Source organism: Corynebacterium jeikeium, from assembly GCF_000738175.1.
Lineage (GTDB): Bacteria > Actinomycetota > Actinomycetes > Mycobacteriales > Mycobacteriaceae > Corynebacterium > Corynebacterium jeikeium_C.
This window is the reverse complement of sequence record NZ_JFCH01000039.1, coordinates 1-57,671: the sequence shown is the minus strand read 5'-3', so window position 1 is coordinate 57,671 and position 57,671 is coordinate 1. Positions and strand designations below refer to the sequence as shown.

Annotated in this window: 48 protein-coding genes (1 of these 48 running past the window's edge); 8 read left to right on the top strand and 40 right to left on the bottom strand. The window is 63.4% G+C overall.

Features of this window, described 5'->3' with window-relative positions; translation table 11 throughout:
* From ileS to JQ46_RS06700, 22 genes are all read right to left on the bottom strand, one after another.
* Positions 1-2,506, bottom strand: partial view of an isoleucine--tRNA ligase gene (ileS, locus tag JQ46_RS06805; protein WP_034986540.1) — the 5' portion only. 764 nt of this gene lie to the left of the window's left edge; only the first 2,506 of its 3,270 coding nucleotides appear in the window; its start codon is at positions 2,504-2,506; its stop codon lies beyond the left edge, outside the window.
* 346 nt (positions 2,507-2,852) lie between these two features.
* A complete protein-coding gene (locus JQ46_RS11345; protein ID WP_034986538.1) occupies positions 2,853-3,011 on the bottom strand; it encodes a hypothetical protein in 159 nt (52 codons plus the stop codon).
* Positions 3,012-3,068: 57 nt separating this feature from the next.
* A complete protein-coding gene (locus tag JQ46_RS06795; protein ID WP_034986536.1) occupies positions 3,069-4,217 on the bottom strand; it encodes a DivIVA domain-containing protein in 1,149 nt (382 codons plus the stop codon).
* A 633-nt stretch (positions 4,218-4,850) separates the two neighbouring features.
* Positions 4,851-5,141, bottom strand: coding sequence for a YggT family protein (locus JQ46_RS06790; protein WP_034986534.1), 291 nt, complete (start codon positions 5,139-5,141; stop codon positions 4,851-4,853).
* 66 nt (positions 5,142-5,207) lie between these two features.
* Entirely contained in the window at positions 5,208-5,801 is a 594-nt protein-coding gene (gene sepF, locus JQ46_RS06785; RefSeq protein ID WP_034986531.1) for a cell division protein SepF, read from the bottom strand.
* A gap of 66 nt (positions 5,802-5,867) precedes the next feature.
* Complete coding sequence (locus JQ46_RS06780; protein ID WP_034986659.1) at positions 5,868-6,623, bottom strand: YggS family pyridoxal phosphate-dependent enzyme; 756 nt, start codon at positions 6,621-6,623, stop codon at positions 5,868-5,870.
* Positions 6,620-7,399: a peptidoglycan editing factor PgeF gene (gene pgeF / locus JQ46_RS06775; protein ID WP_034986529.1), complete on the bottom strand. Its 780-nt coding sequence runs from the start codon at positions 7,397-7,399 to the stop codon at positions 6,620-6,622. The genes JQ46_RS06780 and pgeF overlap by 4 nt, the downstream gene beginning before the upstream one ends.
* A gap of 63 nt (positions 7,400-7,462) precedes the next feature.
* Positions 7,463-8,803 carry a cell division protein FtsZ gene (ftsZ, locus tag JQ46_RS06770; protein ID WP_034986527.1) on the bottom strand — a complete coding sequence of 447 codons (1,341 nt, stop codon included), beginning with the start codon at positions 8,801-8,803 and terminating at the stop codon, positions 7,463-7,465.
* 165 nt (positions 8,804-8,968) lie between these two features.
* Positions 8,969-9,670 carry a cell division protein FtsQ/DivIB gene (locus JQ46_RS06765; protein ID WP_034986525.1) on the bottom strand — a complete coding sequence of 234 codons (702 nt, stop codon included), beginning with the start codon at positions 9,668-9,670 and terminating at the stop codon, positions 8,969-8,971.
* Entirely contained in the window at positions 9,667-11,175 is a 1,509-nt protein-coding gene (gene murC, locus JQ46_RS06760; RefSeq protein WP_034986523.1) for a UDP-N-acetylmuramate--L-alanine ligase, read from the bottom strand. The genes JQ46_RS06765 and murC overlap by 4 nt, the downstream gene beginning before the upstream one ends.
* Before the next feature lie 59 nt (positions 11,176-11,234).
* Positions 11,235-12,347: an undecaprenyldiphospho-muramoylpentapeptide beta-N-acetylglucosaminyltransferase gene (gene murG, locus JQ46_RS06755; protein ID WP_034986521.1), complete on the bottom strand. Its 1,113-nt coding sequence runs from the start codon at positions 12,345-12,347 to the stop codon at positions 11,235-11,237.
* A gap of 5 nt (positions 12,348-12,352) precedes the next feature.
* Positions 12,353-14,020, bottom strand: coding sequence for a putative lipid II flippase FtsW (gene ftsW, locus JQ46_RS06750; protein ID WP_034986519.1), 1,668 nt, complete (start codon positions 14,018-14,020; stop codon positions 12,353-12,355).
* 7 nt (positions 14,021-14,027) lie between these two features.
* Positions 14,028-15,572, bottom strand: coding sequence for a UDP-N-acetylmuramoyl-L-alanine--D-glutamate ligase (murD, locus tag JQ46_RS06745; protein ID WP_051876278.1), 1,545 nt, complete (start codon positions 15,570-15,572; stop codon positions 14,028-14,030).
* A gap of 60 nt (positions 15,573-15,632) precedes the next feature.
* Positions 15,633-16,733: a phospho-N-acetylmuramoyl-pentapeptide-transferase gene (gene mraY, locus JQ46_RS06740; RefSeq protein WP_034986517.1), complete on the bottom strand. Its 1,101-nt coding sequence runs from the start codon at positions 16,731-16,733 to the stop codon at positions 15,633-15,635.
* 7 nt (positions 16,734-16,740) lie between these two features.
* Positions 16,741-18,255: a UDP-N-acetylmuramoyl-tripeptide--D-alanyl-D-alanine ligase gene (locus JQ46_RS06735; RefSeq protein ID WP_034986515.1), complete on the bottom strand. Its 1,515-nt coding sequence runs from the start codon at positions 18,253-18,255 to the stop codon at positions 16,741-16,743.
* Positions 18,252-19,871, bottom strand: a complete 1,620-nt coding sequence (locus JQ46_RS06730) for a UDP-N-acetylmuramoyl-L-alanyl-D-glutamate--2,6-diaminopimelate ligase (RefSeq protein WP_034986513.1) — start codon at positions 19,869-19,871, stop codon at positions 18,252-18,254. The genes JQ46_RS06735 and JQ46_RS06730 overlap by 4 nt, the downstream gene beginning before the upstream one ends.
* Complete coding sequence (locus JQ46_RS06725) at positions 19,868-21,760, bottom strand: peptidoglycan D,D-transpeptidase FtsI family protein (protein ID WP_034986512.1); 1,893 nt, start codon at positions 21,758-21,760, stop codon at positions 19,868-19,870. The genes JQ46_RS06730 and JQ46_RS06725 overlap by 4 nt, the downstream gene beginning before the upstream one ends.
* 110 nt (positions 21,761-21,870) lie before the next feature.
* Positions 21,871-22,755: a hypothetical protein gene (locus tag JQ46_RS11375; RefSeq protein WP_051876277.1), complete on the bottom strand. Its 885-nt coding sequence runs from the start codon at positions 22,753-22,755 to the stop codon at positions 21,871-21,873.
* Positions 22,756-22,823: 68 nt separating this feature from the next.
* On the bottom strand, positions 22,824-23,876 hold the full coding sequence (rsmH, locus tag JQ46_RS06715; RefSeq protein WP_034986510.1) for a 16S rRNA (cytosine(1402)-N(4))-methyltransferase RsmH: 1,053 nt from the start codon (positions 23,874-23,876) through the stop codon (positions 22,824-22,826).
* A 239-nt stretch (positions 23,877-24,115) separates the two neighbouring features.
* Entirely contained in the window at positions 24,116-24,547 is a 432-nt protein-coding gene (gene mraZ, locus JQ46_RS06710) for a division/cell wall cluster transcriptional repressor MraZ (RefSeq protein ID WP_034986508.1), read from the bottom strand.
* A gap of 534 nt (positions 24,548-25,081) precedes the next feature.
* Positions 25,082-25,492 (bottom strand): DUF3040 domain-containing protein, encoded by a 411-nt coding sequence (locus JQ46_RS06705; protein ID WP_034986506.1) that lies wholly within the window; start codon positions 25,490-25,492, stop codon positions 25,082-25,084.
* A 141-nt stretch (positions 25,493-25,633) separates the two neighbouring features.
* Positions 25,634-26,068: an SAV_6107 family HEPN domain-containing protein gene (locus tag JQ46_RS06700; protein WP_237744760.1), complete on the bottom strand. Its 435-nt coding sequence runs from the start codon at positions 26,066-26,068 to the stop codon at positions 25,634-25,636.
* A 189-nt stretch (positions 26,069-26,257) separates the two neighbouring features.
* On the opposite strand from JQ46_RS06700, the gene JQ46_RS06695 reads away from it, so the two are divergent.
* Positions 26,258-26,890 carry a GNAT family N-acetyltransferase gene (locus tag JQ46_RS06695; protein ID WP_051876276.1) on the top strand — a complete coding sequence of 211 codons (633 nt, stop codon included), beginning with the start codon at positions 26,258-26,260 and terminating at the stop codon, positions 26,888-26,890.
* On the opposite strand, the gene metF is transcribed toward JQ46_RS06695, so the two are convergent.
* Entirely contained in the window at positions 26,887-27,855 is a 969-nt protein-coding gene (gene metF / locus JQ46_RS06690) for a methylenetetrahydrofolate reductase [NAD(P)H] (protein ID WP_034986504.1), read from the bottom strand. The genes JQ46_RS06695 and metF overlap by 4 nt on opposite strands.
* Positions 27,856-28,041: 186 nt before the next feature.
* Between metF and JQ46_RS06685 the strand changes: the two genes are divergently transcribed.
* The 3 genes from JQ46_RS06685 to JQ46_RS06675 are packed head-to-tail and all read left to right on the top strand — an operon-like array spanning position 28,042 to position 32,645.
* Positions 28,042-29,172, top strand: a complete 1,131-nt coding sequence (locus JQ46_RS06685) for a polyprenyl synthetase family protein (RefSeq protein WP_034986502.1) — start codon at positions 28,042-28,044, stop codon at positions 29,170-29,172.
* Positions 29,173-30,963 carry a phytoene desaturase family protein gene (gene crtI / locus JQ46_RS06680; protein ID WP_034986500.1) on the top strand — a complete coding sequence of 597 codons (1,791 nt, stop codon included), beginning with the start codon at positions 29,173-29,175 and terminating at the stop codon, positions 30,961-30,963. It abuts the gene before it with no gap.
* Positions 30,960-32,645 carry an alpha-(1->6)-mannopyranosyltransferase A gene (locus tag JQ46_RS06675; protein WP_034986498.1) on the top strand — a complete coding sequence of 562 codons (1,686 nt, stop codon included), beginning with the start codon at positions 30,960-30,962 and terminating at the stop codon, positions 32,643-32,645. Before crtI ends, JQ46_RS06675 begins: the two co-directional genes overlap by 4 nt.
* Here JQ46_RS06675 and JQ46_RS06670 read toward each other — a convergent pair.
* Positions 32,545-32,910, bottom strand: a complete 366-nt coding sequence (locus JQ46_RS06670; RefSeq protein ID WP_049049577.1) for an Rv2175c family DNA-binding protein — start codon at positions 32,908-32,910, stop codon at positions 32,545-32,547. The two genes, JQ46_RS06675 and JQ46_RS06670, sit on opposite strands and share 101 nt — an antisense overlap.
* A gap of 289 nt (positions 32,911-33,199) precedes the next feature.
* On the opposite strand from JQ46_RS06670, the gene JQ46_RS06665 reads away from it, so the two are divergent.
* Complete coding sequence (locus JQ46_RS06665; protein WP_034986494.1) at positions 33,200-35,542, top strand: PASTA domain-containing protein; 2,343 nt, start codon at positions 33,200-33,202, stop codon at positions 35,540-35,542.
* A gap of 29 nt (positions 35,543-35,571) precedes the next feature.
* Here JQ46_RS06665 and JQ46_RS06660 read toward each other — a convergent pair whose 3' ends face one another.
* The 8 genes from JQ46_RS06660 to JQ46_RS06625 form a co-directional block, all read right to left on the bottom strand.
* Positions 35,572-36,960: a class II 3-deoxy-7-phosphoheptulonate synthase gene (locus tag JQ46_RS06660; RefSeq protein WP_034986493.1), complete on the bottom strand. Its 1,389-nt coding sequence runs from the start codon at positions 36,958-36,960 to the stop codon at positions 35,572-35,574.
* A 105-nt stretch (positions 36,961-37,065) separates the two neighbouring features.
* Positions 37,066-37,578 carry a polyadenylate-specific 3'-exoribonuclease AS gene (locus JQ46_RS06655; RefSeq protein WP_034986490.1) on the bottom strand — a complete coding sequence of 171 codons (513 nt, stop codon included), beginning with the start codon at positions 37,576-37,578 and terminating at the stop codon, positions 37,066-37,068.
* A gap of 30 nt (positions 37,579-37,608) precedes the next feature.
* Positions 37,609-38,703, bottom strand: coding sequence for an acyltransferase family protein (locus JQ46_RS06650; RefSeq protein ID WP_034986488.1), 1,095 nt, complete (start codon positions 38,701-38,703; stop codon positions 37,609-37,611).
* A gap of 118 nt (positions 38,704-38,821) precedes the next feature.
* Positions 38,822-39,550 carry a lysophospholipid acyltransferase family protein gene (locus JQ46_RS06645; RefSeq protein ID WP_034986486.1) on the bottom strand — a complete coding sequence of 243 codons (729 nt, stop codon included), beginning with the start codon at positions 39,548-39,550 and terminating at the stop codon, positions 38,822-38,824.
* 32 nt (positions 39,551-39,582) lie between these two features.
* Positions 39,583-40,551: an ROK family protein gene (locus tag JQ46_RS06640; protein ID WP_034986484.1), complete on the bottom strand. Its 969-nt coding sequence runs from the start codon at positions 40,549-40,551 to the stop codon at positions 39,583-39,585.
* A gap of 129 nt (positions 40,552-40,680) precedes the next feature.
* Positions 40,681-41,883, bottom strand: a complete 1,203-nt coding sequence (locus tag JQ46_RS06635; RefSeq protein ID WP_034986482.1) for a glycosyltransferase family 4 protein — start codon at positions 41,881-41,883, stop codon at positions 40,681-40,683.
* Positions 41,884-41,923: 40 nt separating this feature from the next.
* Positions 41,924-43,126: an NlpC/P60 family protein gene (locus JQ46_RS06630; protein ID WP_034986480.1), complete on the bottom strand. Its 1,203-nt coding sequence runs from the start codon at positions 43,124-43,126 to the stop codon at positions 41,924-41,926.
* 223 nt (positions 43,127-43,349) lie between these two features.
* Positions 43,350-43,961, bottom strand: a complete 612-nt coding sequence (locus JQ46_RS06625) for a C40 family peptidase (protein ID WP_034986477.1) — start codon at positions 43,959-43,961, stop codon at positions 43,350-43,352.
* Between the two features lie 468 nt (positions 43,962-44,429).
* Here JQ46_RS06625 and JQ46_RS06620 point away from each other — a divergent pair, with 468 nt between their 5' ends.
* Complete coding sequence (locus JQ46_RS06620) at positions 44,430-45,068, top strand: 3'-5' exonuclease (RefSeq protein WP_237744758.1); 639 nt, start codon at positions 44,430-44,432, stop codon at positions 45,066-45,068.
* Between the two features lie 120 nt (positions 45,069-45,188).
* On the opposite strand, the gene JQ46_RS06615 is transcribed toward JQ46_RS06620, so the two are convergent.
* From JQ46_RS06615 to JQ46_RS06600, 4 genes are all read right to left on the bottom strand, one after another.
* Complete coding sequence (locus JQ46_RS06615) at positions 45,189-46,823, bottom strand: cytochrome b (protein ID WP_034986475.1); 1,635 nt, start codon at positions 46,821-46,823, stop codon at positions 45,189-45,191.
* Positions 46,820-48,025, bottom strand: a complete 1,206-nt coding sequence (locus JQ46_RS06610) for a ubiquinol-cytochrome c reductase iron-sulfur subunit (protein WP_034986473.1) — start codon at positions 48,023-48,025, stop codon at positions 46,820-46,822. Before JQ46_RS06610 ends, JQ46_RS06615 begins: the two co-directional genes overlap by 4 nt.
* Positions 48,022-48,921, bottom strand: a complete 900-nt coding sequence (locus tag JQ46_RS06605; protein ID WP_034986471.1) for a c-type cytochrome — start codon at positions 48,919-48,921, stop codon at positions 48,022-48,024. Before JQ46_RS06605 ends, JQ46_RS06610 begins: the two co-directional genes overlap by 4 nt.
* 87 nt (positions 48,922-49,008) lie before the next feature.
* Positions 49,009-49,620: a cytochrome c oxidase subunit 3 gene (locus JQ46_RS06600; RefSeq protein WP_034965190.1), complete on the bottom strand. Its 612-nt coding sequence runs from the start codon at positions 49,618-49,620 to the stop codon at positions 49,009-49,011.
* 417 nt (positions 49,621-50,037) lie between these two features.
* Here JQ46_RS06600 and trpD point away from each other — a divergent pair, with 417 nt between their 5' ends.
* Positions 50,038-51,141 (top strand): anthranilate phosphoribosyltransferase, encoded by a 1,104-nt coding sequence (trpD, locus tag JQ46_RS06595; RefSeq protein ID WP_034986469.1) that lies wholly within the window; start codon positions 50,038-50,040, stop codon positions 51,139-51,141.
* Positions 51,142-51,242: 101 nt separating this feature from the next.
* On the opposite strand, the gene JQ46_RS06590 is transcribed toward trpD, so the two are convergent.
* The 3 genes from JQ46_RS06590 to JQ46_RS06580 form a co-directional block, all read right to left on the bottom strand.
* Positions 51,243-51,674: a cytochrome c oxidase subunit 4 gene (locus JQ46_RS06590; RefSeq protein WP_034986467.1), complete on the bottom strand. Its 432-nt coding sequence runs from the start codon at positions 51,672-51,674 to the stop codon at positions 51,243-51,245.
* A 41-nt stretch (positions 51,675-51,715) separates the two neighbouring features.
* Complete coding sequence (locus JQ46_RS06585) at positions 51,716-52,825, bottom strand: cytochrome c oxidase subunit II (protein WP_034986465.1); 1,110 nt, start codon at positions 52,823-52,825, stop codon at positions 51,716-51,718.
* Between the two features lie 260 nt (positions 52,826-53,085).
* Positions 53,086-54,846: a pyruvate dehydrogenase gene (locus JQ46_RS06580; protein WP_034986463.1), complete on the bottom strand. Its 1,761-nt coding sequence runs from the start codon at positions 54,844-54,846 to the stop codon at positions 53,086-53,088.
* A gap of 190 nt (positions 54,847-55,036) precedes the next feature.
* On the opposite strand from JQ46_RS06580, the gene asnB reads away from it, so the two are divergent.
* Positions 55,037-56,974, top strand: coding sequence for an asparagine synthase (glutamine-hydrolyzing) (gene asnB / locus JQ46_RS06575; RefSeq protein WP_034986461.1), 1,938 nt, complete (start codon positions 55,037-55,039; stop codon positions 56,972-56,974).
* A gap of 115 nt (positions 56,975-57,089) precedes the next feature.
* Here asnB and JQ46_RS06570 read toward each other — a convergent pair.
* The coding region (locus JQ46_RS06570; RefSeq protein WP_034986459.1) for an IS3 family transposase at positions 57,090-57,671 on the bottom strand (582 nt) is incomplete at its 5' end.

The following is a 57,671-nucleotide window of genomic DNA, read 5'->3' as shown; positions in this document are numbered from 1 at the left end:
CGCCGGTTAGGCCGCGCCAGATCACCTCGGTGGTCATCGGCAGCAGCGGCGCTGCCGCACGGCACAGGGTCTCCAGCACGGTGTACAGGGTGTTGAAGGCCTCGGGGTGGACGGCGTCGCCCGCCCAGAAGCGGTCGCGGGAACGGCGGACGTACCAGTTGGTCAGTGCGTCGCAGAACCAGCGGATCTCGTCGCAGGCGGTGGCGATGTCCGTGTTGTTCAGCGCATCGGTTACGCCCTGCACAGTGTCGCGCAGCTTAGCCAGGATGTAGCGGTCCAGCACGTTAGTGGAGGACGTATCGTACTGCGCCGGCTGGGAGGCGTAGAGGCGCAAGAAGGAGTAGGCGTTCCACATGGGCAGCATCGCCTGGCGCACGCCCTCGCGGATGCCCTGCTCGGTGACGATCAGGTTGCCGCCGCGCAGGATCGGCGAGCTCATCAGGAACCAGCGCATGGCGTCGGAACCGTCGCGGTCGAAGACCTCGTTGACGTTCGGGTAGTTGCCCTTGGACTTACTCATCTTCAGCCCGTCATCGCCCAGCACGATGCCGTGGGCGACGACCTTCTTGAAGGCCGGACGGTCGAACAGCGCGGTGGACAGAACGTGCATGGTGTAGAACCAGCCACGGGTCTGGCCGGAGTACTCCACGATGAAGTCCGCCGGGGAGTGAGTATCGAACCACTCCTTGTTCTCGAACGGGTAGTGCTTCTGCGCAAACGGCATAGAGCCAGACTCGAACCAGCAGTCCAGCACCTCCGGCACGCGGCGCATGGTGGACTTGCCCGTCGGGTCGTCCGGGTTCGGGCGGGTCAGCTCGTCAATGTCGGGGCGGTGCAGGGAGGCCGGCTTGCGGCCGAAGTCGCGCTCCAGCTCCTCCAGGGAGCCGTAGACATCCATGCGCGGGTACTCCTCGGAGTCAGAGACCCACACCGGGATCGGCGCGCCCCAGTAGCGGTTGCGCGAGATGTTCCAATCGCGGGCGCCTTCCAGCCACTTGCCGAACTGCCCGTCGCGGATGTGGGAGGGCATCCACTCGATCTGCTCGTGGTTTAGCTCCACCATGCGGTCGCGGAACTTCGTCACGGCGACGAACCAGGACGGCAGAGCCATGTAGATCAGCGGCTCGCCGGAGCGCCAGGAGTGCGGGTAGGAGTGCTCGATCGTCTGGTGGCGCAGCACGCGACCTGCGGCCTTCAGATCCTTGATGATTGCCTTGTTCGCGTCGAAGACCAGCTGACCCTGGTAGTCGGGCGCCAGGGAGGTGAACTTGCCGTCCATGTCCACCGGGATCTCCAGGTCGATGCCCGCAGCCTCACAGGTGAACATATCGTCCTCACCGAAAGCCGGCGCCTGGTGGACCACACCGGTACCGTCGGCGGTGGTGACGTAGTCGGCGCACAGCACGCGGAAGGCACCCGCCTTAAACTGGCTGTCCTCTCCGCCCTCGCGCCCCTCGCCGGCGCCGGTCTTCTCGCCCGCACGCTCGGCGAAGTACTTGAACAGCGGCTCGTAGGTCATGCCCTCCAGCTCAGCACCCGTGAAGGTGCCCAGAACCTCGGCCTTCTCCCCCAGCTCCTTGGCGTATGCACCGCGCAGGTCGTCGGCCAGCACCACGGTCTTTCCATGCATGCCCTCTGCGCCGTCGGCACCGATGGCGTCATCACCAATCCGCACCGCGGCGTAGGTCACCTCGGGGTGGACCGCCAGGGCGAGGTTCGCCGGCGTGGTCCACGGGGTGGTCGTCCAGCCGATAAACGCGGCATCGGCGAGCTCCGGGTGCTCAGCCAAGGTCTTCACAGAGGCAGTGCCCTCGGTCGCGCCGGTGACCGGGAAGGTCACCGTGATGGTCGGGTCCTGGCGCATCTTGTAGGAATCATCCAGGCGAGTTTCCTGGTTGGACAGCGGAGTGTGCTCAGCCCAGGAGTACGGCAGAACGCGGAAGCCCTGGTAGATCAGGCCCTTGTCATAAAGAGCCTTAAAGGCCCACATGACGGACTCCATGAAGCCCGGATCCATCGTCTTGTAGCCGTTGTCGAAGTCCACCCAGCGCGCCTGGCGGGTGACGTATTCCTTCCACTCGTCCGTGTAGCGCAGCACCGAGGTCGCGCAGTACTCGTTGAAGGAGCGCATGCCCATCTCTTCGATGCCGGCGCGATCCTTGATGCCCAGCTGCTTCTCCGCCTCCAGTTCGGCGGGCAGGCCGTGGCAGTCCCAGCCGAAGACGCGGGCAACCTTCTTGCCCTGCATGGTCTGGTAGCGCGGGACGATGTCCTTGACGTAGCCCGTCAGCAGGTGGCCGTAGTGCGGCAGGCCGTTGGCGAAGGGAGGGCCGTCGTAGAAGACATATTCCTCGTTGCCCTCGCGGGACGCGACGGATTCGTTGAAGGTGCCGTCCTTCTCCCAGTACTTCAGCACGTTCTCTTCGAGTGCGGGGAAGGCGGTCGAACCGCCATTGTACATATCGACGCGCGGGTAGGCGCCGCCTGCTGGGGTTGCTTCGCTCATGGTGTGGTACCTGCTTCTTCGCTCTTTTTATTGACGCCCACAGTTTCGCTGTCGGCGACGTTCTCGCTAAAAAACAGGGACGCATCGGCTAGAAAAGCCTTGCGCGGTACCACCCTGATTGGCGTGTTACGCCCTCTTCGTCTCTTACGGCGATGACGTGCCGCGACTCCGCCTGGGTCTAATAAGTGCCCGCCCCCAGCCTTCGTGTGTGGAGTGCGGACACCGTTCTTCCAGGAACGCTCCCCGGTGATGGCCGGATCAATGCGTACTTTTGAAGGATATTCAGTTACAGCCCCTACCCTACACTGCCGTGTGCGGGATCAGAGCCTTAGCCCTTAGCGAGCCTTTAGCGCTTGCGATGGCGGATCAGGTCGTAGACAAACAATGCCACGCCGATCAGGGCTACGGAAACGCAGATCCAGGCCCAGGTGGTGGATCCGACAGCGAGGCTAACGACAAGGGCCGCAAAGCCGAGAACCGCCAGGAGGATCGCTGCAACGAGCATCGTTACTGTTTCCTCCTGACGGTCGGTAGTGGGGCCGTTACTAAGGCGCTGGCGCTATTAGTTGTTTTCGCCCTCGACCTCGATGGAGCCGGCCGGAGCGGCGGTGCCGCGGCTGTTCAGCTCTTCCAGCTGAGACTCCAGGAAGGTCTTCAGGCGGGTACGGTACTCGCGCTCGTAGGTGCGCAGCTCCTCGATGCGTGCCTCGAGGGTGGTCTGCTGCTTCTTGACCGTGTTCATGATCTCGGTGTGCTTACGCTCTGCATCCTCCTGCAGGGCGTTTGCCTTCTCCTGTGCGGAGCGGATCTGTGCCTGGGACTGTGCAGTAGCGTCGGAGATCATGACCTCGGACTTCTGCTTTGCGTCTGCCAGCTGTGCGTTGGACTTCTCCTCCGCGTCTGCCAGCATCTTCTCGGAGCGGGTCTTCGCATCCGCCAGCTGAGCCTCGGAGCGCTTCTGTGCGTCCGCCAGGGTGTTCTTGGAGCTGCTGTCGGCATCGTCGATGGTCTTCTTCGCGGTGGCGCGAGCCTCTTCCAGCATGGTGTTGGACTCTGCCTTCGCATCACCGGTCAGGCGGTCAGCCATCTCCTGCGCCAGGGACAGCACGCGGGCTGCCTGCATGTGGGTCTCGGCGGTTGCGACGCCGGACTTGCCGTCGCCGGAAGCAGCCGGAGCGGCAGCGGCGGCGGAAGCCTGAGCCGGAGCCTGCTTCTTGGCATCCTCAGCAGCCTTCTCTGCCTTAGCGGCGCGATCCTCAGCGGCCTTCAGCTTGGCTTCGTAATCAGCCTTGACCTTCTTCTCGATCTCGGCGACGTTTGCCTGGGAAGCGGCCTGCGGCTGCGCCTTGGCCTGCTCTGCCTGAACCTCGGCGCGAGCGTCCTTGCGAGCCTGCTCCAGCTTCGCGGAGTACTCGGACTCGAACTGGCCACGCAGGTCGGACTCGATCTGGCGACGCAGTGCAGCCTCGTCAACCTGGGAAGCACCAGCAGCGCCTGCCACACCGGCGCCAGCAGCACCAGCGCCATTAGCGGAACCGGACTCCAGCTGCTCGACCTTCAGCTTGAGGTCGGAGTTTTCGTCCTGCAGTTCCGCAAGAGTGTCCTCCACGAGATCCAGGAACTGGTCGACCTCGTCCTCGTTGTAACCACGCTTGCCGATCGGCGGCTTGCTAAAAGCTACGTTGTGCACATCAGCCGGAGTGAGTGGCATAGGTTGTCCCTTTCCCTTTCGGATTGCCTCAAAGTGCTAGAAGGCGTTCGCAACAGTAATGAACTATTGATGGTTTATGAAACAGCTACAAAGCATACCAGCATAAGCTGGTTCAGTCTCAACTTTAGATCGAGATTAACCGCGTAGCGCGGCATAACACCGTATAGCTCAGCCTCAACAGTAATTTACTGCAGCCTCATTAACACCACAGACAGAACATCACCCCCTAGTTTCACCCCCATACAAAAGTTTCTTCACCTATTTAGCGTGAACACGTAACGCTAGAAACGCGCCGACGATGTAACAGGTGAAGGAAATGAGAAAACCGCCACCGGCCAAGACCCACATTCTCGACCGGCAGCGGTTTCCGTCACTACACACGACATCTCCGCAGCCTCACTCACTTACCGCGAAGATGTCTTCAATTCTAGCCCCATGAACGGATATTCACAACAGCTTGCTGAATATCCGTTTCATTCTTCTCCCCCCGGCATCCACCCCCTTAGTTTTATAACTTTAAGGATGCACTGATATTGGCCTCGCTAGTGAACTACTAGCGAGTTTTTAGACGAAAAATCTCCCAAAGAACTTTTCGCCCTATCGTCGCCGTACTGTCGCTGCACTTTCGCTGTTTTAGCGAACAAATGCCCCCAGGAGCATGGTCAGCAACTGCAGGCCAAAGAACAAAACAAGCACGGAGACATCCAGCCCCACGCCCCCGAGCTGAACCGGCGGAATCAACTTCCTAAGTGCCTTTACCGGGGGATCTGTAACCACAAACAGCGGCTCGGCCACAATGCTGAACCAGCGCTGCGGGCGCCAGTTACGGGAAAAGGACTGAATCATTTCGATAATGATGCGCAAGATCAGAATCAGAATGTAGAAGCGAATCAGCCACATCAACAGAAGCAGGATTTCGTTCACTTAAGCGCTCTCTATTGGTTAACGACCTTTATGAGTTAAAGACTTCTAAAACGGCTGGTGCGCTGGCTAGATGGTCTCCGCGATGGCATCCAACTGATCCTGTGCCAGGGTCACGCCCTTCGGCAGCAAGATGAAGTTACGTACGCCCTTCAGCTTCTTCAGCTGTGCATCCAGACCACGGCTCAAGCCAGCGGCGAAGTCCAGTACTCGCTTTGCCTCGCCCTTTTCCATTCCGCTGAGGGAGAATACGACAACCTCGCGAGCCTTGAGGTTCTCCACCAGCTCGCCGGCCTGGGTGTAGGAGCTTAGCGTGAAGGACACGAAGGCCGAAGGATCCTTCTCCTCCGCCGGTTCTTCCGCGTAGGAGGAGTAATGGCCGCCGCCGCGGGAAGAGTAACGATCCTCGCGGTCGCCCCGGTCTGCGCGGTCAGCAAAATCGGAACGGCCATAACGGCCGCCACGCTCAGCGCGGTCGCCAAAGTCACGCTCAGAACGGGAACGGTAGGAAGGCTCGTGGGCATCACGCTCAACACGGTCTGCACGATCAGCACGGTCACGCTCGCGGGAGCCGTAGCCGTCGCTGTAGTACTCCGTGTTGTAGGTTTCCACGGAATCAAAACCGAAGAACCGCTTGGTCTTGTCCATGAAGTTTTCTGACATTGTTCTGTAGGAACCTTCCGTTGCTTGAATCTCTTAGCTTGTTAAGGGCTTGTATAGCTATGTGGTTTAAAGTACTGGTCGCGCGCCCATTATATCCGTACCGACACGCACCAGCGTGGAGCCTTCCGCGATGGCAATCTCCAGGTCACCGCTCATTCCAGCGGAGTACACGGGAGCGCCCGTTACGCGGTCGCTAATACTCTCGACGAGCTGCCGCCCCCGGGCAAACACGGCCGCCGGTTCGGCGTCCAGCGGCGGTACCGTCATCAGCCCGCGCAGCTCCAGGTTTTCGGCCGCGGCCACGGCATCGGCCAGTTCGTCGATGTCCGCCTCCACTGCCCCGCCGCGCTGCGGATCGCCGTCGGCACTGAATTGCAGGAGCACCGGCAGGCGCTCGCTTCGATCGCCGCGCTCCAAAGCCAATCCCACGCCGCGATCCAGTGCATTCAGCAGCTTCAGCGAATCCACCGTATGCACGGCGGCTGCCCACCGTGCGACGGAGTTCGCCTTCTTCGTCTGTACCTGCCCCACCATGTGGAACTGCAGCCCTGTATCTGCCAACTGTGCGTGCTTATCGCGCGCTTCCTGTTCGCGGTTCTCGCCGACGGCGGTGACGCCCAGCTGTGCCAGCAGCTTCACGTCCTCAGCAGGGTGAAACTTGGTGATGGGCAGCAGATCCGCTCCCCCCGCCACCGCGATGCGGCGCCTTACGCGCGCCAGTTTCTCGGCAATTTCCTGCGCCCGGGGGCTAAGATTCGCCGAGCCGCCGGGAAGCTCATCGCGCACCTGGCTTTCGCTGTTTACGCTGTTCTGCTCCGTCATGGCATCCACACTACGCCCGCCTGGCGACCAGTCGTCCCCTCCCGGCGGTAGGAGAAGAAACGATCGGCGTGCTCTGGATCGATTGTGCAGCGTGGGTCTGCATCAATACTGCGCACTCCGAGGGACAGCAGTTGGCGGGTTAGACCAGCACGAATGTCCAACCCATGAGTGCCCTTGGCGGTGGTGGTTGCCGAGCCGGGCAGCTTGGACTCCACATCTGCGGCCATGGACTGCGGTACCTCGTAGTTCTCCCCGCTGGCGGCTGCGCCGAGCAGCGCGTGAATGTTGCTGGGCACAGCGCCGAGGTCTTCCATGCGGGCAATGGTGCGGCGGAGGATTCCGTTGCGGGCTCCCATTCGCCCAGCATGAACCGCGGCGATCACGCCCGCGTCCTCATCGGACAGCAAAACCGGAACGCAGTCAGCGGTGAGGACGATCAGTGCGGTGCCTCGCAGGGTGGTAATGAGGGCGTCAGTAGCCTCGATTACGGGGGACGCAGAGCGCACAGTAGAAGCAGCATTCCCAGCGGGCACAGGGGATGCGAGGTGATCGGCGGTGACCTCGGTGACATTCGGCGAGTGGATCTGCTCCATAAACACCAAGCGCCCCACGTCCAGCCCCAGCACGTCGGCCAGGCGCTGGCGGTTATGAGCCACTGCCGCCGGGTCATCGCCCACGTGATCGCCCAGGTTGAACGAGGCATAGGCTCCCGTGGAGATCCCGCCGTTGCGGTCGGTGAAGACCTTCCGCACCTTCGGGCTCTGGTCGTGGCTCAAAGCAAGCTCCTTAGTCTGGCATCTGGCTGCATCTGGCGGGGTGGTTACTGTGCGTCTGGCGGACTAGTTGAAGTCCGGCAGATCCAGATCGTCCTCTTCCTCAGTCAGATCCACGCCAGAGTTGCTGGAGTTCAGCGGCTGCTGCGGAGCGGAAGTGAACAGGCCGCCGCCCTGGTTAGTCTGCGGCTGCTCCTGCTGCGCGTGCTGCGGCACGGTGCCCCGACGCTGCGCGAAGCTGGACTGGGTGCCAGCCTGCTGTGCAGCCGGATCGGCCTGCGCGGGCCCTGCCTGCGGGATCTCCTGCCCCTGCACTGCGTACTGGGAGTTCTGGCCTGCCTGCGGGGCCTCCTGGCCGCCGAACAGGTTGGTCGGCTGTGCAGCGCCGGCGCCTGCGGCCGCGTCCGTGCTCTCCTGCGCGTGGTGCGCGCCGGAGCGCTGGTTGTTGGACGTCGCGGATGGGGAATCGTCGAAGCCGGTGGCGATGACGGTCACGCGGACTTCGTCGCCCAGCTGGTCGTCGATGATGGTACCGAAGATCAGGTTGACGTCTTCGTCGGCCTTTTCCTCCACCAGGTCCGCGGCCTGGGAAACCTCCAGCAGACCCAGGTCGGAGCCGCCGGCGAAGGAAAGCAGCACGCCCTTGGCGCCTTCCATGGTGCTCTCCAGCAGCGGGGAGTTGATGGCTGCCTGGGTGGCCTTGACGGCACGCTGATCGCCGCGCGCGGTGCCGATGCCCATGAGGGCAGAGCCCGCGTCGGTCATGACGGAGCGCACGTCGGCGAAGTCCACGTTGATCACACCCGGGGTGGTGATCAGCTTGGTGATGCCCTCGACACCGCTCAGCAGCACCTCATCAGCCTTGCGGAAGGCTTCCATCATGGACAGCTGCTCCTCGGACATCTTCAGCAGCGAGTCATTGGGGATAACGATCAGCGTGTCGCAGACCTCGCGCAGAGCCTCGATTCCCTCCATGGCCTGCTTGCTGCGGCGACGGCCTTCAAAGCCGAAGGGGCGGGTAACCACGCCGACGGTCAGAGCGTTCTGCTTCTTCGCGATGTTCGCCACGACCGGGGCTGCACCAGTACCGGTGCCGCCACCCTCACCTGCGGTGACGAACACCATATCGGCACCGGCCAGGATCTCTTCGATCTGGTCCTTGTGATCCTCGGCGGACTTGCGGCCGACGTCTGGGTTAGCGCCGGCGCCCAGGCCGCGGGTCTCCTCGCGGCCGATATCCAGCTTGATGTCCGCATCGGTCAGCATCAGGGCCTGTGCATCGGTGTTGATGGCGATGAACTCCACGCCCTGCAGCTGCTCGTCGATCATGCGGTTGACGGCGTTTACTCCGCCGCCGCCGACACCGACCACCTTGATCTCGGCGAGGTGGTTTCCAGGATTCGTCATGTGCGCTTTTCCGCCTTCCTAAAGAATTTTTCGTGCTTTGCGGTTTACCGGTTTGCTGTTGCGTCCATCTTCCTAGCCGTCAAGCATTTAGCGGTGCACATTTTTGGTGGCGTGTCGTATCCTTAAAGTTCAACTTAAAGCTTAAGCTGGGGTTTCTCCCCTGCTTCAGCCCTGCCTGACAGTGGGCATAGCGGGGTTCGAGACGTTCCAATTTCCCTCGCGCCCCAGGACAATTCGGGTCGCCTCGGCCTTCTCATCCGCCCTATCAGCGGAACCCCAATACACAGCCTGATTAGGGAAAAAGAGGCGAATACTATCCGCCGACTCGGCCTCGATCCCCTCCAGCTTCCCACGCAGATCATCCGAGAGCGCAGTCAGCGCCTTCGTCGCCGCGTCGATAGCCCGAGCGTCGTCCGCCTTGGTCTTCTTAAACTCGAAAGACCCTTCAGGCTTCACACCCGTCAAAAACACCTGCCCATTTTCGTCCACTACCTGTGGTGTGTCGCCATCCATGACGTAGCCAATGGCCTTGTGTTCGGTCACATCGACCGTCACCGTGGTGGGCCAGGAGCGCTTTACGGTCACCTTCTCCACCCACGGCACGGAGGATATTCCCTGGGCAGCTTCTGCCATGTTCAGGCGCAGCATGTTGTCGCCCGCGTTAATGGCGCTGGCCTCCCGGATCGCCTGCGGATCCGCATTCGTCGTGCCCTGCACATCGATCTGCGACACCTTCACGATGGGCGCCGCATACACAAGCACACCCAGCAGCACGACCAATGCTACGAGCCCCGCGACCAGCCACTGCAGGCGCTTACGCGGCGGGTTCTGGTTCTTTTTGCTTTTTGTTCTTGACGCCCTAGTCACCCGCGATCACCACGGTCCAGCTCCAGGAGAATCTCGTCCGCCAGCATCGTCACGGTGCCCGCGCCGATGGTCAGCACCATGTCGCCACGCTGCACCAGCCCGGCGACCACGCCGGCCACACGCGAAAAGTCGGGCTCGAACACGCACTCCGTGGAGGCATCGATCTTGTCGCCAATAATGCGCGAATCCACTCCTTCCACCGGCTCCTCGCGGGCGCCGAAGATATCCAGCAGCACCACCAGATCGGCCAGAGACAGGGCCTCGGCGAACTCGTCGGCGAAGTTGATCGTGCGGGAGTAAAGATGCGGCTGGAAGACGGCCACGATGCGCCCACCGCGGGCTTCCACCCGCTGCCGTGCGGCAGAGAGGACGGCCGCGACCTCGGTCGGGTGATGCGCGTAGTCGTCGTAGACTTCCACATCCTGGCGGGTGCCGTGATACTCGAAGCGGCGGCGTACGCCGTCGAAACCACCGATGCCCGCGATGATTTTCTCCACATCTGCGCCCAGCAGCGCGCTGCCCAGCACGGCCGCGGTGGCGTTCAGCACCATGTGAATGCCCGGGATGGCCACGCGCAGCGAATAGGTGCCTGCGCCCTTTCCACCGCCCTGCTGCACGGCTCCGTTCACGGCCTCAGTAAGCCGCAAGGCGGAAACGGTTCCCTCGGCGGTAACCTCTGTGCTTTCGATGATCGCTGCTGGGGGCACGGAAGAGTGGGCGTCACAAGCTTCGGCAGTGCCATAACCAACAACGCTAAACGGCAAGGGCTCGCCGGCCTCGGCACCGGCGATGAGCTTCTCGGCGAGTGCGGCCGAACCCGGATCATCCAGGCACGCGACCAGGAAGCCACCCGGCACAATGCGGTGGGCGAACTTCTCGAAGACCTCCCGGTAGGCCGCTTCGGTCTTGAAGTAATCCAGGTGGTCGGGCTCGATGTTTGTGACCACCGCGATTTCGGGCGAGTAGGACAGGAAGGAGCCATCGGACTCGTCGGCCTCGGCCACGAAAATCTCACCGGTGCCGTTGTGGGCATTCGTGCCCGCGCGGTTCAGCTGGCCGCCGATGGCAAAAGAGGGATCCTGCCCCGCCGCCTGCAGCGCGGCCACGGCCATCGACGTCGTAGAGGTCTTGCCGTGCGTACCCGCCAGCAAGAAAGCCCGGCGATCCTGCAGCAACAGCGCCAGAATGTCCGAGCGGCGGAGCACCGGAATGCCTGCCTCGCGGGCGCCGACGAGCTCCGGGTTATCCTGCGGAATCGCGGCGAAGGAGGTGACGACCACTGTGGGCATCTCCCCCAACAGGCGCAGGTTTTCTGCCGCGTGCCCGACCTGAATCTGTGCGCCGGCCGCGCGCAGCGCCATGATGCTGCGCGACTCCTTCATGTCCGACCCGCTGACCTGGTAGCCGCGGTCCAGAAGGATGCGGGCGATACCGGACATGCCGGCGCCGCCAATGCCCACCATGTGCACGCGGGAGAGGTCCGTGGTCTGAGGCTGCTCGCTCATCGTGGAAGAAGTTGCCTTTCTGGAAGGAGGGGGACAAAGAATTTGTTATGGGGCTAGGGCTACGCTTCGGCTGCTGCGATGATCTTTTCGGCGATCTTCTCGGCAGCGTCCCTGTGGCCTGCGGCCAGCGTTGCCAGGCTAGCGGCGTGCCAGCGGGTTTCGTCGCGCAGCAACGGGATGACTTCCTGGGAAACGCGGTGGCCGGTGAGCTCGGCATCCTTGATGATCACCCCGCCACCGGCGTGGGTGATCGGGCGGACATTGAGCTCCTGCTCGCCGTTACCGTGCGGCAGCGGCACGTAGATTCCCGGCAGGCCGACGGCGGAGACCTCGGCGACGGTCATTGCGCCCGAGCGGCACAAGATCGCATCCGCGGCGGCGAGAGCCAGGTCCATGCGCTCGATGTACGGGACGGCCACGTACGGGGGCTTGCCTTCCTTCACCGCTGTGGGCAACTCAATCTCGTTCTTCTTGCCGTACGCGTGCAGCACCCCAATGCCCGCGTCCTGCAGGGTCTTCGCCGCATCCACCACTGCGTTGTTGATGCTGCGTGCGCCCTGGGAACCACCGGTCACCAGCAGCAGCGGGGCCTCCGGATCCACGCCGAAGAACTCGCGGCCCTCCGCACGCAGGGCCTTGCGATCCATCTTCAGCACGGATTCACGCACGGGGATGCCCACAATCTCGGCATCCAGGCCGGAATCCTCGACCGCGGCCAGGCCGGTGCCGCCCAGCTTCACGCCCAGCTTGTTGGCCACGCCCGCGCGGGCATTGGCCTCGTGGACGAAGAAGGGAATCTTGAGGGAGCGTGCGGCCAGGTAGGCCGGGGCGGAAACGTAGCCGCCGAAGCCGATAACCACGTCGGCTTCCACCTCGCGCAGTACCCGCTTCGTCTCCTTCAGAGCCTTGCGCAGGCGCAGCGGCAGCGTGGCCAGGTCCTTGTTTACCTTGCGCGGCACCGGCACTGGCGGGATCAGCTCCAGGTCGAAACCGCGCGCCGGCACCAGGGTGGTCTCCAGGCCACGGGTAGTACCCAGCGCGGTGATGCGCGCGTCTGGGCGCTGCGCGCGAACTGCCTCTGCCACGGCCATGGCGGGTTCAATGTGCCCGGCCGTTCCGCCGCCGGCAACGACGACTGATAGCTTCCGGTCGGCTTCTGGCTTCGGGTTCACTTTGGCTAGCGCCTCCTGTGTCGGTTATCGATAGTTCTGCGAGTCTTGCGCGCCTTTGGCCGCCCCGCCGCGTCCGCGCTGTGGCGGCTACGCGGGATCGGTTTCGGTGTCGCGGTGGGCGGCAGGTCTTGCCTTCGCACTCCATCGTAGCCACGCAGACGCGACTCACCGCCGACGCGGCGGATGGACTGTTCCACCCGGTCGCGTTCGCGGCGGACGTCCTGGCTCCCCCGGCCAGCGCTCGCCCGCTGCCGGGTAACCGGCTCGCCGTAGCTATAGGCCGTCTCGCGGCGCTCATTTCGGCGCTGCTCGCCCGCCTTGTAGCCCTGCGGCTCCGGCAGCAGAAGGATGCGGTCGATGAGTGGACGCCCTTCGTGCTGCATGGAGGAGACCGTCTCCGGCTCGTTGCGGGCGCAGTTGCACAACAGCCCCATAGAAATGAGGGTGATGATCGCCGACGAACCACCGGCGGAGATCAGCGGCAGCTGGATACCCGTCACCGGCAGCAGGCCCACAACGTAGCCCATGTTGAAGAAAGCCTGCACGGAAATACCGATGGTCAGAGTTGCCGCCAGCAGCCGTAGGAAAGGATCCTTTTGCGCCAGGGCTGTGCGAATCCCGAACCAGGCCAGCATTCCAAACAGGAACACAACGAAGAGTGCACCAAGAAGCCCAAGTTCCTCGCCCACAATGGCAAAAATAAAATCATTCTTTGCTTCTGGCAGGTAGAACCACTTTGCTCGGGACTGTCCCAAACCGACGCCGAACATCCCACCGTCAGACAGAGACAAAATGCCCTGGTGGGAATGGTAGGCCGCACCTTGGGTCGTGGACTCGCTGAAGTTCAGCGTCAGGGCGTCCTTCCACGTCTTAATACGATCACCGCGGAAGCTCTGACGGGTGATCGCAAACACGCCCAGCACCGCGACTGCCCCCAGCACCCAGGTGATCACTCGACGGCTAACGCCGGCGAAGATAATGAGCGCGGCGACCACGATGCCCACAGAGAACATCATGCCGAGGTCCTTCTGTAACAGCACCAGCATCACGATCGCAGTGCTTACGGCCAAGAATGCACCGAGGCCGGTGTTAAGGCGCTGCGTGGCGCGTGCTCGGTAAGAAACGGTCGCTGCGCCCCACACCGCCAGCGCTAACTTCGCCACCTCAGAGGGCTGCACGCCAACGGGGCCAATACGGATCCACGAGTTCGAACCGACTTCTTCGCCACCGATACCAACGCCGGGGATCAGCACCGCTATCAGCATCGCAATCGCAATTACCAACAGCCACGGGGAATACTTGCGGATCGTCTCCGGGCGCATCCGTAGCGCCACCCACATAGCCACCAATCCGAGGAATACGACCACGGCCTGCTTAATAAACTCACCAAAGACGCTCGCGCCGCTGGCGTAGGAAGTCACCATCGACGACGACAGCACCATGACGAGCCCCAGGATGGTCAGGCACGCCGTGACGACCAACAGCACCTTGTAGTTTAGCTGCGGGGTGGCCAGCTGCGCGGTGAACTTGCGGTGCAGAGATGCCAGGCCGCGCTCGGCGCCAGATTCCTGGCTCGCGGACGTACGCTCCGGCTCGGGTCGCTTACCGTGCGGGCTGGTCTCCCCTGCGCCGGGGATGCGCCGGCGCTTCGAATTGGACGTCGGAGTGGACATCGCGCGCCTATCCCCTTTCCTGTGTTTCTTGAGTCTCTTGGGCCTTATGCGTCTCTTGCGCCTTTTGTTCGGCCGCATCGGCCCCAGCATATGCCACCGCATACTGGGCGAACAGGTCGCCACGCTGGCCCATACCGGTGTACATATCCAGCGACGCTGCCGCCGGGGCCAGCACCACGCTGTCGCCGGGTTGCGCCAACCCATGGGTGACCCGGGCGACGGCACGCATCGCTTCTTCTGGATCGGTGGCGTCAATAACAGTGACCGGCAGTTCGGGCAGCTGCCGCGACACCTCCGCGACGAGCTCCGCGCGATCCACGCCCAGTGCCACCACTGCCTTAAGGGCACCGCCGATCGCCCGGATCAGCCCGTCGACCGCGGCACCCTTCAGCTGCCCGCCGGCAACCCAGATCACGTTGCGCTGGCCCCGCAGCGCGGCCTCTGCGGCGTGCGGGTTGGTGGCCTTCGAATTATCGATCCAGGTAACGCCTCCGTGCTCCAGCACAACTTGCCCGCGGTGTGCCTGCACCTGAAAGCCAGCCAACGCGGCTTCGATGGCCGCTGGAGCCACGCCCAGCGCACGCGCCATCGCCGCACTCGCCGCGGCATCGGCAAGCCCCGCGGGTCCGGGAGGGCTAATCCCCTGCGCCGGAGCGAGGTCTGTGGTTTGGCTCGGGGCGCCGAGGACAACCTCGATCAGCCGCCCGTCGCGCACCCCGACTACTCGTTCTGTGTTTTGTGACGCCACCTTCTCAGGGTCGTGAATCGTGTACCCACGGCGCGCCGCGACCTGGCGGGCGCGTGCAGTAGCGACAACGTCTGAGTCGTCCAGAGCCAGGACAGACACCTCGGCAGTCAAGACGTGTGCCTTGTCTGCGCAATAGTTTTCGTAACTGCCGTGCCAATCCAGGTGGTCTTCGGCGAGGTTCAGAATGCAACCGACGGCGGGCTCGAACATGGGCGCCCAGTGCAGCTGGAAGCTGGACACCTCGGCGACGAATATATCGGAACGGGGCTCGCCACGGTGCTGGGCGGCCAGCGCGGCGGAAGGAGCGATGCCGATGTTGCCCACGGCCAGGGCAGCGCGCCCGTCGGCGATCAGCATGGAGGTTAGCATCGCCGTGGTAGTGGTCTTACCGTTCGTTCCCGTCACCGCCAGCCACGTACGGGGCTCGCCGAAGGCTCCAGCCTGGTCGGCTAGCCAGGCTGCGGCGATATCCCCAATCACGGGAATGCCCAGCTCAGCAGCGCGGGCCAGCAGCGGGGATTCGGGCTTCCAGCCCGGGGAGGTCACGACGAGTCGCGGCGCCAGGTCGTCGAGGGTCGCGATCGCCTCGGAAACACTTAGTAACCGCAGCTCTGTATTTCCATCGTCGGCAATGTGGCCAAGTGCCTGCGCATTGTCGTCTGCAACCAGGACCGACCGCGCGCCGAGGGCGCAGAGCATGGAGATCACACCCCGCCCGGCCACGCCCGCACCTGCGACCAGAACGGTCTGGGTGCGCATGGTTTCTAGGGCATCTACCGGTTGAAGTGCGTGTGTCGATTCCACGGCTGGGTCGTCCTTACATTGCTAGCGAATTGTGGGTTTGTGGGCCTGCCACCGGCAGGTCTAGAAGCTGGCGCCGTTGAGCCACTCCGCATAGAAGATGGCGAAGCCGGACATCGCCGCCAGCGAGGCGAGCAGCCAGAAGCGGATAACGACGGTGGTCTCCGCCCACCCCTTGTTCTCGAAGTGGTGGTGGATCGGTGCCATGCGGAACACGCGCTTGCCGGTGGCCTTGAAGGAGACCACCTGGATCACCACGGACGCGGCCTCGATGACGAAGATGATGCCGACCAAGATCATCAGCAGCTCGGTCTGAGTCGTCACAGACAGTCCGGCCACCAGGCCACCCAGAGCCAGCGAGCCGGTATCGCCCATGAAGATCTTCGCCGGGGCCGCGTTCCACCACAGGAAGCCCAGGCAGGCGCCCAGGCCAGCGGAGGCGAGCATCGACAGGTCCAACGGATCGCGCACCGTATAGCAGGCGGCTTCTGCGCTGACAGTGCAGGAGTTGCGGAACTGCCAGAAGGTGATCAGCACGTAGGTGCCCATCACCATCGCGGTCACGCCACTTGCCAGGCCATCCAGGCCGTCGGTCAGGTTCACTGCGTTGGACCAGGCGGAAATCACCAAGTAGATGAAGATCAAGAACAGAACCATGCCCACGATGGCCGGCCCGAGGGCGATGTCGAACGTCGCAATATCGCGGACGAACGACAGGTGCGTGGAGCCCGGGGTGAGTCCGTGCGCGTTCGGGAACTGCAGGATCAGCAGGCCAAAGACAATCGCGGTAACCAGCTGCCCGACGAGCTTCGCCTTCGCGTTCAGGCCCAGGTTCCGCCCCTTCACCAGCTTGATGTAGTCATCGGCGAAGCCCAGCCCGCCCAGGGCCAAGGTCAGCCCGAGCACCAGCCAGCCGCTTACGCCCGGCCCAGCGCCGGTGGTTACTAGCCCCACGAGCACGGCCACCAGGTAGCCGAACACGATGCCCGCCAGCACGGCGATGCCGCCCATGGTCGGGGTACCGCGCTTCTTGAAGTGCGACTTCGGCCCCTCCTCGCGGATCTCTTGCCCCAGTCCTTCGGCAGAGAACCAACGGATCAGCACCGGAGTCAGCAGTACGGACACAAGGAAAGCGACCGCACCTGCGATAAAGATTTGCAACATGGGATTGTTAAGCTCCTTGGTCCTCGCCGATGAGCAGTCCTTCTGCCACTGCCCATAGTCCGTCTGAATACGATGCCTTGATCAGCACCACATCCTGCGGGTTCAAACTCATGTCTAGGTAGTTCACCGCACCGTCGATGTTTTCGACCACCTGCGTTTCCACTCCGCTCTCTCGGGCGGCGTCGGCCAGCGCACGCTGGTTCACCCCGTTGCCCACGATCACTGCGTGGTCGATGCGCCGTTGCGCCAGCACGTGGCCGAGCTCGGCGTGCTCTTCGCTTGCGTCCTCGCCCAGCTCGCCCATCTGCCCCAGTACAGCCCAGCTTTCCGCCTCGCGGCGCCCCTTGGCTGTATAGGCCAGCGCGTCGATTCCCGCGCGCATGGATTCGGGGTTGGCGTTGTAGGAGTCGTTGATGATCGTCACCCCGTCGGATGCGCGGGTGCGCACGTCCATGCGGTTCACGCTGGCGGCGACGTGAGAGCTCAGCAGGGATGCAACCGTGGCGGCGTCCATACCCAACTCGATACCAACCGCCGCGGCGGCAAGCGCGTTCGAGACCTGGTGGGCGCCGAACACCGAGAGCTCCACGCGCACCGGCTGCCCTGCCGGGTGGTGCAGCATAAAGCTGGCTCGGGCCACGGCATCGAGCTCGATGTCGGTGGCGTAGTAATCCGCCGGAACACCTGCGGCCCCGGTCGCGCCCTCCGTGGAAAAACGCACGACGCGCGCCGCGGTGCGCTTATCCATCGCCGCGACCTTGTCGTCGTCGGCGTTCAGCACGGCCAGGCCCCCGTCGGCGGCAGCTGGCAGCGCCTCCACGAGCTCGCCCTTCGCCTGCGCGATGGCCTGGCGGGAACCGAACTCGCCCAGGTGGGCGCTGCCGACGTTCAGCACCACGCCCACGCGCGGTGGAGTGACGGTCGTCAGGTGCTGGATGTGGCCCACGCCACGGGCGGACATCTCACTGACGAGAAAGCGCGTGTCGCGGCTGGCACGCAGGGCGGTGTACGGCAGGCCGATCTCGTTGTTGAAGCTGCCGGGCGGGGCGACGGTCTCCCCCGCCTCGCGCAGCACCGCGCCGATCAGGTCCTTAGTGGAGGTCTTGCCCGCGGAACCAGTAACGCCGACGACGACCATGCCTTCCTCGGCGGCCAGTACGTCGGTGTTGTAGCGCGCGAGCTTGTCCACGGCAGCCAGCACTGCGGCGCCGTGGCCTTCCACGTCGAATTCGAAGGCGGTGGCGTTGGAGGTCTGCTCGTTGACCTCCACCGGTGCGGCCAGCAGCGCGGGCTGCTCCACCTGACGGCCGACGATCAGTAGCGCGGCGCCGTTCTGCAATGCAGCGTCGGCGAAGTCGTGCCCGTCGGCGCGGGCTCCGGGCAAGGCCATGAAGATCGCGCCCGGGGTGATCTTGCGCGAATCGAACTCCGCAGGGCCGGTCACTACGGCCTGCGGATCCACGTCGTTAATCAGCGTGCTGCCCGTTACCTCGGCGATTTTCTGGGTTGTTAGTTCAATCATCGCTTCTGCCTACCTTCACCATTATCTGCCTCGCGCTCTTGCCGCACCCGGTTCTGCAGAGCTGCCGCCAGCTCCTCCACATCGTCGAAGGGGTGCATCGTGCCGGCCACCAGCTGCCCCTTTTCGTGCCCCTTACCGGCCACGACCACCGCGTCTCCGGGGCGTGCCCACGCCACAGCTGCGGCGATTGCCTCTGCACGGTCGGGCACGATCTCGCACACGGTCTCGCCGTTTGTTGGTTGTTCTTGTTCTTTCTTCTGGACGCCCTCTCGCGCCCCCGCGTAAATAGCCTCCCTAATCGCGGAAGGTTCCTCATCCCGGGGATTGTCATCCGTGACGAACACCGCATCGGCCAGCTCCGCGGCGATGCGGCCCATGATCGCGCGTTTGTCGTGATCGCGGTTTCCACCGGCCCCGAGAACGATTCCGATGCGGGCTTCCGGATCCGGCAGGTAGTCGTGCAGGCTACCCAGCACGGCCTGAACCGCGCCCGGCTTGTGCGCATAATCAACCATCGCCAGGAAGTCCTGGCCCTCCTCGACCAGCTGCATGCGGCCGGGCACCTGCACGTCTTGCAGGGCCTGTACGGCGGCGCTGTCGCTGGTCAGCGCGTCTCCCGTAGCTGCCTCGATGCAGGCCAGCGCCACCAAGCTGTTGGCCTGGTTGAAGGAGCCCGCCATGCCGATGCTGTAATCCAGCTCGCGGGGTTCGGCGCCGCCTGCGATGTCCAGGCGAATGTGCTGGCGGCCGCTGGGGGCCACTTCGGCGGAAGCAATGGACCATACCGGGCCGCCTGCTTCGGCCGTGTGGTCACCGCCCTGGGGGTACAGCGCCACGGTCGGCGAGTGCTTCGCGGCGATGGCGCGCATGCGCTCGCCCCACTCGTCCTCGCAGCAGATCACAGCGGTGCCCGGAACCCTCCCGTCCTCAACGCGCTCGAATAGCAGCGCCTTCGCCTGGAAGTAGTCCTCCATCGTCGGGTGGAAATCCAGGTGGTCCTGGCTCAGGTTCGTAAACGCCACCACGTCGAAGTGCACTCCGCGCACCCGGCCTAGCTGCAGGGCGTGGCTGGAAACCTCCATCACCAGGTGCGTGGCACCCTCGGCAACCATGCGCGCCAGCAGCGCCTGCAGCGTGGGTGCCTCCGGGGTGGTCAGCGAGGTCGGAATCGGCTGGCCGTTGATGCGGGTGCCGGTGGTGCCGATCAGCCCCACCTGCAGCCCCGAATCCAGCAGAGCCTTCTCCACCAGGTAGCTGGTGGTGGTCTTACCAGACGTGCCGGTGATGCCAATGGTCTTCAGCTGGCGTGCCGGGTGGCCATAAACCTCCGCAGACACCGCGCCCATCCACTCGCGAACGTCGTCCACAACAATGCACGGTAGCGGCGTAGGGGCGTCATCAATAATGCGCTGGCCTGCGGCGTCGGTAAGAACGGCGGCCGCCTTGCTATCCGCGGCGAAGGTCGCGCCGTGGACCTTCGAACCAGGAACAGCACAGAAAAGGCCGCCCGGCTGCACATCATTAGAGCCGATCGCGGCAGAGGTCACCTCCACACCCTCCCAGGGGCCGGTGAGGGTTCCTCCGCAGATTTCGGCGAGCTGCTTCAGCGATGTCATTGATTTGCCTCCAGCATCAGCTTTGGTCCTGCTTCCTTGGACAGCGGCACGTTGTAGTGGTCGAGCATCCACGCCATGATGTCGTGGAACAGAGGCGCCGCGCTGCCACCCGCGCCCCCGTCAGTACCGCGCTCGGGGTCATCCAGCATGATGCCAACCACGAAGCGGGGCTTGTCGGCGGGTGCGATACCCGCGAAGTTGATCCAGTACTTGGAGTTCGAATAGGCGCCCGTGTCCGGGTCGACTTGCTGGGCCGTGCCCGTCTTGCCGGAAACCTGGTAACCGTCGATGGCCGCCGGCGCACCAGAGCCCTGCTGAACTCCGGTTTCGTCCTTCTGCGTCACCGCGCGGAACATGTCCACGGTCGTGCGAGCGGTTTCCGGGGAGACCACGCGAGTCTCCTTCGCCGGGTCGGAAGCCAGCTCTGCACCGTCGGAAGACGTGATCTTGTTGATCAGTCGGGGCTCCACACGCACGCCATCGTTGGCCAGCGCCTGGTAAATACTGGTCATCTGCAGCAGGCTCATGGACATACCCTGGCCAATGGGCAAGTTAGCGAAAGTGCCGCCGGACCACTGGTTTAGCTCCGGCATGTAGCCGGCAACTTCATACGGCAGCCCCACGCCCGCAGTCTGGCCCACACCGAACTTGCGGAAATAGTCATACATCTTGTCCTCACCCACACGCTCGGCGAGCATCAGGGTGCCGACATTCGAGGACTTACCGAAGATGCCGGTGGTGGTGTACGGAACCTCGCCGTGGTCCCATGCATCCTTCACTGTCACGCCGGACATCTCGATGCTGCCGGGGACCTTAAGCACCTCATCCGGAGTGGTCTTGCCCTCCTGGATGGCTGCCGCGGCGGTCATGATCTTGGCCACGGAGCCCGGCTCGAAGGAATCCGCCGTGGCGCGATCGCCGAAGACCTTCTTGCGCTTCAGCTGCTTTTCGATGTCCCCGTTCGGGTCGATGGAATCGCTAGAGCCCATGGCGATGATCTCGCCGGTCTTCGAATCCAGCACGACGGCCGAGGCGGATTTTGCGCCCGACTTCTCGCGCGCCTGTTGCAGTGCCTGCTGTACATAGGTCTGCGCGTCCAGGTCGATGGTCAGCTCATAGGAATCGCCGTTGACGGCCGGGTGCACATCGCGGGTGGAGCCCGGAATCTGGTAGCCATCGCCTCCAATGTCCACGGTGCGCGAACCGTTGATGCCCTGCAGGCGCGCATCCTGGGACAGCTCCAGGCCGAACTGCCCCTGGTTATCGGTACTGATCTTGCCGATCATGTTCTGCGCCACCGCGCCGTTGGGGTATTGACGCAGGTCCTGGCGTTCGACGGTGATCTCGGGGAACTCCTCGCCAACCTTTTCAGCAACGTCCGGGTCGACGTTGCGCACCAGCACCTCGTAACTTCTATCGCTGGTCAGTTTGTCGCGGATATCGTCTTCCTCGATATCGTCGCCTTCTTTATTGATCATCTCGGGCAGACGCTTGGCGATCTCTTCGATGCGCTGCTTGGGCTCGGGGTTCTCCTCGGGATTTTCTTCATAACTTTCCTGCATGAGCTTTTCGGCCTGCTTCGGGAGCACAGCGAGGCTGCGTGCGTCCATGGTGTAGGCCAGCACCTGGCCATTGCGATCCGTAATGCCTCCGCGCAGAGCCGGTTCGGTAATCACCGAGGTACGCTGCAGCTGCGCTTGATTAGACAGCGTTGGGCCGGCGACCAGTTGTACCCAGGCGAGGCGCAGCAGCAGGGCGAAAACCGTCAGGAAAATGACTAGGAACACAAGGCGTACGCGCTTGTTAAAGCGCGCGAAGGAGGTATCCAGGATCAACCACGAGTTAGAGTCAACCGTCCGCGGGGAGCGGCGGTCGTTGGGTGTGGACACGTGGTTGCCCTCCTTTCTATTCACTCTTGGTTATTGTCCCCGTAAATACGAAAACAGGCCGGGGTTGACCCCGGCGTGTCTGAAGTTTTCGGTTTGCTGTCCGCGGTGACCTAGCGCGGCGCCGGGGCCGGGGCCTCCGCCGCGGGCGCTGGAGCAGGAGCCGGTGCCGGAGCAGGTGCTGCCGGAGCCGGCGCGGGAGCCGGTGCAGGCGCCTGACCCGCCGGGCCGCCGGAGTACGGCAGACCACCGTTGCCCTGTGGGTTGTTGCGAGGACCGCTGACGTCTACATCTGGGGCGCGGTCACCTGCAAGGACCGGGTGGTCCGGGTGCAGGCCCTCGACGCGTTCGGTCTTGTTCGGATCACTGGTTGCGCCACGACGCTTAGTTTCGCCGTTGACGTCGACGACTTCCTTGCCATCTTCAGCGTTGGCCGGGCGGGTTTCCTCGATCTTGCCGCCGCGATCCTCCAGAATGCCGGACTGCTTCGGGGTAACCATGCCCATCTCGCTGGCTTCCTTGGCGATGTTGGCGGAGGACTTCGCGTTGGCGACGTCCCGGTTCAGACTCTCGATCTCGTTTTCCAACGTGGTGCTTCGAGACTGCGCATCGGAGATCTGGAACGACTGCTTAGTCGTGACGGCGGACAGCGCCATGATGGAAACCACGCCGAGGATGAAGACAGTCACCGCCAGCACGATGCGGCGGGTGAGCTTCGGGTTCCCGCGCTCCAGGGCAATGATGCGCCGCCCGCGGACCGAGACCTGCTGGCGCGAGCCCACCCGGCTACCGCCGAAGCGGCGAGTACTGCGCCCCGGGGCGCTGGTGCGGTTGGCATCCCAGGCACTTCCGCGGCGGGTCGGCTCGGCGGTGCGCTGGCTAGAGCGCGCCGGGCGAACCTTGGCGCGTGAGCGGTCGGCAACGCCGCGACCGGCTACGGTGGTGCGATCGCGGTCGGTGTGCTGGCCTCGGGTGCGGATGGTGCCTGGTGCTGTCATGTGATTCCTTCCGAATTATCGGAGGTCCGGGTTTGTTTCTATCAGTGGTTCTAAGGTGTTTTGTCTAGCTAACTGGGCGTGTCCAGCGGAAATGTTGCTTTTCCTCTGTCGCTGACCCTGCTGTAGGCTCTCACCCTCACGGGGGCGGCCCGGGAGTTCTGCTCGATCTCCGCCTCGCTAGCCTTCTCTGCCCCGCGGGTTTTGAGCTCGAACTCGGCTTCCATGCCGGGCAGCTCCATCGGCAACCCCGGCGGGGTCTTTGATGTGCTGAGCTGCACCAATGCCTTCTTGACGATCTTGTCTTCCAGCGACTGGTAGCTCATGAACACGCCGACGGCGCCGACATGTAGCCAGCGGGAGATCTCGGGGATCAGGTTCTCCAGCGACTCGAGTTCCGCGTTCACCTCGACGCGCAGCGCTTGGAAGGTGCGCTTCGCCGGGTGCCCGCCGGTGCGGCGCGACGCTGCCGGGATGGTTGCGTACAGCAGCTCCACCAGCCGCGCGGAGTTCTCGAAGGGTTGCTTCTCGCGCTCGCGGACGACCGCGGAGGCGATCTTGCCCGCGAAGCGCTCGTCGCCGTAGGTCTTCAGGATGCGCGCGATCTCGCCGTGGCTGTAGGTGTTGAGGATCTCGGCGGCGGTCAGCGGGCTGCTGGGATCCATGCGCATATCCAGCGGCGCGTCTACCGCGTAGGCGAATCCGCGTTCCGGCTGGTCCAGCTGCATGGAGGACACTCCGAGGTCGAACAGAAACCCGGAGATGCCGTGCTCCCGCACGCTGGCCGGGAGTTTGCCCTGCTCCATCAGGTCCTCCAGCGCTTCGGTTACTCCATCGAAGCGGGTCTGGTAGGAAACGAAGCGGTCCCCGAAGCGCACCAGGCGCTCATTGGCCTCCGCCAGTGCGTTGGGGTCGCGGTCTAGGCCGACGACGGTTGCGTGGGGAAAGGCGTCCAAAAAGGCCTCACTGTGGCCGCCGGCGCCGAGGGTCCCATCGACGATGACCGGGTGGGCGGGCGCGTTTTCGCTGTTCACACCCAGCCCCACGAGCTCGACCATGCGGTCGCGCATGACTGGGGTGTGGCCGTGCTCTTCGCGCTGCTCGGCTCCACGTTCTTCGTTCATCGGTGTTCCCTCCTTCCCTCACTGCGTTTCTTGGGGTGCTATGCAGTTCATGTGCCACATAGCTACTTATGTGACTCAAAAGCTAAAGGAGTGCGTACAGGGCCTCACCTGCGTGGGTGCGGGCTTGACATTGGGGAAGTACGTCAAGATTCCGCGTCGTCCACGCAGGTAAGGGCCTGCGCACACTCCGTTTTCACTATGAATTTGTCTTATCTGGTCAAGCGCTAAGGCCTTCGGGGCTACAGGAATGTCGCCAGCACTTCGTCGTCGCCGTCCGAGAAATCCTCTTCGTGCTCCGCGCTGTACTCGGCCCAGCTTTCGGCATCCCAGATCTCGATGAAGTCGACGTTGCCGATCACAACACATTCTTTCGTGAGACCCGCGTAGCTTCGGTGCATCGCCGAGACCGAGATGCGCCCCTGCGAATCGAGGGTTTGCTCGTCGGCGCTGGCCGCCAGGTTGCGCACGAAGGCGCGAGCTTTCGGGTTCGTGCGCGAGGCTTCAGCCGCCTTCTTCGCCCGTACCAGAAACTCTGCCTTGGGGTACACAGCCAGGCTGCGATCCTGCCCTTTCACGACCATCAGGCCGTCACCGAGCTCCTCCCGAAACTTTGCCGGCAGGGTCAGTCGACCCTTGTCGTCCAGCTTCGGCGTGAAGGTGCCGAAAAACATGCATCGGCCCCTTTCCGTTGGAAGATCTCTTGTTTCGTTTTGCCGTCTATGTCGTGGATGGCGGGCGATTTCTTGCCCTGACCAGTGGTTTCGCTATGAAGTTTGGAGTTGTTGGCACAGCTTTGCTCCAACGAGCCCCACTTTACCCCACTCTCCCCCACAAACTCCACAACACGAGGTGTTTTTGCGCACCTTTTCTCAATATTTTTCACATCAACAACGTTCAAGCTGGACTTTACCCCTTCGCCCCTCGCCCCTTCACACACAGCCCCTCACCCTTCTTTCTTTGTGACGCCACCATTCCCCCACCCCCTTATCTCAGCCAACTGAGCCATTTGCGCAGGTAGGAATATTCAAGCCACCCCTCCTCCGACGCTTGAATGCGCGCGCCCGCAACACCAGAGGGATCAAAAGGGCTTGAGGTGGGGCGAAGTGGGGAGATTCCCCCTAATTTCGACTAGATACGACAAAACCACCGTCCTCCATGCGTGGAGGACGGTGGTTCCTTAAGTTAGATCTAACTGGTGGGCTTGACTAGCGCTCGAAGCGGCGACGGAAGCTATCTTCCATCTTGTCGCCGATGCCACCGGAGTGACCCGAGCCAGCCTTCCTCGCCGCACCGGGCTTGCCACTCTTGGAAGACTTGGAGCGCTTGATTGCTGCGGTCTCCGGATCATCGTTGGACTGGAATGCCAGAAGGCCGCCGCCGAACATGATCAGGAACCCGAGCACGCTCAACGCTACGAACCACAGCGAAAGCTGGGCCGCAGCAATGCCGCCGACCATCACCGCAAGACCGAGGACAATGAGCGCAATCGAGCGGATGTTGAAGCTGATCGTCTGTTCGCCGCTATTGGAAGCCTGCTTTGCCAAGCGTGGATCCTCGGCGATCAACGCCCGTTCGATCTCCGCGAGCATCCTCTGCTCTTGCTCCGATAGAGCCATCGCGACCTCCCAAATGTTTGCGGCTACTCTTCCTAACGCTTTAGGCGTAAAGAAAGTTTCCAGCCTGGGCGAACTCCGCCCACTTCTCACCCATCCACCCTACATCAACCTGCGGTTTTCAAACAACGCCCACTTTTCGCCCTAGGCAACCTCCGGCAGGTAATTTACTGCCCCGCGGGCGAAATCCACCAGATCGCAGGCATCGCGATAGATCGCGCCACGCGCATTCTCCGGCAGTCCTCGGTTAAGCCCCAACCCCGCCCTACTCGCTACCCGCGCGTGCACCTCAAAGGTCTCTGCCCAATCCTCCAGGTCGGGGCGCAAAACCCGCAGCTTCGCCCACGCACTCCCGGAAGGGCGACGCTTTCGCGTGGCCATCTCCCACTCAATCAACGCACCTGCCGCCCGCAGGGCAGCTCGGTAGGCATAGACGATCGCCTCGGGCTCACGTAGTTCCGATCGAGATAGCTCCAATTGGCGCTCCGCCTCGTCCAGGAACCCCCGCGCCCCGCGACTGCGACTGTAACGAGCCCGCGCCCCCAGCTGCTTGGGTTGGGCCAGCATGTTCTCGTTCATGGTCTTGTCCCCTCTTCCTTTTGGCCTATCGCCTTGTTGGCCTATCGCCTTGACTGTTAGACCTCACTCTAGGAAGCGCCTCGGACATCCCACTGAGAACACAACTCAAAATAGAACACCTGTTCTAACTGGCATCTTTCGCGCCAATCTTCCTCCAACGCCTCCCCCGGCAGTGGCACTATTGAAGCCATGCCCCAGGACACGCCCCGCACACCCTCCGCCGCCGATTCCCCCATGCGCGTGTCCGTGGTCCCCGCCACCAATCGCCACTTCATCACCCGGCTCGACGAGCTCATCGATATTCACCTGGCGGCCATGGACTATCCAAACGAGACGCACGCCCAGCGCAAGTCGCTGTGGTTCTACAACGGATCCCAGCCGGACTTCACCTGCAGCATGGCCCTCCTCCACCGCGCGGAGGAACAGCCGGATCCGGGTAACGCCCGCCAGCGCTGCGTGGGCATCGGCTTTACCTTCCGCGGCTCCCCGAACACCTGGTGGTATCGCCAAGTCGCCCGCGGCCTAGTGCTTAACGGGCACTCCCGCGCGGAGGCCACCCGGATACTGCATGCCTACGCCGAATTATCCGAAATACATGTGCTTCCACCGGCGCAGGGTGAGGGCGTCGGCACCACAATCCTGAACGACCTGCTAGAGCGAACGCCACAGAACACGGTGATGCTCTCCACACCCGAGGTGGAAGGCGAGGCCAACGCAGCCTGGCAGCTTTATCGCAAGGCCGGGTTCACCGATGTGCTGCGGAACTTTAAGTTCCCGGCGGACCCCCGGCCGTTCGGTATCTTGCAGCGCACGCGCAGCTAACGCACCATGTCGTGCCCCAGCCCCGGCCCCCACGCCGGAGCCATGCCCAGGTTGTGCAGGACCTCCTGGGTGGCGCGCACGTTGTTCATCGTCATGAAGTGCAGGTCCGGAACCCCCTCGGCAATGAGGCGCTCGGCCATCTCAGTGGTCACCTCGATGCCGACCTCGCGGATGGCGTCGCGGTTTGCGACCTCGTCGCCGGCTGCAGCATCCAGCAGGCGCTTCTCCAGCTTCGGTGGCAGAGCAGCACCCGCCAGCTCCATCTGGCGGCGCACACTCCGCAGGGATGTGATCGGCATCAGCCCCGGAATGATCGGCTTCTGCCCATGCTCCGGATCCGCCTTCGCCAGACGATCGCGCAAGCGCAGATAGTGGTCCACATCGAAGAACATCTGCGTAATCGAGTACTGCGCCCCGGCGCGGAGCTTGGCCAGAGTGTATTCCGTGTCCTGTTCCAAAGAACCCGTGCGGTAGTGGCCTTCGGGGAAGCTGGCGATGCCAATGTCGAAGTCGGCGCATTCGGGCATCTCGCGGATCATGTCGATCAGTTCCACCGCATAGTTCAAACCACCGGGGGTGGGCACCCATTCGGCGTTCGGATCGCCCGGCGGGTCGCCGCGCAGCGCCAGCAAGTTCGTGAGCCCCAGCGAGGCATAGGTGCGCAGCATGTCTTGCAGCTCTTCCTTGGTGTGCTGCACCAGCGTCATGTGCACCAGGGTTGTCAGCGGCTTCGTGCCCAGGCGCTCGGCGACACGCAGGGTGCGCTCGCGGGTGCTGCCGCCGGCACCATAAGTTACCGAGGCGAAGCTCACACCGAGGTCGTGGAATGCCTCGGCCGCGTTCCACAGGCGCTCTTCGGCCGCGTCGTCGCGCGGCGGCATGAACTCCACAGAGAACGGAACGCGCCCGGGAGTGTAGAGCGAAAGGGACTGGGATACGGCAACCTGCCTGCGGATACTAGCCATACCCAAAGATCATATAGACAGAGCTGTCCATTTCAAGACTTTGGCCTACATTTGGCATTTTCCCTGCGCGCGATCACCCCCGCGGCCTGTCCGTTCGCTCACCCGTTCCGCCCGCCCGCCACGGTGGCGTCACCCCAGCACTACCGTTGTTCGCACTTGTCGCGCGAGCCCTTAGAATAGAGAGCCATGAGTACCGATGAGCTGGCCGCGCACCCCTGGCGCCTCGATTCCCCACTGTCCGCAGTTCCGTCCGCCGTCGATGCCCAACTAAAGGAGTACCTGAACCGCTCCCAGGAGGAGTTCTCCCACATCGGTCCCCTCGTCGGCGGCGCCATCACGGTGCTGCGCGACTTCATCGTCAACGGCGGCAAGCGCGTCCGCCCGACTTTCGCCTGGGCAGGCATCCGCGCGGCGCTCGAAGGCGGTGGCGGTTCATCGCCGGCTGCGGGTATCGACCAGGGCGCCATCTTGAATGCGCTGTCCGCCTTCGAGTTCATCCAGGCCTGCGCCCTCATCCACGACGACATCATCGACCGCTCCGATACCCGGCGCGGCTTCCCCACCGCCCACCGCACCTTTGAATCGAAGCACCACGAACGCGGCTGGCTGGGTTCCTCCGAGCACTACGGGATCAGCCAGGCAATTCTCATCGGCGACCTCGCCTTTGCCTGGGCGGACGACCTGTACAACGGCTCGGGGCTGAGCACCACCGCGCTGCAGCGGGCACGCCCGGCCTGGCGGGCAATGCGCACCGAGGTGATCGGGGGCCAGATCCTGGACATTGCCCTGGAAGCCAACGGCAGCGAAGACGTTGCGGATTCCTTTGCCGTGATCAAGTACAAGACGGCCTCCTACACCGTCGCCCGCCCGCTGCACATCGGCGCCGCACTGGCGGGCGCCAACGAACAGACTCAGACCATGCTCCGCAATGTGGGCCAGGACATCGGTGAGGCCTTCCAGCTGCGCGACGATCAGCTGGGAGTTTTCGGCGACCCGGAGGTCACCGGCAAGCCCTCCGGCGACGATCTGCGCACCGGCAAGCGCACCACCCTCATCAACGAGGCATTGCAGCGGGGCGATGAATCCCAGGTCGCGGCCCTCCGCGAGGGACTGGGCAAGGGCGAGGAGTCCGCGGAGGCGGACATCGAGCGCCTCCGCGACATCATCTACGACACCGGCGCGCAGGCCGAAGTGGAGAAGCTGATCGAGGCGCGCACGCAGCGGGCCATCGAGTCCCTGCGCGCGGGTGGTTTGGGTGCCGACATCACTGCGGAGCTGACCCAGCTGGCGGAAGAACTAACGCACCGGAGGTTTTAAATGAAGCTATCCACCCGCTCTGCCGACGGTCGCCGTCACCTGAGCCTGCCCAGCCCCTTGGTTCCCATGACGCGCCCCACGATGCGCAAGCGCCTGCCCGGCAACGGCGAGCGCGTGGTCGTGATCGGCGCCGGGCTGGCCGGGCTCTCCGCTGCCCTGCGGTTGCGTTCCGCGGGGCGCGAGGTCACCGTCATCGAGGCCGCCAACGCCGTGGGCGGCCGCTGCCGTAGCGAGCAGCTGACCAGCGCACACGGGGGCTTCGTGGCCGACACCGGTGCCACCGTGCTGACGATGCCCGGCCTCATCGAATCCGCCGTGGCCTCCGTGGGCATCGACTTGCGTTCCGAGACCGCCGCCGAGCAGCTGGGCCTGGAGCGCCCGTGGGCACCCCAGCGCCTGGCCCCGGCCTATCACGCGCAGTTCGCCAGCGGCCGCCACGCCGAAGTCTTCGCCGACCGCGATGCGATGGTGGCGGAGATCCGCCGCTTCGCGGATTCCAAGGGTCTGGATCGCACCGCCACAGACGAGCTGGCCGCCGGTTATCTGGCTCACCGCGAATGGTCGCAGAATGTCTTCAGCGCCAGCTTCGAGAACTTCCTAGCCGCCGACTTCGACGGTGCGCTGGATTTGCTGTCCACGCCCGCTGCGGCGTCCGACCTTAGCCACCTCGGCTCCCTCGGCGCCTTCGGCAGCCTCGGCAAGGCCGCGGCACGGCATATCCCCGACGCAGAGCTACAGCGGTTGTTTACCTTCCAGGCGCTGTACGCGGGCGTGGCGCCGAAGAATGCGCGTGCGGTCTACACCGTCATTTCACACATGGATACCTCCATGGGCGTGTTCTACCCGGGCTTTTCGATGAGCGAAGTGCCGGAGGTCATGGCCGCGGCGCTGCGGGCCGCCGGCGGGCGCATCATCACCTCGGACGCAGTCGAGCACGTGGACTTCTCGGAAGACCTCATCACAGGCGTGCGCACCCGCTCCGGCGAATACATCGGCTGCGACGCAGTTGTGGCCACCCCGGATCTGCCGGTGGTGGGCGAGCTGCTCACCCGTTCCGGCCGGGAAAGCGCGCTGATCTCCCGCTCCTTCGCCCGCCGCATGTGGCGCAAGGTCGCCCCGCTACGCTGGTCCCCTTCTGCCGTGGTGATTCACGGCAGCATTCCGACGGAAGTCTCCGGCCGGTGGGAGTCGCAGCGCCACCACACCATCAGCTTCGGCGAGGCATGGGACGAAACCTTCCGCGAGATCACCGCCCCGCACGGTCGCGGCAAGCTAATGAGCGACCCGTCGTTGCTGCTTACTCGCCCGGCGCGCACCGTTGCCGGCCGTACCTTCGGCGGTGTTGTTGAGGGTGACGCCACGTCTCCCCGCGCGGGCGTGAGTACGGGCACTGGCACGGGCGCCTACGAACCGCTGAGCATCCTCGCCCCGGCGCCGAACCTGCGTTCGGCGGATATCGACTGGGAGAACGTCACGGATCCTTACGTCCAGGAGCTCCTGGGGGTGTTGGAGGCCCGCGGCTACACGGGCATTGCCGAGCACTTCCGCGCCGCCCGGGTGGATACCCCGGCCTCGTGGCAGGACGACCACGGTTTCGGCGCGGGCAGTCCGTTCGCGTTGGCGCATTCCTTTACCCAGACCGGCCCCTTCCGGCCTCGTAATGCCCGCGCGTTCGGTGTGGATAACTTGGTGCTCGCCGGTTCTTCGACCACACCGGGCGTGGGTGTGCCTACTGTCATCCTCTCCGGCGCTCTGGCCGCCCGCCGCATCACCGGCGGTGGTGTGCTGTGACGGCGGCCGCGGAGGGCTTTGCGGACAAGGCTCGTTCCTGGCTGCAGTCGGTGGGCTACAGCCGCGCCGTCTGGATGGGGCTTATCGGCAGCATCGTTTTGACGATCACCTCCCACAGCGTCGGTGCCGTGCGCTCGCGCGGTGGCATCATGCAGGTCATCGGCCTGAGCTCCTTTACCTTCGGCCATGCCGCAGGCATGGTGACGGTCGTGATGTGGTTCGCCCTGGCGGCGATGGTACTCAGTTGGATCATCGTCGGGCGGCACATCCTCGTGCGTGGTGAGCCGCTGCGCCGCTCTGCCATCGCCGCCTGGATCGGCCCATTGGTGCTGGCCGGGCCACTAATGTCGCGGGACATTTACTCCTACCTCATGCAGGGCACGCTGGCCCGCGATGGCTTCAACGCCTACGAGGTCGGCGCGGCGGCCAACCCCGGACCCCTGCTGTTCGAGGTCAGCGCCGACTGGCGCAACACCACCACGCCCTACGGCCCGCTGCACATGGGAGTGGGCCAGGCCATCACTTCCGTCACCGGCGATAACATCACCGCCGGCATTTTCGCCTTCAAGTTGCTCTCCATCGCGTCCGTGCTGGTGATGGCCTGGGCAGTAGCGAAGCTCGCTACGCATCTGGGCATCCGGCCGGACGTGGCCGTCTGGCTGGGTGTGTTCAACCCGCTGAGCGTGCTGCACCTGATCGGTGGCATGCACACCGAGAACATGATGATGGCTTTGGTGCTTCTCGGCTGCCTGTGCGCGGTGAAGCTGCAGCCGGTTCGTGGTGCCCTGGCCGCATCGGCACTGATCGGTGTGGCGACTGCCCTGAAGGCCACGGCGTTTATCGCCCTGCCCTTCGTCGTCTGGATTCTGGTCGCCCGGGTGGCAGGGGCACTGCCCTACTCCGCGGGTAAGGCCCGCTGGCTGCGCCTTGCAGATACGTGGCGCCGCTTCGGCACGCTGGTGTGGGCGGGGCTGGTCAGCGTGCTGGCATGCGTTGGCATGCTGGCGCTCGTGACCATCCTGACCAACCAGACGTGGGGCTGGGTCACGGAGGTCACCGGCAACTCCAAGGTCATCAACCCCCTGGCCCTGCCGTCCTTTATCGCCTCCTCATTGGAGCCAGTACTGTCGCGCATCAACGACGACCTGACTTTCAACGTGTTGGTGGATGCGATCCGCCCGGTCAGTAGCGCCCTGATGCTCCTCGGCCTGGTCGCCACCTGGTGGCTGTTCCGCCACGACGAGCACACAGCGTTTACCGGCATGGCCGTCGCCTATGCGATCACCTGCGTGCTCAACACGGTGACGCTGCCGTGGTACTACACCGCGCCCCTGGCGCTAGTGGTGCTGGCCAGCCGATCGCGCATGGTCATCTACCTCACCAGCGTGTTCTGCATGTGGGTGACCTTCATGTTCGACGGCGGCGGCAACAATCGCTTGTACGCACTGTGGTGGGTGCTCGCCTTCGCGGCGATCTTCGCCTGGGTGGTACAGGCCTGCCTGGAATTCCCACCCCGTCGCCAGCCGCAGGCTAAGCAGAGTCAGCCGCAGGCTAAGCAGAGCCAGCAGCAGACACAGTGGGCTATAGAATTGCCATCGCTTGCGCCCGACGCATCACCTCGCGGGCAAGGTGGCCGTGCAGAGCGTCCACCGGGCGCCCCGGCAGAGAGTCGTCCTCAGTAAAGAGGTAATCCAGAATCTCCGCGTCGGAGTAGCCGCCGTCGCTCAACAGGGCGATCGCCCCGGGGACGAAGCGGTTCAGCTGCCCGTCCTCGTCCAGGAAGCGGGCGGGAACGTGCCGCACGCGGTCGATCTCGACTGCCAGCAGCTGCTTCTTGCCCAGCATGTCCATGACCTTGGTGACGACCAAGTTCATTCGCTCCGCGACTTCTGGTAGGGTCAGAACCTCTTCACCAGCGGGAACGCCGTTCACTGGCTCCGCGAGCAGGCGCCCCTGACCCTCCTGGCCAGGGCGTGCGCCAGAGCGTGTAAAGGTGCCGTGATCTTCTGCGTGCTTGTTTTCTTTACTCACGGTGGCCACTGTAGCGCGTGGGCGTCAATAAGAGTCAATAGGAAACGAGTAGGGCGCGCACCAGGCTAAACGTATAATGACACGAGTACCACTAGAATAATTCCGTAACACTGAGCACAACTACACACAAGAACATCTCTTGTAACCCCACGCTTAGACCGAAAAACCGCTAGACAACCGCTAGAAAACGAGGCTGAAACTAGACGTGAGCGAGCTACACCCCGGAGACCTGCTGGAGTGGCGCTACCGCATCGGCGCCCAGATCGCCCGCGGTGGCATGTCCACAGTCTATGCAGCCATCGACACGCGCCTGGACCGCGAAGTGGCGGTCAAGGTGATGGATCCGACGCTCGCCCGCGAACCCGCCTTCCGCACCCGCTTCGAGCGCGAGGCCCGCGCGGTGGCGAAGCTCAGCGACCCGTCGCTCGTGAATGTCTTCGACCAGGGTGTGGACGACGACTATGTCTTCCTGGTGATGGAGCTGGTCGAAGGCGGATCGCTCCGCGAACTGCTGAAAGAGCGCGGCCCCATGCCGCCCCACGCCGCCATCGCCGTGATGCGGCCGGTGCTCACCGCGCTATCGATCGCCCATGCCAAGGGCATGATCCACCGCGACATCAAGCCGGACAACGTGCTGATCAGCGACCGGAACCAGGTCAAGCTCGCGGACTTCGGGCTGGTGCGCGCCATCAACAAGGCGATGGGCGACCCCACCAACGCCACAACATCCGTCAACGGGCAGGTCATCGGCACCGTCGGCTACCTCTCCCCGGAGCAGGTGCGCGGCGAGAATCTGACCCAAGCCAGCGACGTGTACTCCGCCGGCATCCTGCTGTTCGAGCTACTCACCGGGCGCACGCCGTTCAAGGGCGGCACGCCGATCGAGACGGCCATGGCGCGCATCAACCGCCCCGTCCCCGCCCCCAGCACGCTGATGCCCGACATCCCGCCGGAGATCGACGAGCTGGTCTTGCGCGCCTGCCACCGCGACCCCACGCAACGCTTCGTGGACGGCGCCGAGTTCCTGGAAGCCGTGGAGCAGGCCGCCGAGGACCTCGACGTGCCCGATTTCCAGGTGCCCGCCCCCACCGAGTCCGCCGTGCGCAGCGCATTGGCGGGAACCGACTTCGGCGAGCGCACCCCGTGGGACGACGAATCCATGTCCACCCGCGCGGTCGTCCTGCCCCAGGAGGATCGCGCCCGGCCGGGGACGCACCACACTGCCGTCACGCAGTTCCAGCCGGAAGGCCGGCCGGGGTACGCGGAGCGGCCGGGCGAACCGGGCGAAGGGCTGCTCCCCCACAACGCCAACGCCCCGCACACCAACCCGACGCGCACGCAACACCAGCCGCACGCGCCGTATGCACAGCACGGCCCGGCGCCACATAACCCGGCACCACATAACCCGGCGCCGCACGCGCAAAACCGTCACGCAACGCACCGCCCGGGGCCAGCACGGCAGGTGCCGAAGCTCAGCAACAAGTCCCCGGTGGCGACGGTCTTCTGGATCGTCCTCCTCATCGCACTGGTCATTGGCATGGCTCTGGGCGGATGGTGGTTCACCACGGGCCGCTACGGCGAGATCCCGACTGTCATCGGCATGGATCAAGCCACCGCGCAGGCCACCGTCGAAGAAGCCGGCTTCAGCTCCACCCTGGACGAGCGCTACGACAACCAAGCGGAGAAGAACACCGTCATGGGCACCGATCCCGCCAAGGGGCAGAAGGCCGTGCGGGGCTCCGAGGTGGCGGTGCTGCTTTCCCTCGGCAAGCCGACGGTGCCGGACCCGGGCACCAACTCGAGCCTGCAGTACTACACGAATAAGCTCACCGACCGCACTCTCAAGGTGAAGAAGGGCGACGACGTTTACTCCGACAAAATCGCAAAAGGCCACGTCGCGGAGGTTCAACCCGCCGCCGGAACCGAGGTGAACACCGGATCCACCGTCGAGGTGCGCATGAGCAAGGGCAAGCGCCCCGTCACCGTGCCTGGCGTGAAGGGCCAGGAGCGCGACCGCGCGAAGAAGACCCTGGAGAAAGCCGGGCTGCAGGTCGCGGAGGAAACCGAGGAGTTCGACAAGGACATCCCCGCCGGCCAGGCCATCCGCACCGACCCAAAGGAAGGCGCGGAGGTCGAGTCCGGCACGGAGGTTACCCTGGTGCTCTCGAACGCGATCGAGGTGCCGGACGTTAAGGGTCTTTCTGTTGATGACGCCCGTAAGGCTCTGCGGGAGGCCGGCCTTAACCCGGTCGATGGCGCCCCCGTGGAGGACTCTTCCGAGGATTCCGGCGACGTGGCAGAGCAATCGCCTGGCGCAGGGGAACTATTGGATCCGTCGAAGAACACGGACGTCGAGATCCGCGAGTCCACATCCCAGCGCGTGCCGTGGGTTCTGGGCCTCACTGGGGAAAGGGCTCGGGAGAAGCTGGAAGACGCGGGCTTCGAGGTGGAGATCAAGGGGGATCCCAACGGCTTGGTTCTGGGTCAATCCCCCGGCCCCAGCTCTCGTAGCCACCGCGGTGCCGTGGTCACGCTGACCACGATCTAAAAGCTCGCGCGTGGCCGGCGCTCAGCGCTTTAGTTGCGCAGCATCTCCGCAACCAGGAACGCCAGCTCCAGCGACTGCTGGGTGTTCAGGCGCGGGTCCACGGTGGTGGCGTAGCGCTCCGGCAGATCCAGGTCCGTGATGGACTGGCCGCCGCCGACTACCTCGGTGACGTCCTCGCCGGTCAGCTCCACGTGGATGCCGCCCGGGTGCGAGCCGATCTTGCGGTGCACCTCGAAGAAGCCCTGAACCTCGTCGATGATGCGGTCGAAGTCGCGGGTCTTGTAACCGTTGTTGGAGGTGTAGGTGTTGCCGTGCATCGGGTCGCACTGCCAGATGACCTTGTGGCCGGTGGCCTCCACTGCCTCGACAATGGGCGGCAATGCCGTGCGGATCTTGTCGTAGCCCATGCGGGTGATCAAGGTCAGGCGCCCCGGGGTGTTGTTCGGATCCAGCTGGCGGACGTAGCCGACGGCCTCCTCCGGGGTGGTCGTCGGGCCGATCTTCACGCCCACCGGGTTGGCGATCAGGGAGGCGAAGCGGATGTGCGCGTCGTCCAGGCCGCGGGTGCGCTCGCCGATCCACACCTGGTGTGCGGACAGGTTGTACAGCGCGTCGTTGCCCTCTTCGTCGTGGGCCAGGCGCAGCATTGCGCGCTCGTAATCCAGCACCAGCGCCTCGTGGGAGGCGAAGATGTCCGCGGAACGCAGGCTCTCGGAGGTCACGCCGCAAGCGGACATGAACTCCAGGCCGCGGTCGATCTCAGTGGCCAGGGCCTCGTAGCGGGCACCCGCCGGGGAGTTCGTCACGAACTCGCGGTTCCACTCGTGCAGCTTGTACAGGTCGGCGGTGCCGGAGTTGGTCAGCGCACGCACCAGGTTCATCGCCGCGGAGGAGTTTGCGTAGGCGCGCACCATGCGGGACGGGTCGTGGGCGCGGGCTTCCTCTGTGGCCTCCACACCGTTGACCAGGTCGCCACGGTAGTTCAGCAGACCGTTGGAGTCGCGGTCCGCGGAGCGCGGCTTCGCGTACTGGCCCGCGATGCGGCCCATCTTCACCACAGGGGTGGAGGCGCCGTAGGTCAGCACGACCGCCATCTGCAGCAGGGTCTTAACGTTGCCGCGCAGGTGCGGCTCAGTGTTCGTCTCGAAGGTTTCGGCGCAGTCGCCGCCCTGCAGCAGGAAGGCCTTGCCCAAGGCCACGTCGGCCAGCTGCTTCTTCAGCTTCTTAACTTCCGGGGCCACCACGATCGGCGGCACGGATTCCAGGATCTTGCGCACGCGACCCGCGTGGTCCGTATCCCAGCTGGGCTGCTGCTTCGCGTCGCGGGACAGCGCGTCTTCTAATTTCTCCGCCATGTCCGCGGGCAGCGGCGGCAGATCGGGGAGTTCATCTAACGGTGCATCAATAGTCCAAGCCATAGGCAGATCATACTGTATGTGGCCTGTTTCATTGCCATTTAGGTCCCTTTCAGCTGCGCGGGGCGCCACGGCTGCGGCCCTTGCGCTGAAGCCCCGGCGGGGCGATTAGGACTGCAGGGCCTCCATGGACAGGCGGTACTTCACCACGTTGAAGCGGGCGTCCGCCAGCGCGTCGTGCGCGTTGCTCGGGCTCTCGGGTAGCCGCGGGCGCCCGGCCATCTCCCACAGTTGCTTGAGCTCGTGGGTAAAGCGCGGCAGGTCGGAGGGCAGGCCCGTCATGTCGCCCCACAGCTGAGCCAAGGCAACGTGGTCGTAGGCGCCCACCCAGGCCCACAGTTCGGGCCGGTCACTGGGCTTAGTGCGCCCGCGGCCAGCACGCTCGGGCACCAGGAATTCGTGCAGCTTAGTGCGCAGCGTCGCGCGATCCATCCACGCCTTGTCGGAGCGCGGCGGCAGCAGTGGCAGCACGTTCTTCTTCACCCACTGCCCCGCCCGGTGTTCGTTGAATTCGGTGGAGACCGCGTAGAACTCGCGGCCGTCCTCCGCCACCACGCCGATGGAGATCAGGTCGATCGTGGAGCCGTCTTCGATGAATTCTGTGTCGTAGAAGTAGCGCACGATTGTCCAGTTTAGATCCCTTTGGCCGCGCTAGGCCGATGGGGCTCGGTCGCCGCCTGCGGGTGCACTGTTGCGAGATTGTTGCTGCTTTTCTTGTGGACGTCGCAGTGCCGGCGGGAACAGTACCCAGCCCAGGTAGGGAGTCTTGCCGATCGCATAGCCGATTGCGGAGGCCACCACGCAGGCGCCAATGCCCCACCACAGCTGACCGGCCACGGTGCCCAGGAAGGACAGGGTTTCCGGGTGCGCCTCGGCCAGCGAGCCTGCAATTCCGCCCAGCAGGAACAGGCCCAAGGGGTGGAAGACGTAGACCTGCAGGGTATTGCGGCCTACGAACAGGAACAGGCGGTTTACAACTGGGATGGCACAGATCCAGACGGCAACCACAATGGCAAACGGCAAGGCAGCTAGGGAGCTCACGAAGCCCGTGCCCAGGGTCTGGGCTGCAACCGTGGGCGTCCACTCACTAAAGATCGTCTTGGACAGCGTGCGCGACAAGAACTCGGAGCCGAAGAACAGTACCGCGCTGCCGATAACCACCCAGGGACGGAAGGCCTCTCGGGCGAGGCGGAAGAAGAAGTCGCGGCAGTGTAGGCCGATGAAGAACATCGGGGCGTACGTCAGTACTTGGCGGAAGAAGATGTCCTCTCCGCCGCCCAGGAAGGCTCCGACGACCAGCGGTATGCAGGAGACCAGGATCGCCAACCACGGTGGCTGCTTGCGCAGCGTCCAGGCGAAGATGTTGTAGAGCATCAAGGCGTAGAGGAACCAGAGACCCACGTTGCCCAGCACCATAGCTTTGACCAGGCCGAACCAGGAGAAGTTGTTGTCGATGCTCATGCGCGTCAGCGCATGGAACGGATTGAAGACCAGGTAGGGCACCAACAGGAACCACAGTCGGCGGTACCACAGGTCGGCGAAGGTGCGTTCTAGGATGCGGTGCGCGAAAAGCCCGGAGACCAGGAAGAACAGCGGCATCCGCAGCGGGTCGAGGAAGCTGGAGAATTGGCCGAGAGCCGTTTCCCTGCCACCGGGGATGCCGGTGACGACGTGCATGATGCACACGCCAATGATGGACAAACCCTTGGCTGCATCAGCCCATTCGACTCTCGCTTTAGTTGCCATAATTCTTATAACAGAATCAGGTTCACGCCCGTGAAGTCAAACCAATGAGGGGGCGCAAACGCCTGGTGAAAGCCCTACCGAGTTGCTACCGAGTAGCTACCTAGCAGCTACTGAATAGCTAGCTGCGCGGCTCGGAGCCCGGCGGGTAACCCTTGCCGGCCTCGAGAGACTTCTTCACGTCGGCGGCGTAAAAGTCCTTGACGTACTCCTGGCCGGACAGCTCGTGGAGAGCCTCCATAATCGCGTCGGTCAGAGCCCTGGCCTGCGCGTAGTCGTCACCAGCATCGCGGAAATCATCCGGGTCGATCGGGTCGCCGACGTACACCCCACAGCGGGCCGGGCGCGGGATCCAGGTGCCGATCGGGTTGGCCTTGTTCGTGTTGATCATGGCCACCGGGTAGACCTTCTGGCCGGATTCCAGGGCGATGCGGGCCAGGCCGGTCTTGCCGCGGTATAGGCGCCCGTCCGGGGAGCGGGTGCCCTCCGGGTACATTCCCAGCAGATCCCCGCGCTCCAGTACCTTCAGGGCGGTGCCCATGGCGGCGTTTTGGGATTCCTTATCCTCGCGGTCGATCGGCACCTGGCCGACGGAGCTGAAAAAGAACTTCTGGATGCCACCGACCAGGCCCGGGGTGGTGAAGTATTCCTTCTTAGCCAGGAAGGTCAGCTGGCGCTTGGATACCAGTGGCAGGTAGAACGAGTCCATCACCGCCAGGTGGTTGGAGGCCAGGATGCCCGCCCCCTCCTTCGGCAGCTTATCCAACCCCTTGGTGAAGGGGCGATTGTACACGCGCAGCCACGGGCCGATGAGGATGTACTTGAAAAACCAATACGCCTTGTTCTGCATGTTCTAAAACTTACCGTCCCTTGGTGGCTTCCCTATTCAGCGCCACGCTCAAGCTGCTTGCGCGCCAGCAGCGCCACGCCGATCATACCGGCATCGCCACCCAGCTGTGCGGTTTTCACCTCGGCTACCGGGCGGTGGCCTGCGCCGACGATGCTGTAGTTCATCATCGATTCCGCCTGGTCCAGGAACAGGTCCGCGTCGGAGCTGACTCCCCCGCCGATCACGATCAGTTCCGGATCCAGCACGTCCTGCACCAGGGACAGGCCGCGCCCCAGCCACAGCCCCATGTCCTCGATAGCGGCGCGGGCCAGCGGATCACCCTCCCGAGCCAGGCGCACGATCGCCCGGCCGGAAATCTCCTCCGGGTGCTGCGCAAACTCGCGGGTGATGGCCGAATCCGGGTAGCGGCCGGTTGCAATCAGATCCTGCGCCGTCAGCGCCAGCGCCGAGCCGGAACAGTAGCGCTCCAGGCAGCCCTGCTTGCCGCAGGGGCACGCCCGCCCGCCGGGCATGACGGTCAGGTGCCCAAACTCCGGGGCGGTGCCGAAAGCTCCGCGGTAGATCTCCCCGTCCACCATCACGGCACCACCGATGCCGGTACCCAGTGCGAACAGGACCCACGTACCCGCGTTCTGCGCTGCCCCCAGGTAGTACTCCCCCAGCGCGGCCGAGTTTGCGTCGTGCTCCAGCTCCACCGGCAGCCCCAGCTTCGCGCTCAGTCGCTCGGTGACCTTCGCGTTGCGCCACGGCAGGTGCGGGGCGAAGCGGACCGTATCGCGCTGGGAGTTAATGAACCCCGCCACGGCCAGGCCCACCGCCACGATCCCCTCGTTACGGCGTTGCAGGCAGCCGATGGCATGCACCAGCGCGGTTTCCAGCGCGTACACGTTAGAGGGAGTGGGCAGCTTCTCGATGTCCAGGATCTGCCCGTCCGCGTCCACTACGGCGGCGCGCAGGTTCGTGCCACCGATGTCCACGCCCACGGTTAGGGTCCCAGTCACTAGGCGTTCCACCCTCTCCACTTCGTCTGTACTTGTCTGTACTCTTCTGTACCGATTAACCCCCTCATTCTAGCCAGCCGGGCAGCGCATAGAAATTCTGCCGCCGCCATCCCCCGGGCCGCATGCGTATCAGGCGAAGCTGTGGCGCGGCGGAATGCCGCCGGTTCCGGCCATCACCGCACGGCACTGGTGGCCGAGGACCTCCCAGGTCCACTTCCCCGTCACGTACTCCCTCGCTGCGGTCGATAGGCGCTGGCGCGTGGGGGCGTCACCAAGCAAAGAAGAGATACGCCCCGCAACGTCGTCCAAGTTTCGAGAGTCCACGACCAGCCCGGTCTCCCCGTCGATCACCGTCTCGGGTGCACCGCCGCCATTGCCGGCGACAGTGGCCACGCCGGCGGCCTGCGCCTCCAGGAACACGATGCCGAGGCCTTCCACCGACAACCCACCCAGCTGCGTGCGCACCGGCAACGCAAACACGTCGCCGGCCACGAAATGGCCCGGTAGCTCCTCTACATCGACGGCGCCGGTAAAGGTTGTGTTCTTTATGACGCCCAGCCGACGCGCCAATTTCTCCAACTTCCCGCGGTACGTGCCGGGTCCGACGATTAGCAGGTGCGCATCCGGGTGCTCGCGCAGGATGGCGGGCATGGCTCTTACCAGCGTGTCCTGGCCTTTGCGCGGGACCAGGCGGGAAACGGCGACGACGACCTTCTTGTCCTCCAAGCCATAGCGGGCGCGCAGGGTGTTCCGCATGTCAGGATCCGGGCGGAACAGGTCGGTGTTCACCCCGCCGGGCATGGGTTCCCAGGCAACAGTAGGGCCGAACGCAGCGGCCATGCGGTTGCGGGCGTAGTGGGAAACATACGTCAGGCAGTCCACGGTGTTGCCGATACGCCGCAGCACCTGGCGGGAGCCCGGGAACATCGACCAGCCGACCTCGTGGCCGTGCGTGGAGGCGACCACGCGCCGAGCGCCCGCCGCACGTGCGGCCTTCGCCATCAGCGCCAGCGGCGCGGCAGCGCCAAACCAGACGGTGTGGATGTTGTGCTCGCGGATCAGCTGCTGCATCTTCCGCGCGGTGGCCGGGGTGGGCAGCATCACGCTGCGCGGCCAGCGCACCACCTGGTAGGGCTGCTGCGCGTCGAAGGCGCGGGCATCCTCCGTGTTCTGTGTGGAGGCGAAGACAACGACGTTCTCCGGGCTCAGCGTGGAGAGGTAGTCGCGCACGTAGGTTTGAATCCCGCCGAGGGTCGGCGGGAAGTCGTTAGTTACGACGAGGACGCGCGGGTGGCTCTGCCGGTTTTCTTGGGGCTGGTCTTCCTTTGGCATACGCAAGGATGCTACCGCACGCGCCGGTGCAGCAAGCGGCCTAGTAGCGCGCCGCGCCCTGGATCGGCATGGAGTCCACCGGAACAACCTGGACAGGGATGCCGTAGTCGGAGGCGTGGACGATCTTGCCGTCGCCAATGTACATGCCGACGTGGGTCACGCCCGGGTAGTAGCCGACGATGTCGCCCGGCTGGAGGTCGTTGATGGAGACCGACTGACCGCCCGCGATTTGAGCGGAGGAGGTACGCGGAATGGACTTGCCCTCCTGCTGGTAAGCCCAGAACATCAGGCCGGAGCAGTCAAAGGCGTCCGGGCCGGTGGCGCCCCAAGAGTACGGAGCGCCCAGCTTGGACAGGGCGGCCGCAACCACGCCGGTGGCGTTCACCGGACCGTCGGAGCCGGCCTTCTTCTTCAGGTCGCCGAGGAACTGCTCCACGTCCACGTCGATCGGGCCATTGCGGTCGACCCAGCGGCGACGATCCTCCGGGCTCAGGCCGTCGACGGCCTTCATGACCTTGTCCTTCAGCGCATCCAGCTGATCGTTGCGCTCTTCCAAGTCCTTCTTGCGGTCGTTCAGAGTGCGCAGCTGGAAGTCGGCGGTGGCCTTGGAACGGCTGGCCTTGTTCTTCTCGCTGGCGGCTTCCTTGAGCTGTCGGGTCAGGGCGGTAACGGTCTCTGCACGCTTGTCGCCGATGGATGCCAGGTAGGAGGAACGCTCAACGGCTGCCTGCGGCCCCTGCGAGCCAACGAAGGCGGAGACGGGATCCACGGTTGCGCCACGGTACATGGCCTTGGACACGCCGGAGACGTTCTTGCGGGAAGCCTCTACGTCGATGTTGAGCTTGTCGGCCTTCTTCTGCGCATCTTCGGCGGACTTGTTGGCCTTGTCCAGGTTCCCCTGTGCCTGGTCGATGTCGATCTTCAGCTGCTCGACCTCGTCGGAGGTCTCGGAGGCGAAGCCGGAGATCTTGTCCACGTGAGCCAGCAGGCCGTCCACGTCCTCCGGGATCGGCGCGTCCAGCAGGCGGCGGATCTCGTCGGCGCGCTTCTGCTCGGCCTTCTCGTCGTCCTTCTTCTCTTCACGCTGCTGCGGGTTGCCCTGCTGCTGTTCCTGCTGCGGATCCGCCGCGGCCTGCGGGAGGGAGGCGCCAACGGCGAGGGTTAGCAGAGCCGCGGTGGCGGCCTTAGCGACGGTGCGGGTGCCGACGAGGCGATCACGGGAAGAGGAAGACAACACGTTCACGACTGGACTTTCTTTAATTCTCAACTAATCTAGGCCGCCGAACGGCCAGGCAACGTTTATCAACGTTTGATAACGATAGACATTCTGCCACAAGAAAGGGCAAAAGTGGGACTGGCCCCAACCGGGTTCCAGCCCCACTTAATCACATGCTCACCAGCTGTAACACCAGCCCCGATTACATCTGTCGAGCTGGCGAAACGCCGGGTGGGCGTCACTAAGAAATTTAGAAACGCACCGCGTTGTAAACCGGCATCATGTGCAGGTTGTCGATACGCACCGGGTTGGAGGAGTTCAGTGCGTGGACGATCTTGCCGTTGCCGATGTAGATAGCAACGTGGGAAGCACCGCCGTAGTAGGAGATGACGTCGCCCGGCTGCAGAGCGTTCAGGGAGACCTTCTTGCCTGCGTTAGCCTGTGCGGAGGAGGTACGCGGGATGTTCTTGCCAACCTGGCGGTGAGCCCAGGAGGTCAGGCCGGAGCAGTCGAAAGCGTTCGGGCCGGATGCGCCCCAGGAGTACGGAGCGCCAACCTTGGACTTCGCGATATTAGCGATGCGCTGGCCGACGGAGGAAGCAGCAGGCTTCTTCTTAGCAGCCGGCTTAGCTGCAGGCGCCGGAGCGTTGTTGCCACCGGTGGTCAGGTTTGCCTGCTTGAAGTAGGGCTTGATGGTCGGCAGCAGGTGGTCCGGAACGTCAACGGTGACGCCGGACGGGGTGTGGGTAACCGGAGCAGCCTGGGCTGCAGCGGGGTTCAGTACAGCGGCACCCACACCGACAGCGGCGATCATTGCTGCGTTGCGGGGTGCGTTGTTCTTCTTCAGGCTGTGCTTGCCCATATAAGTCCTCAATTACCTTTCAATCCGTTGTCTGGGGTTCGGAACTCTTCCTTCTCCCCTCGCCCGGTAGCTCCTGTGCGCTACCGCGGTGCGGTGAACTCTTTGTCGCTCACCCTTAAGGTCTCGAAAAGATTACGAAATGAACACAAGCCGTGTCCAGCTCTTCACCAAATATCCTGCGATTCAGCCGCCGACGTGCCGTTGTTATAAAACTGAGATTTTCTAAACCCTAAAGGCGAACGTGAAAGTTACCAAAGCTTTATAATTCGTTGACCTGCGAATTTGGAGAACGCGGCCCTAGCGACTGTCAAAGAAGCTCGTTTAGGGACTTTTAAGGAACTCATTTATGTGATCCTCCTCACATACGCCGTTTCTGGCGTGTTTCTGTCCTGTTATTGACGCCCCTACGACCCCGCGGCGCACCACTTCAGCCACCGCTGTCCTACCCGCCCGCTAGACTTACTCCCCGTGTCCCCTACCCAGCCTCACTCTCCAGATGAATCGTCAGGTCTGCACAGCGGCAAGCTGCGCCTAGACCTGCAGCAGACCCTTGAAAACTGCATCGTCATCGACATTGAAACCACGGGGCTACGGCCGCAGGATGAGCGAATCATTGAGATCGCCGCCTTGCGCATCTGCGACGGCGAGCTCCAGGATCAGTTCACTACCCTGCTCAACCCGCATCGCGACGTGCCTCAGGAAATCACAGACCTCACGGGCATCTCCGACGGTCTGCTGGCCGACAAGCCCAGCTTCGCCGAGATTCTGCCGGGCTTGCTGGCTTTCCTCCGGGATACGCCGGGCCTGGAGGCTCCGCGCCTTGTGGGGCACAATGTTTCCTTCGACTTCTCCTTCCTCCAACACGAGATCCTCCGCGCCCAGCTGGGCGATGTCGCCCTAGCCCCGGACCCCGTAAGCCCTCCATACACCCCGCGCCTGGTTTGCACAGCGGAGGCTTCCCGCGCGCTCATCCCTAGAGAGTCGGTGGGGCGCTATCGGCTGGGAAACGTGGCGTCATACCTTAAAGTCCCCCACCGCCCGCTACACCGCGCAATGAGCGACGCCCTAGCCACCTACGACGTCCTGCGGGCGCTGTCGACGCACTAAAGCCTTCCGGGCGCTGCGGGCAGCTACCTAACTTCTAACAGCAAAAATCCCGCCCACCGGATGGTGGACGGGATTTTCTCGAGCCTTATGTGAGAGCAGTTGAGTTAGCTCGAACGGAGACTACTTGTCGAGCTCCTCGTGGCGGCGACGGTTCTCCTCGTTCAGACGCTCGAACATTTCCTTCTGCTCCGCGTGGTTGGCCTTCTCGATGTGCTCCGCCTTCTCCGCGATCTCCGGGGAATCCGGAGTGAAGAAGCTACCGCGACCAGGCTGGCCGGCTGCGCCGAGCTCGTTCATGGTCTTCGGAACGTATGCACCCTGGTACTCCAGCGGGATCGGGTGGCCGTGCTCGTCGACCGGGCCCAGCGGCTGGTGAACCTCGATGAAGCCACCGGAAGGCAGCTGGCGGATGGTACCGGTCTCGATACCGTGCTCCAGAACCTCACGGTCGTTGCGCTGCAGGGAGATGCACAGGTGGTAGGTGATGAAGTACGCCAGCGGCGGCAGCAGCACCAGGCCGATACGGCCAATCCAGGTCATCAGGTTCAGCGAGATCGTGAAGTGCAGTGCAACCAGGTCGTTACCACCGGAGATGGTCAGCAGCACGTAGAAGACCAGTGCCATGACACCCAGTGCGGTACGAACCGGCACGTCGCGCGGACGCTGCAGCAGGTTGTGGTGGGCGTCATCGCCCGTCATCTTCTGCTCGATCCACGGGTAAGCGAACAGCAGCACAACCAGGAGGCCCAGCAGCAGAGCTACCCAGAACACAGCCGGAATGGTGTAGTTACCGAGGTAGAGCTCCCATGCTGGCATGACACGTGCAGCACCGTCAGTCCACAGCATGTAGATATCCGGCTGGGAACCAGCGGAGACCTGCGACGGGTTGTACGGGCCCAGGTTCCAGATTGCGTTGATCTGGAAGATGCCGGCCATCAGGGCGACGACACCGAAGGTGATCAGGCCAAAGGAAGCAGCCTTCAGACCGAAGACCGGCAGAATACGAACGCCGACGACGTTGTTCTCCGTGCGACCCGGTCCGGGGAACTGAGTGTGCTTCTGGTACCAAACCAGTGCCAGGTGAGCGGCGATCAGGGCCAGCAGGATACCCGGGATCAGCAGCACGTGGGCGATGTACAGGCGAGGAATGATGATCTCACCCGGGAAGTCACCAGCGAACATGATCCAGTGCAGCCAGGTACCGATGATCGGCAGACCAACGATGATGGCGGACATAATGCGCAGACCAACACCGGAGAGCAGGTCGTCCGGCAGGGAGTAACCCATGAAGCCCTCTGCCACGGACAGCAGCAGCAGGACGCAACCGATAACCCAGTTAGCCTCACGCGGCTTGCGGAATGCACCAGTGAAGAAGATGCGCATCATGTGAACCATGATGGACACTGCGAACAGCAGTGCAGCCCAGTGGTGGACCTGGCGGATGAACAGGCCACCGCGAACCTCGAACGAGATGTCCAGGGCGGTGTGGTAGGCGGCGGACATTTCCACACCGTTGAGCGGTGCGTAGGCGCCGTCGTAGATCACCTTCGACATGGACGGATCGAAGAACAGCGTCAGGTAGACACCGGACAGGATCAGGATGATGAAGGAGTACAGCGCGATCTCACCGAGCATGAAGGACCAGTGAGTCGGGAATACCTTGTTGATTTGCGGGCGGATCAGGCCGGAGGCAGTGTACCGCTCGTCGATGTTGTTGGCCGCTTTAGCAGCGCGGCTCTGTTGTTTAGTGGTCATGAACGACGCTCCCAGAATGCCGGGCCGACAGGCTCGATGAAGTTACGGTCGGCGTACATGTATCCCTCTTCGTCCACCGAGATCGACAGCTCAGGCAGTGCACGGGCTGCCGGTCCGAAGATCGGCTTACCGTACTGCAGTGCGTCGAACTGGGACTGGTGGCACGGGCAGAGGATGCGGTTAGTTTGCTGCTCATACAGGGACGTAGGGCAACCGATGTGGGTACAGATCTTCGAGTAGGCGAAGTAGTCGCCGTAGTGGAAGTCCTCCTGACCCTCGCGCAGGATGGCCTTGTCGCCATCCTCCGGGCGCAGGCGGATCAGCATGACTGCGTTACGCGAGCCGTGAATGGAGTGCATGTGCTCCTCGTAGACGTCGCGGTCCTTGTCGAACTTGTCGCCATCGTTGACCATGTCCTCGGTCAGCGGGAAGACGGTCTCCATGGAAGCTGCGTCCAGATCCTCCGGGCGCATGCGGATCAGGCGAGACACGCCCTTGGTGCTGTAGTGGCCGTCGTGCTCCTCGGCGATAGCGCCGGTGTCGCGACCCAGGTAGACCTTCTCGCCCTGCTCCACCAGCGTCCAGCCGGTGGTCCAGAGGGTACCGTCGCCCTGGATGCCCATTGCCTTGGCCTTCCAGGGGTTCTTCACGATGCCGCCCAGCGGCAGAGCGATAACCAGACCAGCCAGGACCGCACCGGTGCCAGCCAGGCCGGCGATAACCGGGCGGCGGCCCAGGGTGGAAGTCTTCCAGGAGTCGTTCAGCAGAGCGACCAGGGTACGGCGGTCAACTTCCTCGGACGGGCCGTCGTGACGGGTCTGAACCGAAATCTCTTCCGGAACGAAGTTCTTGGTGTAGGCAACGATGGCCGCACCGAGCAGGGTGATGCTCAGGCCGGACGTGATGCCCAGCAGCGGGGTGTAGACCGAGTAGAGCCACAGGCCGTCCTCTTCCAGCCCCTTGTGCTCCCAGGGCCAGAACAGGTAGACACCGATGAAAGCGATGCCGAACAGAATCGACAGGGCCAGCAGAATGGTGACCTTGCGGCTCGCACGCTTCTCAGCGGGATCGTTGGCGATCGGGAAGCGCTCCTTGCGGTACGCAACCGTCACGCCGTCAAGCTCGGTACCCAGGCGGGCGAGCTCGTCGTTATTCATCTTCGACAGCTCTTCGTTGCTGTACTTCTTGTTGTTCTCACTCATGACCGCGATCCAATCCACATAGCGAAGGCAACGAGAACCACGATGCCGATAAACCACATGACCATGCCCTCAGTCACCGGGCCGATACCGCCCAGGCCGAAGCCACCCGGGTTCGGGGATTCCTCAGCCGACTTGATGTAGGCAATGATGTCCTTCTTCTCGTCAGCAGTCAGCTGGCGATCGGAGAACTTAGGCATGTTCTGCGGGCCGGTCAGCATGGCCTGGTAGATCTCCTGCTCGTTGGCCGGAGCCAGCGGCGGAGCGTACTTACCACTGGACAGTGCGCCACCCTTACCGGTGAAGTTGTGGCAAGATGCACAATTCAGACGGAACAGATCGGAACCACGGGCAACGTCGACCGGGTCGATCTTGCCATCCTTGTTGTTGGCGCCACGCAGGGACTCCATGGCGATCTCGCCGTTAGCATCTCGGACGATGCCCGGGCCGCCACCGTTAGCGTTAACGTATGCGGCCAGTGCCAGAGCCTGCTGCTCGGAGTAACGCGGAGGCTTACGGCCTGCCTGCGCCTCGTTGCGCAGCATCGGCATGCGGCCGGAGTGCACCTGGAAGTACACGGAGCCCTCACCGACGCCGATCAGGGAAGGACCGCGGTCCTTCACGCCCTGCAGGTTTGCACCGTGGCAGGTGATACAAGCAACTTCGTAGATTTCCTTACCCTGCTGTGCCAGATCCTCCGCGCTCTGCTCTGCAACGGCGTTCTGTGCATCGGGGGTCAATGCGTTGGCGAGGAAGCCCGCGCCCGTGAGCGCGAACAGCAAAGCCAACGCGCCGGCGAAGGCCTTGCGGACCTTCCGGCGGCGGCGTGCCTTAGCGGCACTGCCCTTCGAACCACTGGAGACTTGCTCCGTGGTTGCGTTGGTGGAGTTGATATCCATCTTGTTCCCTTATTTGTTAGTCATATGGAATTGCGATGGGCTGTAGGCCGACTCTCTTCTTGGGGGAGAAGAACCGACCTGGCCGGCCTACTGAATGAAGTAAATGGTGATCCACAGGCCGATCCACACGACGTCGACGAAGTGCCAGTAGTAGGACACAACGACGGCGGCGGTGGCCTGTGCCGGGGTGAACTTCGACTTCGCGGTCCTCAGCAGCACCACGAGGAAGGCGATAACACCGGCGAGCACGTGCGCGCCGTGGAAGCCTGTCGTGATGAAGAAGACCGATCCGTAGACGGATCCGGGGATGGTGGTTCCGTGCTGCACCAAGTGGACATACTCGTAGCCCTGGCCGATGAGGAAGATAGTTCCCAGCAGCGCGGACAGTGCGTACCACTTGCGTAGCGCGAAGACGTCACCCCTCTCCGCCGCGAAGACGCCCCACTGAGCAGTGAACGAAGAACTGATCAGGATGACCGTAATCGTTGCCGCGAAGGGCACGTTCAGCTCGGTGGGCTCAGACGGCCAATTGCCGCCAGAGTTGGCCTTGGACACGAAGTACATCGCGAACAGGCCAGCGAAAAACATCAATTCCTGAGACAGGAACACAATCGTGCCGACACTGACCATGTTGGGTCGGTTCAGTGTCGCAACACGTTGTGGTGCTGCCATACCTGGGTTTTCAACTGCGCTCGTCACGCATAACAGTATGGCCGTTTAAAGCTCGATAGTCGATTCACTTCGGCGGTTTTCTGGAAGCAATCTGTAAAATCGCAGGTGAAACCTTGGATAAACCTGAAAGCCAACCCCGTTAGGGGTTAGTGGGAACTTTTCCAGCCCCGTATCCGACGAGTCACATAACGACAGGTCACATGCCACTTTCGTCAAGGGCTGACACACCAAGCACCCCACTATGGGGTTAGCCACCCGGTATCCCCGGGAACTCCCCCGACGGCCAATCTCTCGGAGCCGATCCCTAGGGGCGTCACTACCCAAAGGCTTCCGAGCTCCCCCGCACCTAATAGACTGGTTAGTACAGCAACCATTTGCAACCATCTACTTCATTGTGCCGATGCGCGGCACAGGTCCCTGACAGAGAGGTGCGTCGAAGCAGCCATGTCCCCCACTACCCCACGTCCCGCAGAAACCAGCGGCCTTAGCCCCGAGCAGCTACCGCCGAGCTACTTCACGTGGCCCGGCCTGCTCGGGCGACTCGGCAAGGGCCAGGAGCTCAGCGAGGCTCAGGTTCGCTGGGCGATGAACGAGATCATGGAGGGCAACGCTACCGACGCGCAGATCGCCGCCTTTGCCTTCGGCATCCGCGTGCGTGGCATCACCGCCGCCGAGCTGGCCGCCGCCGCCGAGACGATGACGAGCTTCGCCACCCCGGTTGACTTCTCGGACGTCCCCAACTGTGTGGACATCGTGGGCACGGGCGGCGACGGCCACCACACTGTCAACATTTCCACCATGGCTTCCTTCGTGGTCAGCGCCGCGGGCGTGCCGGTGGTTAAGCACGGCAACCGCGCCGCCAGCTCCAAGTGCGGCGGTGCAGACATGTTGGAGGCCCTGGGCTTGGACATCGAGCGCTCCCCCGAGGCCATCCGCCAAGATGCGCACGAGACGGGCTTCGCCTTCATGTTTGCAAAGACTTACCACCCGGCGATGCGCTTCGCCGGCCCCGTGCGCAGCCAGCTGGGCGCCCCCACCATCTTCAACCTGCTGGGCCCCATGACCAACCCCGCGTACCCGAAGTTCGGCCTGATCGGCTGCGCTTTCAAGGAGTTCATGCCCATCATGGGCGGCGCGTTCGCCCGCCAAGGCAGCCGCGTTCTCGTGGTGCGGGGCATGGATGGCATGGACGAGATCTCTGTGTGCACTCCTACCGAGGTCGTTACTGTGGACGCCAACGGCCGCACCGGCGAGGAAGTCATTAACCCTCGCAACGTCGGCCTCGACTTCTACGAGGACGGCAGCCTGGTCGGCGGCGACGCACAGTACAACGCGGACGTGGCCGTGCGCCTGATGAAGGGCGAGATCTCCGGCGCTATCAAGGATGCTGTCTTGATCAACGCCGCTGGCGCCCTGACGGCCGTGCGAGGCTGGGAGGAGAAGGGCTTCCAGGAGACTCTGCGCGAGCAGGTGCAAATCGCCCGCGAGGCTCTGGAATCCGGTGCCGCCCTCAAACAAATGGAAAAGATCGTAGGCAAAGAGTTCTAGCCAGGTGGCGCCTGAGGGCGTCACCAAATAGAAAAAGAACTCCCCCTCCGTTCCCAGTCCTAAAGACTGGCGGAGGGGGAGTTTCTAGTGAAGTGTGAAGTTTAGTGCTTCTCCGGCGGCAGGCCGTACTGCAGGTTCAGCATCGTGGTCGCCCAGATCAGCATGACGGCACCGAAGGCGACCAGCCACAGGTGCCACCAGGCCAGGCCGGCGCCCATCACGACGATGGAGACGGTCATCCAGAACGGCCAGATGGAGCTTGCGGAGAAGAAGCCCAGCACGCCAGCGCCGTCCTCGATCTCTGCCTCTTCCCAGTCGTCCGGGCCGATGTCGGTCTTGGAGGCGGTCAGGTGGAGGTAACCACCGAGCATGAAGGCCAGCAGGGTGGCCATGACCAGGCCGGTGCCACCAGCCCACTCAACGCCCATCACGTTGCCCGCGTCCTTCACGGAGGAGGTGACGATGAAGTAGAACACCGTGACCACAACGAAGAAGGTACCGAGGCCGTAGAAAAGCTTTGCACCAGAGTTCATTTGCTTATCTCTCTTCCTTAATTAACCTTGCGCTCCGCTTCCTAAGCGGCGTTGCGGTCCTTGTAGTTCTCGTTCGGGGTACGGGTGCCGGTGCGGTCGGACTCGAACGGGTGGGTGGAGGTTGCGTAGCCTTCCTCGCCGATGGCCTTCAGAGCCTCAGAGTTCGGAGCCTCCGGGTTGTCCTTGCGGAACTGGATGTACTGCTCGAACTTCTCCGGGGAGACGACGCGCAGCTCGAAGTTCATCATTGCGTGGTAGGTACCGCACATTTCAGCACAGCGGCCGACGTATGCGCCTTCCTCGTCGATGGACTCAACCTGGAAGCGACGCTCGGAGCGGTTCTCGCTCGGGTGCGGGAACACGTCACGCTTGAACAGGAACTCCGGGATCCAGAAGGAGTGGACAACGTCAGCGGAAGCCAGATCGAACTCGATCGGGGTGCCGGACGGAACGACCAGAACCGGGATCTCCTGGGTGGTGCCCACGGTCTCGATCTTGTTGTAGTTCAGGTAGCTGAGGTCGTCCTTGGAGTTGCCGTGGATCGGGCCCGGGATCTGGTCGCCGTGCTCGTCCAGGTTCTCCGCAGGCTTCTTGGACTCCTCTGCGCGAGCCTGTGCCTTCTCGTCGACACCCTTGTACTCCTGGCCACCGTTCAGCTCTGCAGCGATCTCCCGGTAGCCGAACTTCCAGTTCCACTGGTAGCCGGTCACGTCGACGACGACCTTCGGATCCTTGTCCAGAGCCGTTGCGCGGTCCTGCGCCTGAACGTTGAAGAAGAACAGGCCACAGACGATCAGAACCGGCAGGGTGGTCAGAACCAGCTCCAGCGGAACGTTGTAGCCGGTCTGGCGCGGGAACTCGTCCTCGCCGCGCTTCTCAGCCTTCTTGGCGCTAGACCTACCCATGTTCACAAACAGCAGCACCCACATGATGATGCCGATGATCCAGGCGACGACCCAGACCCACACCCACAGGTTGCCCATTTCCTTGGACTCCGGGGTGATGCCCTTCGGCCAGCCCATGCGCAAGAAGTTAAAGAAACCGTTCTCCGGCGGGGCGACAGTACAGCCGGAGAGAACCAGGCCAGCTAGGCCCAGTACACCGGCGAGGCCAATACGGCGAGTCAAACCGTGCTTATTTCGCTGTTCCACGCGAGTTTGCCTTCCTCATTCACACGTCACTTTGCGTTGTAGGCCTTGAGGTCTGCCGCGCGCCTGCAGTTCGCGCGCGATAGATAGACCTACAACCACTTCACTTAAAGAACCTTAGACCATTAACAGGACATTGCCACCATCGCGGAAGCGGAATTTCCCTTTTCGGGGTTGGCAGCTACCCACATTGCCCCCACACGGGTTAGGCGGGAGCCCGCGCAGTGCGTGGCTCCCGCCTTTGTGGGAGTTTTGGGGGTGTTCTAGAACTTGTTCATCTCGATCACTCCGGCACCACCGATGTTGCGCAGGTTGGCGCGGGCCAGGTCGACCATGCGCCCCACGCCACCCTCGAATACGGTGCGCGTTGCGGAGCGGGAGAAGCCCATCATCATTTCCCAGGTGATGTTCGGCGGCAGGCTCAGCGCATTCGGGTCGGTAACCACGTCCACCAGCACCGGGCCGTCGTAGGCCAGAGCTTCCTTAATACCGCTCTCCACGTCCGCCGGATCCTCGATGCGGATCGCCTTAATTCCGATGGCTTCCGCGATCTTGGCGAAGTTCACGTGCTCGTGGTCGGTTTCGTGCTCGGGCAGGCCGGCGACCATCATCTCCAGCTTCACCATGCCCAGCGAGGAGTTATTAAAGACCACAATGTTGACTGGCAGGTCGTGCAGCTTGGCGGTCAGCAGCTCGCCCATGAGCATCCCCAGGCCGCCGTCGCCGGAGAAGGAGATCACCTGGCGGTCGCGGTCCGCGGCCTGCGCACCCAGCGCCTGCGGCAGCGCGTTGGCCATGGTGCCGTGGCGGAAGGAGCCAATTTCTTCACGCTTGCCGTTCGGCGTGATGTAGCGGGCACCCCAGACGTTGCACATGCCGGTATCGATGGTGAAGATGGCATCCTCGGCGGCCAGGCGGTCGATCGTGTCCGCCACGTATTCCGGGTGGATGGGCTTCGACTTGCCCGCCTTCTTGGTGTAGGCGTCCACCACGTGGTTCAGCGCCCGCGCATGGTTGCGCAGCTGCTTATCCAGGAAGCTGCGGTCGGTCTTCTCCTCGATGTGCGGCAGGATCGTGTCGATCACCGCCCCGACGTCGCCGACCACCGGGTAGTTGATGGTGGTGCGGCGGCCGATGTGGGAGCCGTCGATGTCCACCTGCGCCACGTTGCCGGTGGGCAGGAAGTCTGTGTACGGGAAGTCGGTTCCCAGCAGAATCAGCAGGTCAGCGTCGTACATCGCCTCGCGCGCCGCACCGTAGCCCAGCAGCCCGGACATGCCGACGTCGAACGGGTTGTCGTACTGGATGTGCATCTTGCCGCCGAAGGCGTGGCCGATCGGAGATTTAATCTTCTCTGCCAGCTTGAGCACTTGCTCTCGAGAATTTTTGACGCCCTCACCGCAGAACAAAGTGACGGTCTCGGCATCGTTGATCGCCTTGGCCAGGCGGGCTGCTTCCTCGGCATCCGGGTACAGCACGGGGCGCCCCTTGGCGTACACCGAGTCGATGAAGCCTTCCTCCTCGATCTCTTGGGAGGATACGTCGCCGGGGATGACCAGCACGCTAACGCCGTTGCCGGCCAGCGTGGACTGGATGGCGTGGTGCAGCACCTTTGGCCCCTGTGCTGCGGAGTTCACCATCTCGCAGTAACCGGAGCACTCCTGGAAGATCTGCTCCGGGTGGGTCTCCTGGAAGAACTGGCTGCCGATCTGCACGCTCGGAATGTGGGAGGCAATGGCCAGCACCTTCGCACCGTTGCGGTGGGAATCATAAAGGCCTTGGATCAGGTGGGTATTGCCCGGCCCGCAGGAGGCAGCGCATACGGCCAGATCGCCGGTGACAAGGGATTCTGCACCGGCGGCGAACGCCGCGGCTTCCTCGTTGCGCACGTGAATCCATTCAATGGAGGACTGACGAACCTCGTCGACAATCGGGTTGAGGCTATCGCCCACCAGTCCAAAGATCCGCTTAACGCCTTGCTTTTCTAGAGTCTTTACCAGCTGAGATGCAAAGTTTTTAGCCATGCCTCCAAGGCTACGCGGAGCTACGGACGAGCGCATGGATCGCTAAGTAGTCTCACAACAGTCGATTTATGTAATGCACATCACTCAGGTACTAAAAAGCCCGTGTGCTCAATAACTCAGTTTTAAAACGCTCTCCTCCCCGCCGTGGCAACTAGCCCACCTCCACCCCTCCCGCGTAAAGTCTGAACGCATGTGTGGATTGCTTGGAATCATTGCGGCAAACGGCGCCGCGGAAAATTTCGTTGAGGCTGTAGAGGGCGCACTCCCCTGCATGCACCACCGTGGCCCGGACGACAGCGGCACGTGGCACGACCAAGATGTCGTCTTCGGCTTCAACCGACTATCCATCATCGACTTGGAGCACTCGCACCAGCCCTTGCAGTGGGGCCCGGAGGGCGAGGCGGACCGCTACGCACTGACTTTCAACGGCGAGATCTACAACTACGTCGAGCTGCGCGAGGAGCTCAAGGAAGCTGGCTATACCTTTAATACTGAGGGTGACGGTGAAACCATCGTGGTGGGCTTCCACCACTGGGGCGCTGACGTGGTAAACCACCTGCGCGGCATGTTCGCCTTCGCCGTGTGGGATTCCAAGGAAAAGAAGCTATTCCTGGCCCGCGACCAGTTCGGCATCAAGCCGATGTACATCGCCACCACCGAGGCGGGCACCGTCTTCGCCTCGGAGAAGAAGTGCATCCTGTCGATGGCAGAAGCTCTGGGTCTGAACCTGGACCTGGATATCCGTGCCATCGCGCACTACACGGATCTGCAGTACGTCCCGGAGCCGGAGAGCCTGCACAAGCACATCCGCCGCCTGGAATCCGGCAGCTACGGCTTTGTAACCCCCGGTGGGAAGGTCGAGGAAACTCGCTGGTTCGAGCCGCGCTTCCCGGTCAAGAAGGTCGCGGCCGGCGACGAGGAGGCCGTGTTCCAGCGCATCGCCGAGGCCCTAGAGGACTCCGTAGCCAAGCACATGCGTGCGGATGTCACTGTCGGCTCCTTCCTCTCCGGCGGCATCGACTCCACCGCCATCGCCGCGCTGGCTAAGCGCCACAACCCGGATCTTCTGACCTTCACCACCGGCTTCGAACGCGAGGGCTACTCCGAGGTCGACGTGGCCGCGGAGTCCGCCGCCGCCATCGGCGCCGAGCACATCGTGAAGGTGGTCAGCCCGGAGGAGTACGCCGAGGCGATCCCGAAGATCATCTGGTACCTGGACGATCCGGTGGCCGACCCGTCACTGGTTCCGCTGTACTTCGTCGCACAGGAGGCCCGCAAGCACGTCAAGGTGGTGCTCTCCGGCGAGGGCGCCGACGAGCTCTTCGGCGGCTACACCATTTACAAGGAGCCGTTGAGCCTGGCGCCTTTCGACAAGATCCCCTCCCCGCTGAAGCGCGTGCTGTCCAGCGTGGGCAACGCACTGCCCGAGGGCATGCGCGGAAAGTCCCTGCTGCAGCGAGGCACCATGTCGATGGAGGACCGCTACTACGGCAACGCGCGTTCCTTTAACTACCAACAGCTGGAGCGCGTACTGCGCGAGATCCGCCCTGAGTGGGATCACCGCGAGGTCACGGCGCCGATCTACGCGAAGTCCAAGGACATGGACCCGGTTGCGCGGATGCAGCACCTGGACCTGTTCACCTGGATGCGCGGCGACATCCTGGTGAAGGCCGACAAGATCAACATGGCAAACTCCCTGGAGCTGCGCGTGCCGTTCCTGGATAAGGTCGTCTTTGACGTGGCGGAAACCCTCCCCCACGAGCTCAAGATCTCCCACGGCACCACCAAGTACGCGCTGCGTAAGGCGCTGGAGCGCATCGTCCCGCCGCATGTTTTGCACCGCAAGAAGCTGGGCTTCCCGGTACCGATGCGCCATTGGCTGGCCGGCGACGAGCTCTACGGCTGGGCGAAGGAGAACATCGAGGCCTCGCAGACCGACCACATTTTCAACAAGGCGGAAGTGCTGAAGATGCTGGACGAGCACCGCGTAGCGATGAACACCGGCTCCGGCCCGGACCACTCCCGCCGGCTGTGGACCGTCATCGCGTTCATGGTCTGGCACGGCATTTTCGTCGAGGATCGTATCGATCCGCAGATCGACCAGCGCCAGTACCCGGTCGACCTCTAGCACCTCTAGAGCTCGCCGCCCCGCTCTAGACGCTGCCGCCCCGCTCTAGACGCTAAAGACCCGAAAACGCCCCCGAGGGAATGAACTGGCCCCCGAAAGTTGGACTGGTTTAATTCTAGGCGGTTAGGGCTTCAAGGGTCTGATTCCGATATTGCATCGGGGTCAGGCCCTTGAGTCGTTGTTGGATGCGTTTGGTGTTGTACCACTGGATGTATTCGTCGATTGCCTGGTTGAATTCTGCGACGGTGCCGAAGACTTCACCGTGGTACATCTCGGTTTTCAAGTGGCCGAAGAAGTTCTCCATGACCGCGTTGTCGTAACAGTTGGCTTTACGCGACATCGACTGAACACCGCCGTTGTCACCGATCAGGTCGCGCCAGGAGGCATGCTGGTACTGGAAGCCTTGGTCAGTGTGCATCATCCACCCGGGTTCAGGCGCACATGTTCTAATCGCCTTGGTTAAAGAATCGGCGGTAAACGCTGTCGACGGCGATGTAGCCACGGTGTGGGCAACAATTGAACGGTCAAACAGGTCCATCACCGGTGACAGGTAGACCTTGCGGCCTGCGACCCTGAACTCGGTGACGTCGCTGACAAAGACAGTATTTGGCCGATCCGGAGTGAACTTGCGGTCAAGCTTGTTGTCAGCGATGTGACTGATCGCCCCAGCATAAGAAACATACGGCCTGCGCTGGCG

Bases quoted from the DNA above. Each gene is read 5' to 3' on its own strand.
- JQ46_RS11345 (WP_034986538.1), bottom strand. From the start codon at position 3,011: ATGCTCGTTGCAGCGATCCTCCTGGCGGTTCTCGGCTTTGCGGCCCTT.
- JQ46_RS06795 (WP_034986536.1), bottom strand. From the start codon at position 4,217: ATGCCACTCACTCCGGCTGATGTGCACAACGTAGCTTTTAGCAAGCCG.
- sepF (WP_034986531.1), bottom strand. From the start codon at position 5,801: ATGTCAGAAAACTTCATGGACAAGACCAAGCGGTTCTTCGGTTTTGAT.
- JQ46_RS06780 (WP_034986659.1), bottom strand. From the start codon at position 6,623: ATGACGGAGCAGAACAGCGTAAACAGCGAAAGCCAGGTGCGCGATGAG.
- ftsZ (WP_034986527.1), bottom strand. From the start codon at position 8,803: ATGACGAATCCTGGAAACCACCTCGCCGAGATCAAGGTGGTCGGTGTC.
- murC (WP_034986523.1), bottom strand. From the start codon at position 11,175: ATGAGCGAGCAGCCTCAGACCACGGACCTCTCCCGCGTGCACATGGTG.
- ftsW (WP_034986519.1), bottom strand. From the start codon at position 14,020: ATGTCCACTCCGACGTCCAATTCGAAGCGCCGGCGCATCCCCGGCGCA.
- mraY (WP_034986517.1), bottom strand. From the start codon at position 16,733: ATGTTGCAAATCTTTATCGCAGGTGCGGTCGCTTTCCTTGTGTCCGTA.
- JQ46_RS06735 (WP_034986515.1), bottom strand. From the start codon at position 18,255: ATGATTGAACTAACAACCCAGAAAATCGCCGAGGTAACGGGCAGCACG.
- JQ46_RS06730 (WP_034986513.1), bottom strand. From the start codon at position 19,871: ATGACATCGCTGAAGCAGCTCGCCGAAATCTGCGGAGGAACCCTCACC.
- JQ46_RS11375 (WP_051876277.1), bottom strand. From the start codon at position 22,755: ATGACAGCACCAGGCACCATCCGCACCCGAGGCCAGCACACCGACCGC.
- rsmH (WP_034986510.1), bottom strand. From the start codon at position 23,876: ATGAACGAAGAACGTGGAGCCGAGCAGCGCGAAGAGCACGGCCACACC.
- mraZ (WP_034986508.1), bottom strand. From the start codon at position 24,547: ATGTTTTTCGGCACCTTCACGCCGAAGCTGGACGACAAGGGTCGACTG.
- JQ46_RS06705 (WP_034986506.1), bottom strand. From the start codon at position 25,492: ATGGCTCTATCGGAGCAAGAGCAGAGGATGCTCGCGGAGATCGAACGG.
- JQ46_RS06700 (WP_237744760.1), bottom strand. From the start codon at position 26,068: ATGAACGAGAACATGCTGGCCCAACCCAAGCAGCTGGGGGCGCGGGCT.
- JQ46_RS06695 (WP_051876276.1), top strand. From the start codon at position 26,258: ATGCCCCAGGACACGCCCCGCACACCCTCCGCCGCCGATTCCCCCATG.
- metF (WP_034986504.1), bottom strand. From the start codon at position 27,855: ATGGCTAGTATCCGCAGGCAGGTTGCCGTATCCCAGTCCCTTTCGCTC.
- JQ46_RS06685 (WP_034986502.1), top strand. From the start codon at position 28,042: ATGAGTACCGATGAGCTGGCCGCGCACCCCTGGCGCCTCGATTCCCCA.
- crtI (WP_034986500.1), top strand. From the start codon at position 29,173: ATGAAGCTATCCACCCGCTCTGCCGACGGTCGCCGTCACCTGAGCCTG.
- JQ46_RS06660 (WP_034986493.1), bottom strand. From the start codon at position 36,960: ATGGCTTGGACTATTGATGCACCGTTAGATGAACTCCCCGATCTGCCG.
- JQ46_RS06650 (WP_034986488.1), bottom strand. From the start codon at position 38,703: ATGGCAACTAAAGCGAGAGTCGAATGGGCTGATGCAGCCAAGGGTTTG.
- JQ46_RS06645 (WP_034986486.1), bottom strand. From the start codon at position 39,550: ATGCAGAACAAGGCGTATTGGTTTTTCAAGTACATCCTCATCGGCCCG.
- JQ46_RS06635 (WP_034986482.1), bottom strand. From the start codon at position 41,883: ATGCCAAAGGAAGACCAGCCCCAAGAAAACCGGCAGAGCCACCCGCGC.
- JQ46_RS06625 (WP_034986477.1), bottom strand. From the start codon at position 43,961: ATGGGCAAGCACAGCCTGAAGAAGAACAACGCACCCCGCAACGCAGCA.
- JQ46_RS06615 (WP_034986475.1), bottom strand. From the start codon at position 46,823: ATGACCACTAAACAACAGAGCCGCGCTGCTAAAGCGGCCAACAACATC.
- JQ46_RS06610 (WP_034986473.1), bottom strand. From the start codon at position 48,025: ATGAGTGAGAACAACAAGAAGTACAGCAACGAAGAGCTGTCGAAGATG.
- JQ46_RS06605 (WP_034986471.1), bottom strand. From the start codon at position 48,921: ATGGATATCAACTCCACCAACGCAACCACGGAGCAAGTCTCCAGTGGT.
- trpD (WP_034986469.1), top strand. From the start codon at position 50,038: ATGTCCCCCACTACCCCACGTCCCGCAGAAACCAGCGGCCTTAGCCCC.
- JQ46_RS06590 (WP_034986467.1), bottom strand. From the start codon at position 51,674: ATGAACTCTGGTGCAAAGCTTTTCTACGGCCTCGGTACCTTCTTCGTT.
- JQ46_RS06580 (WP_034986463.1), bottom strand. From the start codon at position 54,846: ATGGCTAAAAACTTTGCATCTCAGCTGGTAAAGACTCTAGAAAAGCAA.
- asnB (WP_034986461.1), top strand. From the start codon at position 55,037: ATGTGTGGATTGCTTGGAATCATTGCGGCAAACGGCGCCGCGGAAAAT.